Origin of the sequence: Amycolatopsis sp. (assembly GCF_025464955.1) — a bacterium.
Lineage (GTDB): Bacteria > Actinomycetota > Actinomycetes > Mycobacteriales > Pseudonocardiaceae > Amycolatopsis.
Window position 1 is genome coordinate 1 of record NZ_JAODNM010000031.1, and the last position, 56,241, is coordinate 56,241.

The 56,241-nt window shown below is 69.1% G+C and carries 58 protein-coding genes; 43 read left to right on the top strand and 15 right to left on the bottom strand.

What is annotated here, in order from left to right:
* Nucleotides 1–289: 289 nt before the first annotated feature.
* Together JWQ81_RS06020 and JWQ81_RS06025 are read right to left on the bottom strand one after the other, a co-directional pair.
* On the bottom strand, nt 290–982 hold the full coding sequence (locus tag JWQ81_RS06020) for an Imm52 family immunity protein (protein ID WP_297538411.1): 693 nt from the start codon (nt 980–982) through the stop codon (nt 290–292).
* A 17-nt stretch (nt 983–999) separates the two neighbouring features.
* The gene (locus JWQ81_RS06025) at nt 1,000–1,347 is read right to left on the bottom strand and encodes a Tox-REase-5 domain-containing protein (protein ID WP_297538525.1); all 348 of its coding nucleotides are present in this window, start codon (nt 1,345–1,347) and stop codon (nt 1,000–1,002) included.
* Between the two features lie 479 nt (nt 1,348–1,826).
* Between JWQ81_RS06025 and JWQ81_RS06030 the strand changes: the two genes are divergently transcribed.
* From JWQ81_RS06030 to atzF, 9 genes are all read left to right on the top strand, one after another.
* The gene (locus JWQ81_RS06030; protein WP_297538413.1) at nt 1,827–2,216 is read left to right on the top strand and encodes a hypothetical protein; all 390 of its coding nucleotides are present in this window, start codon (nt 1,827–1,829) and stop codon (nt 2,214–2,216) included.
* A gap of 69 nt (nt 2,217–2,285) precedes the next feature.
* Nucleotides 2,286–3,737 carry a 30S ribosomal protein S12 methylthiotransferase RimO gene (rimO, locus tag JWQ81_RS06035; protein ID WP_297538415.1) on the top strand — a complete coding sequence of 484 codons (1,452 nt, stop codon included), beginning with the start codon at nt 2,286–2,288 and terminating at the stop codon, nt 3,735–3,737.
* Nucleotides 3,734–4,387, top strand: a complete 654-nt coding sequence (gene pgsA, locus JWQ81_RS06040) for a CDP-diacylglycerol--glycerol-3-phosphate 3-phosphatidyltransferase (protein ID WP_297538417.1) — start codon at nt 3,734–3,736, stop codon at nt 4,385–4,387. Before rimO ends, pgsA begins: the two co-directional genes overlap by 4 nt.
* Entirely contained in the window at nt 4,388–4,849 is a 462-nt protein-coding gene (locus JWQ81_RS06045) for a CinA family protein (RefSeq protein WP_297538419.1), read from the top strand. It begins immediately after the preceding gene.
* 98 nt (nt 4,850–4,947) lie between these two features.
* A complete protein-coding gene (locus JWQ81_RS06050) occupies nt 4,948–5,454 on the top strand; it encodes a helix-turn-helix transcriptional regulator (protein ID WP_297538422.1) in 507 nt (168 codons plus the stop codon).
* 282 nt (nt 5,455–5,736) lie between these two features.
* A complete protein-coding gene (locus tag JWQ81_RS06055) occupies nt 5,737–6,591 on the top strand; it encodes a PspA/IM30 family protein (RefSeq protein WP_297538423.1) in 855 nt (284 codons plus the stop codon).
* A 36-nt stretch (nt 6,592–6,627) separates the two neighbouring features.
* Nucleotides 6,628–7,599, top strand: coding sequence for a hypothetical protein (locus JWQ81_RS06060; RefSeq protein ID WP_297538424.1), 972 nt, complete (start codon nt 6,628–6,630; stop codon nt 7,597–7,599).
* Between the two features lie 300 nt (nt 7,600–7,899).
* Nucleotides 7,900–8,613, top strand: a complete 714-nt coding sequence (locus JWQ81_RS06065; protein ID WP_297538425.1) for a GntR family transcriptional regulator — start codon at nt 7,900–7,902, stop codon at nt 8,611–8,613.
* A 45-nt stretch (nt 8,614–8,658) separates the two neighbouring features.
* Nucleotides 8,659–10,431, top strand: a complete 1,773-nt coding sequence (gene atzF, locus JWQ81_RS06070; protein WP_297538427.1) for an allophanate hydrolase — start codon at nt 8,659–8,661, stop codon at nt 10,429–10,431.
* Here atzF and JWQ81_RS06075 read toward each other — a convergent pair.
* From JWQ81_RS06075 to JWQ81_RS06095, 5 genes are all read right to left on the bottom strand, one after another.
* Nucleotides 10,428–11,474: a quinone-dependent dihydroorotate dehydrogenase gene (locus tag JWQ81_RS06075; protein WP_297538527.1), complete on the bottom strand. Its 1,047-nt coding sequence runs from the start codon at nt 11,472–11,474 to the stop codon at nt 10,428–10,430. The genes atzF and JWQ81_RS06075 overlap by 4 nt on opposite strands.
* A gap of 31 nt (nt 11,475–11,505) precedes the next feature.
* Nucleotides 11,506–12,066: a GNAT family protein gene (locus JWQ81_RS06080; RefSeq protein ID WP_297538429.1), complete on the bottom strand. Its 561-nt coding sequence runs from the start codon at nt 12,064–12,066 to the stop codon at nt 11,506–11,508.
* Nucleotides 12,067–12,497: 431 nt separating this feature from the next.
* A complete protein-coding gene (locus tag JWQ81_RS06085; RefSeq protein ID WP_297538431.1) occupies nt 12,498–13,301 on the bottom strand; it encodes a DNA-formamidopyrimidine glycosylase family protein in 804 nt (267 codons plus the stop codon).
* Between the two features lie 4 nt (nt 13,302–13,305).
* Nucleotides 13,306–14,256 carry a ParA family protein gene (locus tag JWQ81_RS06090; RefSeq protein ID WP_297538433.1) on the bottom strand — a complete coding sequence of 317 codons (951 nt, stop codon included), beginning with the start codon at nt 14,254–14,256 and terminating at the stop codon, nt 13,306–13,308.
* Nucleotides 14,257–14,266: 10 nt separating this feature from the next.
* Nucleotides 14,267–15,055, bottom strand: coding sequence for a ParA family protein (locus JWQ81_RS06095; protein ID WP_297538435.1), 789 nt, complete (start codon nt 15,053–15,055; stop codon nt 14,267–14,269).
* A gap of 120 nt (nt 15,056–15,175) precedes the next feature.
* Here JWQ81_RS06095 and JWQ81_RS06100 point away from each other — a divergent pair, with 120 nt between their 5' ends.
* The 3 genes from JWQ81_RS06100 to JWQ81_RS06110 all read left to right on the top strand — a co-directional run bounded on the left by JWQ81_RS06100 (nt 15,176) and on the right by JWQ81_RS06110 (nt 17,844).
* The gene (locus JWQ81_RS06100) at nt 15,176–15,913 is read left to right on the top strand and encodes a methyltransferase domain-containing protein (protein WP_297538437.1); all 738 of its coding nucleotides are present in this window, start codon (nt 15,176–15,178) and stop codon (nt 15,911–15,913) included.
* 48 nt (nt 15,914–15,961) lie between these two features.
* A complete protein-coding gene (gene dinB, locus JWQ81_RS06105) occupies nt 15,962–17,203 on the top strand; it encodes a DNA polymerase IV (protein WP_297538439.1) in 1,242 nt (413 codons plus the stop codon).
* A 230-nt stretch (nt 17,204–17,433) separates the two neighbouring features.
* Nucleotides 17,434–17,844 (top strand): DUF3040 domain-containing protein, encoded by a 411-nt coding sequence (locus JWQ81_RS06110; RefSeq protein WP_297538441.1) that lies wholly within the window; start codon nt 17,434–17,436, stop codon nt 17,842–17,844.
* A 395-nt stretch (nt 17,845–18,239) separates the two neighbouring features.
* Here JWQ81_RS06110 and JWQ81_RS06115 read toward each other — a convergent pair whose 3' ends face one another.
* Genes JWQ81_RS06115 through JWQ81_RS06125 form a run of 3 tightly spaced genes read right to left on the bottom strand, consistent with a single transcriptional unit; the run spans nt 18,240 to nt 23,246 of the window.
* Nucleotides 18,240–20,834 (bottom strand): DUF3488 and transglutaminase-like domain-containing protein, encoded by a 2,595-nt coding sequence (locus tag JWQ81_RS06115; protein ID WP_297538529.1) that lies wholly within the window; start codon nt 20,832–20,834, stop codon nt 18,240–18,242.
* Nucleotides 20,835–20,842: 8 nt separating this feature from the next.
* Entirely contained in the window at nt 20,843–22,117 is a 1,275-nt protein-coding gene (locus JWQ81_RS06120; RefSeq protein WP_297538442.1) for a DUF58 domain-containing protein, read from the bottom strand.
* A gap of 13 nt (nt 22,118–22,130) precedes the next feature.
* Nucleotides 22,131–23,246 carry a MoxR family ATPase gene (locus JWQ81_RS06125; protein ID WP_297538444.1) on the bottom strand — a complete coding sequence of 372 codons (1,116 nt, stop codon included), beginning with the start codon at nt 23,244–23,246 and terminating at the stop codon, nt 22,131–22,133.
* A 315-nt stretch (nt 23,247–23,561) separates the two neighbouring features.
* Between JWQ81_RS06125 and JWQ81_RS06130 the strand changes: the two genes are divergently transcribed.
* The 19 genes from JWQ81_RS06130 (at nt 23,562) to JWQ81_RS06220 (ending at nt 42,667) form a co-directional block, all read left to right on the top strand.
* Entirely contained in the window at nt 23,562–23,945 is a 384-nt protein-coding gene (locus JWQ81_RS06130) for a hypothetical protein (RefSeq protein ID WP_297538446.1), read from the top strand.
* A gap of 13 nt (nt 23,946–23,958) precedes the next feature.
* Complete coding sequence (locus JWQ81_RS06135) at nt 23,959–24,516, top strand: DUF3558 family protein (RefSeq protein ID WP_297538448.1); 558 nt, start codon at nt 23,959–23,961, stop codon at nt 24,514–24,516.
* Nucleotides 24,517–24,545: 29 nt separating this feature from the next.
* Entirely contained in the window at nt 24,546–25,109 is a 564-nt protein-coding gene (locus JWQ81_RS06140; RefSeq protein ID WP_297538450.1) for a PPE domain-containing protein, read from the top strand.
* Nucleotides 25,106–25,858 (top strand): ESX secretion-associated protein EspG, encoded by a 753-nt coding sequence (locus JWQ81_RS06145; protein WP_297538452.1) that lies wholly within the window; start codon nt 25,106–25,108, stop codon nt 25,856–25,858. The genes JWQ81_RS06140 and JWQ81_RS06145 overlap by 4 nt, the downstream gene beginning before the upstream one ends.
* A gap of 377 nt (nt 25,859–26,235) precedes the next feature.
* Nucleotides 26,236–26,667, top strand: coding sequence for a division/cell wall cluster transcriptional repressor MraZ (gene mraZ, locus JWQ81_RS06150; RefSeq protein ID WP_297538453.1), 432 nt, complete (start codon nt 26,236–26,238; stop codon nt 26,665–26,667).
* Between the two features lie 206 nt (nt 26,668–26,873).
* On the top strand, nt 26,874–27,833 hold the full coding sequence (rsmH, locus tag JWQ81_RS06155; RefSeq protein ID WP_297538454.1) for a 16S rRNA (cytosine(1402)-N(4))-methyltransferase RsmH: 960 nt from the start codon (nt 26,874–26,876) through the stop codon (nt 27,831–27,833).
* Nucleotides 27,833–28,525: a hypothetical protein gene (locus JWQ81_RS06160; RefSeq protein ID WP_297538455.1), complete on the top strand. Its 693-nt coding sequence runs from the start codon at nt 27,833–27,835 to the stop codon at nt 28,523–28,525. The genes rsmH and JWQ81_RS06160 overlap by 1 nt, the downstream gene beginning before the upstream one ends.
* The gene (locus JWQ81_RS06165; protein WP_297538456.1) at nt 28,525–30,504 is read left to right on the top strand and encodes a penicillin-binding protein 2; all 1,980 of its coding nucleotides are present in this window, start codon (nt 28,525–28,527) and stop codon (nt 30,502–30,504) included. The genes JWQ81_RS06160 and JWQ81_RS06165 overlap by 1 nt, the downstream gene beginning before the upstream one ends.
* A 417-nt stretch (nt 30,505–30,921) precedes the next feature.
* Nucleotides 30,922–32,421, top strand: a complete 1,500-nt coding sequence (locus JWQ81_RS06170; protein ID WP_297538531.1) for a UDP-N-acetylmuramoyl-L-alanyl-D-glutamate--2,6-diaminopimelate ligase — start codon at nt 30,922–30,924, stop codon at nt 32,419–32,421.
* Nucleotides 32,418–33,920 (top strand): UDP-N-acetylmuramoyl-tripeptide--D-alanyl-D-alanine ligase, encoded by a 1,503-nt coding sequence (murF, locus tag JWQ81_RS06175; RefSeq protein WP_297538457.1) that lies wholly within the window; start codon nt 32,418–32,420, stop codon nt 33,918–33,920. The genes JWQ81_RS06170 and murF overlap by 4 nt, the downstream gene beginning before the upstream one ends.
* On the top strand, nt 33,917–34,999 hold the full coding sequence (gene mraY, locus JWQ81_RS06180) for a phospho-N-acetylmuramoyl-pentapeptide-transferase (RefSeq protein WP_297538458.1): 1,083 nt from the start codon (nt 33,917–33,919) through the stop codon (nt 34,997–34,999). Before murF ends, mraY begins: the two co-directional genes overlap by 4 nt.
* A gap of 3 nt (nt 35,000–35,002) precedes the next feature.
* On the top strand, nt 35,003–36,412 hold the full coding sequence (gene murD / locus JWQ81_RS06185; RefSeq protein ID WP_297538459.1) for a UDP-N-acetylmuramoyl-L-alanine--D-glutamate ligase: 1,410 nt from the start codon (nt 35,003–35,005) through the stop codon (nt 36,410–36,412).
* Nucleotides 36,399–37,922, top strand: coding sequence for a putative lipid II flippase FtsW (ftsW, locus tag JWQ81_RS06190; protein ID WP_297538460.1), 1,524 nt, complete (start codon nt 36,399–36,401; stop codon nt 37,920–37,922). The genes murD and ftsW overlap by 14 nt, the downstream gene beginning before the upstream one ends.
* A complete protein-coding gene (gene murG, locus JWQ81_RS06195) occupies nt 37,919–39,043 on the top strand; it encodes an undecaprenyldiphospho-muramoylpentapeptide beta-N-acetylglucosaminyltransferase (RefSeq protein WP_297538462.1) in 1,125 nt (374 codons plus the stop codon). Before ftsW ends, murG begins: the two co-directional genes overlap by 4 nt.
* Nucleotides 39,036–40,457, top strand: a complete 1,422-nt coding sequence (gene murC, locus JWQ81_RS06200; RefSeq protein WP_297538464.1) for a UDP-N-acetylmuramate--L-alanine ligase — start codon at nt 39,036–39,038, stop codon at nt 40,455–40,457. The genes murG and murC overlap by 8 nt, the downstream gene beginning before the upstream one ends.
* A gap of 4 nt (nt 40,458–40,461) precedes the next feature.
* Nucleotides 40,462–41,295: an FtsQ-type POTRA domain-containing protein gene (locus tag JWQ81_RS06205; protein WP_297538466.1), complete on the top strand. Its 834-nt coding sequence runs from the start codon at nt 40,462–40,464 to the stop codon at nt 41,293–41,295.
* Between the two features lie 181 nt (nt 41,296–41,476).
* Nucleotides 41,477–41,872 (top strand): DUF6879 family protein, encoded by a 396-nt coding sequence (locus JWQ81_RS06210; RefSeq protein ID WP_297538468.1) that lies wholly within the window; start codon nt 41,477–41,479, stop codon nt 41,870–41,872.
* Nucleotides 41,873–42,132: 260 nt separating this feature from the next.
* The gene (locus tag JWQ81_RS06215) at nt 42,133–42,327 is read left to right on the top strand and encodes a hypothetical protein (protein WP_297538470.1); all 195 of its coding nucleotides are present in this window, start codon (nt 42,133–42,135) and stop codon (nt 42,325–42,327) included.
* A complete protein-coding gene (locus JWQ81_RS06220; protein WP_297538472.1) occupies nt 42,320–42,667 on the top strand; it encodes a hypothetical protein in 348 nt (115 codons plus the stop codon). Before JWQ81_RS06215 ends, JWQ81_RS06220 begins: the two co-directional genes overlap by 8 nt.
* A gap of 58 nt (nt 42,668–42,725) precedes the next feature.
* Here the strand turns inward: JWQ81_RS06220 and JWQ81_RS06225 are convergent, their stop codons facing one another.
* From JWQ81_RS06225 to JWQ81_RS06240, 4 genes are all read right to left on the bottom strand, one after another.
* Nucleotides 42,726–43,208 (bottom strand): dihydrofolate reductase, encoded by a 483-nt coding sequence (locus tag JWQ81_RS06225; protein WP_297538474.1) that lies wholly within the window; start codon nt 43,206–43,208, stop codon nt 42,726–42,728.
* Nucleotides 43,208–44,005: a thymidylate synthase gene (locus tag JWQ81_RS06230; protein WP_297538476.1), complete on the bottom strand. Its 798-nt coding sequence runs from the start codon at nt 44,003–44,005 to the stop codon at nt 43,208–43,210. The genes JWQ81_RS06225 and JWQ81_RS06230 overlap by 1 nt, the downstream gene beginning before the upstream one ends.
* Nucleotides 44,006–44,093: 88 nt before the next feature.
* A complete protein-coding gene (locus tag JWQ81_RS06235; RefSeq protein WP_297538478.1) occupies nt 44,094–44,528 on the bottom strand; it encodes an OsmC family peroxiredoxin in 435 nt (144 codons plus the stop codon).
* Nucleotides 44,515–44,991, bottom strand: a complete 477-nt coding sequence (locus JWQ81_RS06240) for a MarR family winged helix-turn-helix transcriptional regulator (RefSeq protein ID WP_297538480.1) — start codon at nt 44,989–44,991, stop codon at nt 44,515–44,517. Before JWQ81_RS06240 ends, JWQ81_RS06235 begins: the two co-directional genes overlap by 14 nt.
* Before the next feature lie 88 nt (nt 44,992–45,079).
* On the opposite strand from JWQ81_RS06240, the gene JWQ81_RS06245 reads away from it, so the two are divergent.
* Nucleotides 45,080–45,583 (top strand): DinB family protein, encoded by a 504-nt coding sequence (locus JWQ81_RS06245; protein WP_297538481.1) that lies wholly within the window; start codon nt 45,080–45,082, stop codon nt 45,581–45,583.
* On the opposite strand, the gene JWQ81_RS06250 is transcribed toward JWQ81_RS06245, so the two are convergent.
* Nucleotides 45,570–46,376, bottom strand: coding sequence for a DUF1295 domain-containing protein (locus JWQ81_RS06250; protein WP_297538482.1), 807 nt, complete (start codon nt 46,374–46,376; stop codon nt 45,570–45,572). The two genes, JWQ81_RS06245 and JWQ81_RS06250, sit on opposite strands and share 14 nt — an antisense overlap.
* A gap of 87 nt (nt 46,377–46,463) precedes the next feature.
* On the opposite strand from JWQ81_RS06250, the gene JWQ81_RS06255 reads away from it, so the two are divergent.
* The 11 genes from JWQ81_RS06255 (at nt 46,464) to JWQ81_RS06305 (ending at nt 55,874) form a co-directional block, all read left to right on the top strand.
* Nucleotides 46,464–47,729 (top strand): FAD-dependent oxidoreductase, encoded by a 1,266-nt coding sequence (locus JWQ81_RS06255; RefSeq protein WP_297538483.1) that lies wholly within the window; start codon nt 46,464–46,466, stop codon nt 47,727–47,729.
* Nucleotides 47,726–48,460, top strand: coding sequence for a DUF1365 domain-containing protein (locus JWQ81_RS06260; RefSeq protein WP_297538485.1), 735 nt, complete (start codon nt 47,726–47,728; stop codon nt 48,458–48,460). Before JWQ81_RS06255 ends, JWQ81_RS06260 begins: the two co-directional genes overlap by 4 nt.
* Nucleotides 48,453–49,067: an ECF RNA polymerase sigma factor SigK gene (gene sigK, locus JWQ81_RS06265; RefSeq protein WP_297538487.1), complete on the top strand. Its 615-nt coding sequence runs from the start codon at nt 48,453–48,455 to the stop codon at nt 49,065–49,067. Before JWQ81_RS06260 ends, sigK begins: the two co-directional genes overlap by 8 nt.
* A complete protein-coding gene (locus JWQ81_RS06270) occupies nt 49,064–49,840 on the top strand; it encodes an anti-sigma factor (protein WP_297538489.1) in 777 nt (258 codons plus the stop codon). Before sigK ends, JWQ81_RS06270 begins: the two co-directional genes overlap by 4 nt.
* Before the next feature lie 249 nt (nt 49,841–50,089).
* Nucleotides 50,090–51,394: a cell division protein FtsZ gene (gene ftsZ / locus JWQ81_RS06275; RefSeq protein WP_297538491.1), complete on the top strand. Its 1,305-nt coding sequence runs from the start codon at nt 50,090–50,092 to the stop codon at nt 51,392–51,394.
* A gap of 90 nt (nt 51,395–51,484) precedes the next feature.
* Complete coding sequence (gene pgeF / locus JWQ81_RS06280; protein WP_297538493.1) at nt 51,485–52,189, top strand: peptidoglycan editing factor PgeF; 705 nt, start codon at nt 51,485–51,487, stop codon at nt 52,187–52,189.
* A 14-nt stretch (nt 52,190–52,203) separates the two neighbouring features.
* Nucleotides 52,204–52,938 (top strand): YggS family pyridoxal phosphate-dependent enzyme, encoded by a 735-nt coding sequence (locus tag JWQ81_RS06285; protein WP_297538533.1) that lies wholly within the window; start codon nt 52,204–52,206, stop codon nt 52,936–52,938.
* Between the two features lie 132 nt (nt 52,939–53,070).
* Nucleotides 53,071–53,670: a cell division protein SepF gene (gene sepF / locus JWQ81_RS06290; RefSeq protein WP_297538495.1), complete on the top strand. Its 600-nt coding sequence runs from the start codon at nt 53,071–53,073 to the stop codon at nt 53,668–53,670.
* A gap of 97 nt (nt 53,671–53,767) precedes the next feature.
* Nucleotides 53,768–54,052 carry a YggT family protein gene (locus JWQ81_RS06295; RefSeq protein WP_297538497.1) on the top strand — a complete coding sequence of 95 codons (285 nt, stop codon included), beginning with the start codon at nt 53,768–53,770 and terminating at the stop codon, nt 54,050–54,052.
* Between the two features lie 50 nt (nt 54,053–54,102).
* Complete coding sequence (locus JWQ81_RS06300; protein WP_297538499.1) at nt 54,103–54,993, top strand: DivIVA domain-containing protein; 891 nt, start codon at nt 54,103–54,105, stop codon at nt 54,991–54,993.
* A 119-nt stretch (nt 54,994–55,112) separates the two neighbouring features.
* Nucleotides 55,113–55,874: a hypothetical protein gene (locus JWQ81_RS06305; RefSeq protein ID WP_297538501.1), complete on the top strand. Its 762-nt coding sequence runs from the start codon at nt 55,113–55,115 to the stop codon at nt 55,872–55,874.
* Nucleotides 55,875–56,241: the final 367 nt, after the last annotated feature.

Below are 56,241 nucleotides of genomic sequence, written 5' to 3' on the forward strand. Positions count from 1 at the left end.
CGCCAAACGGGTTACCGTCGACAGTAACCCGGCCCCTTCGGTTGGCGTCATACTGGCCGACGGCGGATCGGAGGTGGGTCTTGACCAACGTTCCGGCGTGGATCAGCCCGATGCTTGCGGTCTCCGATGGCTTGGGGCGAGCAGGTCTCGGATCTCCCGGCAATCGCAACGCTGGGGAACCGGTCGATGATGCTGACAAAGCTCAGCGAGAGCACGGCCCGCACCGGTCGCCTGGTTAGGCACGGCCAGTTCGTCGTCTGAGTCAGGGAGTCGAAGAATCCATGTCGCACTAATTGGTTGTCAGCATATTGATGACTTCCGCAAGTTGAACTTCGCTCATCTGGAGAGGATCCACCCCGGCTGTCACTATTGTGCCGTTCAAGAAAGACGTGCACTCTACCGATCGTTGCTTGCTTGAGTTTTCTACTTTATTTCCCGAAAGGTACGTCATCCAACCAGCTACCGGTCGAGTCGGCCCTTGCTCCTGAAGGCTTCTCATCGAACTGTTGGAAAACGTTGCCCATTCCGGATCCCAGCACTCTACTGTTGCACGAAAGATGTCTTGAACCAAATCTGGCGAGTAAAGCTCTGCGCCAGCCGACTCCGGCTCGGGCAAATTTAGAACAACGCAATTTTTGACATGAACAGTTCTCGGATCGGATCCACACAATGCACTGAAGCCAACTGGCGTCGAGTCTTCATTGTTCCAAAGCCCAACCCGGTAACCGAGATCCTCGACTATCTTGCCGGTAAACTGAGACCGCGTGGCCCCCGATTCAAGTGCGCGAACAATCGCTTCCCTGTTCACGCTGACCCGATTCCGGGAAGCCTCAGCCATACTTTGCCCTCGTTGAAACCAACTTGCATAAGCGTGATGGAGCCGCCCTATTCTAGCAAGGTACTCTGTCAGTCTATCGGCACACTCGTCCAGAGATTCGATTCTCGGCCCCCAATAAGCGCCGAGGTAGAACGCTTCAGGCATTCCCGGAACCTCCTTTGCTAGGGAACGTACACCACATTGATTCCAACAATTCCATTGTCAGCAAATAGGTTTTTGAAGGCTTGCACTGCTATCGGCTCGGCAACACGCCACTCGACAGGAAGCCCGCCGGATACTCTGAGCTGACGTTCTGCCTGCGCGACCGCACTGTCATTTATACCGAATCCAGGATAGAAGCGACCATTCTTCGTGAGGTCGGCATATCCAGGACCTTTGGCTTCAATAAGAATTCCGTCTTGGAAGCTGTCAAAATGAACTTCTCCGACACTGTCGATAGTCTTATAGCCCATTCCACTAGGAACCCCTCCAGTGACCCGGATCTGATATGCGAGCGCCCTGGCGGGCATCGACTCGGTCACGGTATCCCAATTGCCGGGGCTACCTGTGCCGACCCAGCATCCGGAATTGTGAACGAGGACCGGCGTCTTCCCGGCCAACACGTAGAACGTGTGGGCATTGTCGACAGGAAGCTCGCGAGCAGCAGATTCTTCAAGATCCGGTACCCCTGGCGGAGATCACCCGGCTGCGGGGAAATCGGAAGGCTGCGAACGATCTGGCCGACCGGCGGAACACAGAGCTGCGTGACGCCGTTCGAGACGCTGTTCACCGCGTCCCCAAGAGGCGATGGCTACGCCGATAACCAGCCCCCAGAGCGGGTTGGGCCCGCATTCCGTGGGTGCGTCAAAGAGGTTAAGAAGTATCGCACTGTCCCACATGTTAGGGAGTCAATTCCCGCTCGCTGGACGAGGCCTACAACCTCGTCCAGGGCACCTCGGACGCCGGCGTCAACTTCGGCGCCGAGGCCGTCGCCGAGCTGCTCGTGCAGATGGAGAACCACCGCGGTGACCTGGTCGTCATCGCCGCCGGGTACCCGGGTGAGATGGACCGGTTCCTCGATGCCGACGCGGGCCTGCGCTCGAGGTTCGCCCTGATGGTCGACTTCCCCGACTACACCGACACCGAGCTCGAGCAGATTCTCGTGTCGATGGCGGAGGCACAGGGATACAAGCTCTCGCCGGATCTGCTGGAGGCGTTGCCCGCGCGCATTGCCGCGATCGACCGAGGTAGCGGTTTCGCCAACGGCCGGTCCGTTCGAGGCCTCATCGAGGCCGCCATCGGCGCTCAGGCCGTCCGGCCCGCCGCTCCTGACGTCGACCTCGACGCGCTGAGCGACGACGAGCTGACTCTGCTGACCCAGGCGGACCTCGGCCAGTAAGGGAGCCGGCCGTCACGATCGTGGCGCCGCACGTGGGGGACCGCGACCAGGCCAGCTACCCTGAGGCACGTGCCTTCTCCCACCACCGAAACTTCCGGTAGCCGTCGTGTGTCCCTGTTGACCCTGGGCTGCGCCCGCAACGAGGTCGACTCCGAGGAGCTCGCGGGCAGGCTGGCCGCCGGTGGCTGGGAACTGGCCGCCGAGCCCGAAGACGCCGACGTGGTGGTGGTCAACACCTGCGGGTTCGTCGAATCCGCGAAGAAGGACTCGGTCGACACGCTGCTCGCGGCCTCGGACACCGGCGCCAAGGTCGTCGCGGTCGGCTGCATGGCCGAGCGGTACGGCAAGGAGCTGGCGAGCAGTCTGCCCGAGGCTGACGCCGTACTCGGCTTCGACCACTACGCGGAGCTGTCCGACCGCCTCGACGACGTCGTCGCCGGCAAGGCCATCGCCTCCCACACGCCCGGCGACCGCCGCAAGCTGCTGCCGATCAGCCCGGTCCAGCGCCCTTCGGCCGCCGAGGACGTCGAGGTCCCCGGGCACGCGCAGCACGGCTGGGGCCCGCGGGTGCTGCGCACCCGCCTGGACGACTCGCCCGTCGCCGCGCTGAAGATCGCCTCCGGCTGCGACCGGCGCTGTTCCTTCTGTGCGATCCCGTCGTTCCGCGGTTCGTTCGTGTCGCGGCAGCCGGACGAGATCGTCGCCGAGGCGATGTGGCTCGCCGAGCACGGCGTCAAGGAGATCTTCCTGGTCAGTGAGAACTCGACGTCGTATGGCAAGGACTTCGGCCGCGACGGCGCCCGGGCGCTCGAGCTGCTGATCCCCCGGCTCGCCGAGGTCGAGGGCATCGAGCGGGTGCGCGTGTCGTACCTGCAGCCCGCCGAGACCCGGCCCGGCCTGGTCAAGGCCATCGCGACCACCCCGGGCGTCGCGGACTACTTCGACCTCTCCTTCCAGCATTCCAGCGAGACCGTGCTGCGCCGCATGCGCCGGTTCGGGTCCACGGACTCGTTCCTCGCGCTGACCGAGCAGATCCGCGAGCACTCGCCGGCCGCCGGTATCCGCACCAACGTCATCGTCGGCTTCCCCGGTGAGACCGAGGACGACTTGGCCGAGCTGGAGCGCTTCCTGGTCGGCGCCCGCCTGGACGCCGTCGGGGTGTTCGGTTACTCCGACGAGGACGGCACCGAGGCCGAGAGCTTCGAAGGCAAGCTCGACCAGGACGTGATCACCCAGCGCGTCACCCGGATCTCGAACCTGGTCGAGGAACTGACCTCCCAGCGCGCCGAGGACCGGATCGGCACGTTCGTCGAGGTCCTGGTCGAGAGCACCGAGGACATCGATGGCTCCGGCGGCGAAGTGATCGGCCGGGCGGCCCACCAGGCGCCCGAGGTCGACGGCGAGTGCGTGGTCGTCGAGGCGGGCGACTGCGCGGTGGGCGACATCCTGCGGTGCGAGGTCCTCGAATCGGCCGGTGTGGACCTGGTCGTCCGGCCGGTAGCCGCGGACGCGGACCGGTGAGTGCCGCCACCAGCGATGCCGGGGCGGGTGAAGGCACCGGCCCGAAGCCGCCGCCACCGGCCGCGGTACCGGAGCCGACGCCGGTACCGACGCTGAACCTGGCCAATCTGCTGACCATGTCCAGGCTGGCCATGGTGCCGTTGTTCGTCGCGGCGCTGCTCGTCGCGGACGGCACCGACACCTGGTGGCGGGCGGTCGCGACCGCGATTTTCGCTGTCGCGTCGTTCACCGACCAGGTCGACGGCTGGGTGGCTCGCCGGTACGGCCTGGTCACCGACTTCGGCAAGATCGCCGACCCGATCGCGGACAAGGCCCTGATCGGCGCCGCGCTCATCGGGCTGAGCGCGCTGGGCGAGCTCGGCTGGTGGGTGACCATCGTCATCGCGATCCGGGAGATCGGCGTCACGCTGCTGCGCTTCTGGGTGATCCGGCACGGCGTCATCCCGGCGAGCCGGGGCGGTAAGGCGAAGACGTTGACGCAGGTCGCGGCGATCGTGGCGTACCTGCTGCCGCTGCCCGCGTCCGCCGACATCGTCCGCTGGGTCCTGATGGGGCTCGCGCTCGTGCTCACTGTCGTGACCGGCCTCGACTACGTTTTCCGGGCGGTCCGGTTGCGTGCCGCCGGCCTGCGGGCCGCTTCGGGGGCGTGAGTGGACGTCCGTGACGTCGTGCAGGCCCTGATAGCGCGAAGGCAGACTGTGGCAACCGCGGAGTCGCTCACCGCTGGGCTCGTCTGCGCCGCGCTCACCGACATCCCCGGTTCCAGTGCCGCCGTCCGCGGCGGGCTCGTCGTCTACGCGACGGATCTGAAGGCGAAACTGGCCGGCGTGGACCCGGCGCTGCTCGCCCGGACCGGGGCGGTGCACCCGGATGTCGCAACGCAGCTCGCCGAGGGCGCGCGGGCGCGCTGCGAGGCGGACTGGGGCCTCGGGCTGACCGGCGTCGCCGGACCTGATCCGCAGGACGGCGTCCCTCCCGGGACCGTTTTCATCGGACTCGCTGGTCCAGGCGTTGCCACCGTCCGTGAGCTGGCGCTGGACGGCGGCCGGGAGGCCGTCCGGGCGGCTTCGGTGGCGGCCGCGCTGGACCTCCTCGGGGAACATTTGGGGTGATCGGCGCGTTCGCCCTTGGCGTACGGCCGTGTCAATTCCTGCGGTTACCCGTCCCGACTGGGTAACGTGGTGGGTATCAGTCCGGGAAGGGAGGCGCGATGACCGTGCTCTTGCGTGAGGCGATCGGCGATCGGCTCCGGCATGCTCGTACCAATCAGCGTCGTACGCTGCGTGACATCTCTCGCGCCGCCAGGGTGAGTCTCGGATACCTCTCCGAGGTGGAGCGTGGTCAGAAGGAGGCGTCCAGCGAGCTGCTGGCGTCGATCTGCGACGCACTGGAACTCCCACTGGCTGAGTTGCTCCACAACGTGGCCGCCGATGTGTCCGCCTTGGACAATGTCGAGGTGGTCCCCGTCGGCCGACCGGCCGAGCGGGTGCCGCGAGGTGGCTCCGAAGGTGCTTCGGGCGCCAGGGTGGCGAAGGCCTCCACCGGCGGCGGGTATTCCGCCGGCACCCGGGTGGACGGTGTTCTCAGCACCGAGCTGGACGAGCTGGAGAGCTTGAACAGCCTTGCCGACCTGCGGATTTCCCCTTCCGCTCGGATGGGGACGACCCTGCGGACGACGATCAGCGCGCCGAAGATGGCGTCCATTATCGCCGCTTGACTCTCTTCAGTGAGCGGAACGACCCCGGGCTTCGGTCCGGGGTCGTTCTCGTACGCTGTGACGCAGGTGACGCTCACCGGTCAGGGTCGTCCCTGAATTCCCCCGGGGTCGCCTGGAACGATGGACGTCAACCTGACACGATGGAACTCAACACCGGGGTCGAGACGTTGCCCATCTGTACCGATGGCACGCCCCGCACAGGGGACGTGCCGAGGTGCGGGGGGAGCGACGCCCCACCAACGGGGATTCAGCCAGTGGGACGCAAGAAGGCAGGCGGAGGAGATGGCCAACCCTTTCGTGAAGTTCTGGAAGTACATGATGGCGGCGTTCTCGTCGAAGATCGACGAGCACGCTGACCCGAAGGTACAGATCCAGCAGGCCATCGAGGAGGCACAGCGCAATCACCAAGCGCTCTCCCAGCAGGCCGCTTCCGTGATCGGTAACCAGCGGCAGCTGGAGATGAAGCTCAACCGGCAGCTCGGTGAGGTCGAGAAGCTCCAGTCCTCGACGCGCCAGGCGCTGGTGCTTGCCGACGAGGCAAGGGGCAAGGGGGACGAAGAGAAGGCGACGCAGTTCGAGACTGCCGCCGAAAGCTTCGCCGCCCAGCTCGTCACCGCCGAGCAGAGCATCGAGGATCTGAAGACGCTGCACGACCAGTCGCTGCAGGCCGCTTCGCAGGCCAAGGTGGCTGTGGAGCGCAACGCGACGATGCTGCAGCAGAAGCTGGCCGAGCGCACGAAGCTGCTCTCTCAGCTCGAGCAGGCCAAGATGCAGGAGAAGGTCTCGGCTTCGCTCAACCAGATGTCGGAGCTGGCGGCGCCGGGTAACACCCCGTCGCTCGAAGAGGTCCGGGAAAAGATCGAGAAGCGCTACACGACCGCGCTGGGCTCTGCTGAGCTCGCGGGTAACTCGGTCCAGGGCCGCATGCTCGAGGTCCAGGCCTCGACCACGCAGATGGCCGGGCATTCGCGGCTCGAGCAGATCCGTTCGTCGATGAAGGGCGATTCGGTGGCTCAGGTCACCGACGGTTCCTCGGCGGCGGCGGCGGTGGCGAAGTCGGCCGCGGCGGCCAAGACGAGCGCGGACATCCAGAAGGAGATCCAGGCTCGCGTCCAGTCGGAGCAGCAGAAGAACTAGCTCACGAGGCTGGCTCAGAGCACGAGGGGGAGCGCGATGGGGTCGGGCAAGCGGGATTTCAGTGATTTCAACGCCAAGTTGGAAAAGCACATCGAACGCCTGCCCGACTACGCCCAGCGCGCGCAGGAAAAGCTGCAGAAGTACCTGCCGCCGACCGAGGGCGGGGGTGCGCGAACCGCGCCCCCGCGTCGGCCGGTGTCGCCCCGGCCCGCTTCCGCGCAGCAGCGGATGCAGGCCATGTCGAAAATGGCGATGGGCATGTCCACCACGGACATTCCCGTTGTCTCCGAAGTCCGCTCCAAATGGGCGAGATGGAACGAACCAGCCGCGAAGCTGGCTCGCCGCAAGCGGCGGACGTCGCGTGCGCTGACCCTGTGGATCGTGCTGGGGCTCCTGTCGGCGCTGTACTTCACCGCCGGGATCCTGGATTTGCTCGGTGCCGGCGGGTTGAGCCAGATGACCGCGGGTGTCGCGGGGACAGTCGTCTTCTCCGCGCTGAGCATCCGGTCGGGCGTCCGGCTCCGTCAGCTCAACCGCACCGTGCTCCCGGTGAGCACGGCTCCGCCGCCGTTGCCGCCCGTCGGCTCTGCCGCGCGTGGGCCGATGGACAGGCTCGCCGAGAACGAGGCCACGCTGGCCGAGCTCCTCCGCCAGCTCACCGTCCCGAGTTCTGTCGGCGTCACCGCTGTGCCAGAGGTGTCCGTCGCCGATGCCCGCGCCACAGCCTCCGAGGCCGCGCAAGCCCTTCGCGCCCTCGCCGAACGCCTCCAAGCCGTCGAGCGCGCCCGTGACGCCACTCCGGCCGCCAACCGGGGCACGCTGGACTCCGCCGTCGGCACGCTGCGAGAACAACTCGACGATGGCCTCGCGGGCTACGGCAGCCTGATCGCCGCCGCCGGCCACGCCGTCGCCGCGAGCGGTGGTGGCATACAGGCGTCCAAACAGGCCCTCACCGACGCCACCGACCACCTCGCCGGCCTCGCCATGGCTCTCCGCGAACTCTCCTGACCCACCCGCCCGCGCGAGTCCCTCGTTCGCCAGGCCGAGTCCCACGTCCACCAACGCGTGTCCGCCTTTTGCATTGCAAGGACCGGGGGCGAGTGCTGCACGCGCAGGGGTTCTGAGGGCCTGTCGCAGGTGTGACGCTGTGACCTGTCGTGAAGGCCACCTTCACGGCGTAAGGCGCTGCGGTAGACCGGAACCGGCCACCGAAGGCCGGACCACCACTCCGCGAAATCTTCTCGGTGAAACAGTGATGTAACCCAAAACCACGTTTCGGTGAAATCTGCGCGGCTTACCGTGATGGGGGTGGATGCAGGGCTGTATACAGCGTCGGATACGCCGGGCTCTCGCGCGGCCCGGGTCTACCTGCAACTCCGGGAGGAGGTCACGGGCGGGTTGGTCACCCCGCGGATCCGGCTGGCCGAGGAACGGCTGGCGCAGCGGTACGGCGTGTCGCGGACACCGGTGCGCGAGGCGCTCGCCCGGCTCGCCACCGACGGTCTGATCGAACGCCGGGAGAACGGTTTCTACGTCACCACCCCTACTCTGTCCGAACTCAGCGACCTCTACGAACTCCGTGTCACCCTCGAACTGCGAGGAATCGCCAGGGCGAGGGAGGACCCGCCGGCCGGCCGCCATGACGCGGCGATCCTGGCCGCCGAACTCGACCGTTGGCGGGCACTGCAGGCGAGCCCGCCCGCCCCGGACCCGGGGTTCGTGCTGCTCGAGGAACAGTTTCACGTCGCCTTGTCCCTCGCGTCGGGCAATCCGGCCCTGGCCGACGCGTTGGTCGTGGTGAACCAGAAGATCCGCCGCGTGCGGAGGTACGACTTCCTCACCGCGGACCGGGTCGCTTCGACCATCGCCGACCACCTGGAGATCCTCGAACTCCTCCGGGACGGCGAACTGGACCATGCCTATCACGCTTTGCACGACCACGTCGGCGGTTCGCAGGCGATGGTGCTGCGTCGGGCCGAACGCGGTCTCACCCAGTTGGCGCTCCACAGTGGACTTTCATGACCGGGCTCTGAACACCGGACCCGGTCGACCGGAAAGGATCCCATCGTGACTACTCTCCCGCCGGAACCCGAGTATCTACCGCCCGTTCCCGTCAGTTCCGTCCAGCGTGTGCTCTCGGCCTACGAAAGGATAGCCGAGGTCGACCGGCCGGAGATCTGGATAACCCTGAGGTCCAAGGAAGACGTCCTCGTCGAGGCGAAGGCGCTCGACGAGCGTGTGCGCGCGGGGGAGTCGCTGCCACTGGCGGGTTTGCTGCTCGCGGTGAAGGACAACGTGGACGTCGCGGGCCTGCCGACCACAGCGGGTTGCACGGCTTATGCGTACTTCCCGGAGGAAAGCGCTGTCGCGGTCGGCCGCCTGATCAGCGCGGGGGCGGTGGTGCTCGGCAAGACCAACCTCGACCAGTTCGCGACCGGGCTGGCCGGTACCCGCAGCCCGTATGGTCCCGTGCGGGGCGTGCCGGACCCGGAGAAGATCGCCGGTGGGTCGAGTGCGGGTTCCGCGGTCGCCGTCGCGCTCGAGCTTGTCGACATAGCGATCGGCACGGACACCGCGGGTTCGGGCCGTGTACCCGCCGCCTTCACCGGAATCGTCGGCCTGAAGCCGACGCTCGGGCTCGTCCCGAAGACCGGGGTGGTGCCGGCGTCGCGGACGTATGACTGCGTAACGGTTTTCGCCCGCACACTCGCCACCGCGCAGCTGGCGCTCGGCGAGATGACCGGCGTGGACGACACCGACCCCAGCAGTCGCGCTTGGCCTGCTTCGGTCCGGTTGGGCGCGGGCGAGCATCCCCGTGTCGCCATCCCGGACGACGCTGCCCTCGCACTGCTGTCCGAGGGCGCGAAGCGTGCGTTCACCACCGTCGTGAAGACGTTGCGAGCGGCCGGGGTCGCGATCCGGACCATCGACCTGACGCCGTTCCAGCAAGCGGGTTCGCTGCTCTACGACGGCGCGCTGGTCGCTGAAAGGTACGCGTCGGTGGGCGAATTCGTCGCCGGTCACCAGGCGGACACCGACCCCGCGGTGGCGGGGCTCATTCTCGCGGCCGGGGAGCTCAAGGCCCATGAACTCGTCGCCGACCAGAAGCGACTCGACGCGCTGAAGACCACCGTCGCGTCCCTCCTGACCGGTCTCGACGCGCTTCTGCTGCCGACCGTGCCGGAGCATCCGACCGTCGCGGAGGTGTTGGCCGATCCGGTGGGCGTGCCGCGGCGGCTGGGCGTCTACGCCAACTTCGTCAACCTGCTTGACATGGCGGCTGTCGCGGTCCCGGCGGGCAAGGCCGACGGCAGCCCGTTCGGGGTCTCCGTCGTCACCCGGGCTTTCGACGACCAGGTGGCGATCGACCTCGCCGGGGTGCTGACCGGGGAGCAGAGTTTTTCCCCTTACCCGACAACGGGAATCGACGTCGTTGTGTTCGGCGCGCACCTGCGCGGCCAGCCGCTCAACAACCGGTTGATCGCGCTCGGCGCGCGCTTCTCGGGTGAGGTCGTCACCGCCGGGGAGTATCGCATGGTCGCGCTACTCCCCGAGTCGGACGAGGCGCCGACACCGGGGATCGTGCACGTCGACGGTTTCGGTGCCGCACTCGAAGGCGAACGCTGGACGATTTCCCCAGGAGGGCTGGGACTTTTCCTGACCGAGCTGGCCGCCCCGCTGACGCTCGGCCCGATCACGCTGGCAGGCGGTGGCTCGGCGCTCGGCGTCCTGTGCGACCCGGTCGCGGCCTCGGACGCGCCCGACATCACGAAGTTCGGCGGCTGGCGAGCCTACCTGCGCCACCTCAGCATCTTCAGGTCGAGGAGCGAAGCGGCTTAACGAGCGAGGCCCCGGTTGATCCGCCGGACCAGGCCGGGGCCGTGCAGGGCGAAGCCGGTGTAGAGCTGGACCAGGCTCGCGCCGGCGTCCAGCATGCGCCGCGCGTCGTCGGCGCCGAGGAGACCGCCGACGCCGATGATCGGCAGTTTGCCGTCGGTATGGCGGTGGACGTACCGGACGACGTCGAGCGCACGCGCGGTGAGCGGCCGCCCGGATAAGCCGCCCGCCTGCGCGCCGACGGGTGCGTCGGTGGAAGCGATGCCGTCCCTGGACAGGGTGGTGTTGGTGGCGATGAGCCCCGCGACGCCGTGGGCGGTGCAGACGTCGAGTAGCTCGGTCAGCGCCTCGTCGGAGAGGTCCGGCGCGACCTTGACCAGCAACGGCGTCGGCGTCCTGCCCGCTTCCGCGGCCAATGCCGCCGAAGTGGCCCCCAGCTCGGCCAGCAGCTCTGCCAGCGCCGACTTGTCCTGCAGCTCGCGCAGGCCAGGGGTGTTGGGGGAGCTGACATTGATGGCGAAGTAGTCCGCGTACGGGTACAGCGAGCGCAGGGACGTCTGGTAGTCCGCGACAGCGTCTTCAAGCGCGGTGACCTTCGACTTGCCGATGCTGACGCCGAGCGGGACGTCCGGTTTTCCCCGGGCGGCGAGGCTCGCCGCGAGCGCTTCCGCGCCCGCGTTGTTGAAGCCCATCCGGTTGATCACCGCGTCGCTGGAAGCGAGGGTGAACAGCCGCGGTTTCGGGTTGCCCGGCTGCGCCAGCGCGGTCACCGTGCCGACCTCGACGAACCCGAAGCCCAGCGCCGGCCAGGCGTGCAGCGCGCGGCCGTTCTTGTCCATGCCCGCGGCGAGGCCGACCGGGTTGGGGAACCGCAGGCCCAGCACGTCGACCGGGTTGGCGGTGCCGTAGTGCGCGCGCAGGGCCCGAAGCGCGGGCGAGACCGTGCCGAGGCGGCTCAGTATCCGCAGCGTGCGCTCGTGCACCAGCTCGGGGTCATTACCGTTGACCCGGTACAGCGCCGGCCGGACGATCTTGTCGAAGAACACGGCCACCATGCTGCCTCACCGGCGGGCGCGGCTACTTGCGGGCCTTCCACTCGCCTTCGAGCATCGCGAAGACCAGCTCGTCGGTCCACTCGCCCTTGACGATCTCGTTCTCGCGGAGGTGGGCTTCCTTGCGCATGCCGAGACGTTCCATCAGGCTCGCGGACGCGGTGTTGCGGCCGTCGCAGCGGCCGATGATCCGGTGCAGGCCGAGGTCCTCGAAGCCCAGGCGCAGGAGCTCGGTGGCGGCTTCGGCCGCGTACCCCTGGCCGTGGAAGTCCGGGTGGAAGACGAACCCGATCTCACCGCAGCGGTGCTCGCTGCTGAGGTACTCAAGATTGAGGTCGCCGATCAACTGGCTGGTCGTGGCGAGTTCGACGGCGACGGCGAGGAGCTGCCCCTCGTCACGCAGCGTCGAGCTGTGCACCCGCTTGGCCAGTGCGGCGGCCGACTCGGCCCGGCTTCGCGGCCCCCAGTAGAGGTAGCGGGCGACGTCGGCGCGGGACTGGAAGGAGTTCAGCGAGTCGAGATCAGCCGAGGTGAACGGCCTGAGGATCAGGCGTTCGGTGGTAATCGGATAGTCCGGACGGAGCATGCCTCCCAGGCTAGTGGCCTAAGCCACACCGTGGGGTGAATATCGGTGAAAGGAGGCCCGGGCACGCCCGGTGGTTGTAAAGAGACCCCCGACGCGGCTCCTGTACGGCGTAACCGCACAGGCCAGGGACGGACCGGTTCCCTGAAGCATCGGGGGTCTGGCGACTGCCTGGTATTCACCGGCAGGCACGCACGCGACGCAGGCAATGAGCCGAAGGTGGCTCGTCTAGCGCTGCTCAAAGTCCAATCGCGTGTTGTCCGCTAGCGGACAGTCACCTCACGTGTCCTGTTGCTATACAACTTTGGACCACCTCCTCTCTCGTGTACCCCAACGCTAGGCGAAGAACTCCGACGGCTGCAACATCAATTTTCCCGCGCTCCTCGCCACCAGGACTCGTGAGCGTTCCGGCGCGCTGGAACCGGCCGCAACGCTCACGAGTTCGGGTGCGGTCCGGGCTGGCAGTTCGGGCAGAACCAGGTCGGCCGGCGCTGGACGTCGTGGCCCTGGGTTGCCACCAGAACCCGCCCGCCACAGCGGAAGCAGCCCTGCCGGGTGCGCTCGTAGACCCAGTTCATCCGGCCGCGGCGGAGGTCGCCGGTGGTGCACTGCTCGTGCCGCCAGGCGTTGACCAGCAGCAGCTTGCGGGCCAGCGCGACGGCCTTCATCGGGTCCACTTCGGACACCGGTGTCCACGGGGAAACCTTGAGCAGGAAGCAGATCTCGCATTTGTAGAGGCTGCCGACCCCGGCCATCACGCGCTGGTCCAACAGCGCGAGGCCGAGTTCGCGAGCGGGCACCGCGGCGAGGGCGACGGCGGCCGGCGCCGCGAGCTCGTCTGTCCACAGTGGATCAAGCAGGTCCGGTCCGAGGTGCTCGACGAGCCGGTACTCCTCGGCGGTCGGCAGGAGTTTCAGGTCGTGCAGCCGGAAACCGACCGCCTGGACGTCCTCGCCGGCCAGGATGACCCTGGCGTGATGGGCGGGATGACGCCAGCGCGCGTCGATCGGGTAGACCGCCCAGGCGCCGTCCATCTTCAGGTGGCTGTGCAGGCTCAGATCACCGGAGAACCGGGTGAAGATGTGCTTGCCGACGGTCGCCACGCCGAGCACTACCCGGCCGGACACGTCCCTGGTGGCGAGTGCGGGATGGCGGAACTCGCCGCGGGTCAGCGTCTTGCCGGCGAGCGCCCGGTCCAGGGTCTTCCCGGCCAGGAAGACCGTGTCGCCCTCCGGCATCGGCTCAGCCGCTCTGCGGGGCGTTCGTCGGTCGCAGCTCGTAGACCTCGCCGGCCGGGTCCTCCCGGTCCACTCCGTTGACCGGGGCTTCCGGGTTTGCTGTGTCTTCGGTGTTGTCCGAGTTGTCGGTGTCCAACGGGTCCTCGTCGGACTTGATGCGGTGCCTGCCCGCGCGGCTCGACCGCAGGATCTTCGCCAGCACCATGTTGAAGGTGAGCGCGATCTCCTGGGCTCCGGGGGAGTGCCACTCGTGGATCGGGCTGCACGCGCCCTGTGCCTGCTGGACGGCCAGCCGGTCGGTGATCGCGGTGGGCATGACCAGCGAGCCGAAGGAGTCGCGCAGCTCGGCGATCCGGAACTGGTGCTCGTACGACCGGACTCGCAGCTTGTTGACCAGCACGCCGATCGCGCGCAGGCCGGGATTGTTGTCCTCGCGGATCTTCTCGATCGCCTCCAGCGCCCGCTGCGCGCCCGCGACGGCGTACATCGTCGGCTCGGTGACGATCAGGGCGCTGTCGGCGGCCACCAGCGCGGACTTCGTCAGCCTGCCGAGCGACGGCGGGCAGTCCAGGATGACCAGCTCGTACGGGGTGTCCCGGAGCGGCTTCTGGTGGAGTTCGTCCAGTGCCCTGGACAGGTTCTCCAGGCGGCGCGCGTCGGCGCCAGGCTCGTTGAGCTGCTCGAGGTCCTCCGACCCGACGAGGACGTCGACGTTGTCGCTCCAGATGCTCGGCGCGATGGCCCGCTCCAGTACCGAGCGGCGCGGGTCTTCGAGGACGTGGACCAGGGTGGCGTCGGTGTAGGGCGGATCCAGTGACGACGTGGCGTTGCCCTGGGGGTCGAGGTCGACCACCAGCGTCCGGGTTCCCCTACGCAGAGCAGCCGATGCGATACCCAGGGCGACCGTCGTTTTACCGACGCCACCCTTCAGACTGAGTACGGCGACCGTGTGCACTTGAGTGAGCCTACGGGCTGACGGGCAGTACGTGGCCCAGCAAGGTGTCGAACGCCGCTCCCAGCTCGCGTCCACCGGCCGTCCGCACCTGATGGAGCGGGGCGCACGCGCCTTGCGCCTGCTGGACTGCCACCCGTTCGGGTAGTACCGGATCGAGGACCAGCCCCCCGAAGGTCTCCCGGAGTTCGGCCACCCGGAACTCGTGTTCGGTCAGGCGGGGCTTGACCCGGTTGACGACCACGCCGAGCGCTTTCAGCTTGGGGTTGTGCTCGGCCCGTTCGGCTTCGACGGCTTCCGCGGCGCGTTGCACGCCGGAAACGGCGAACAGCGAGGGCTCGGTCACCAGGAGCGCGCCGTCGGCGGCGACCAGTGCGGAGCGGGTCAGCCTGCCGAGTGACGGCGGGCAGTCCAGCAGGACCAGCCGGTAGGGCGTCTCGCCGTGGTCGACGAGCTTTCCCAGCTCCGCCAAGGCCCCGGCCAAGCGGTTCAGCCGTCGTGAACCGGGGTCGGGGTCGTTGAACGCCTCGGTCGCCTCCGACCCGGTGAGGACGTCGACACCGGCGCCCCAAGCGCTGGCGGTGATCGCACCGGCCACCACGGACCGGCGCGGATCCGCCAGGACGTCGGCCACCGTGGTGCGGGTGGCTGCCGGGTCGAGGGCGGCGGTGGCGTTGCACTGGGGGTCGAGGTCGACGACGAGCGTCCGCAGGCCCCGCTTCAGTGCGGCCGAGGCGAGCCCCAGCGTGACCGTGGTCTTGCCGACCCCACCTTTGAGACTGAGTATCGCGACGGTCTGCACAGGCGGAGCCTATGACAGGGACGGGTGCGAAGCGCTTCCGTTGAGGGTGGTGAGGGCTGCGGCACGCTGTGATGATCGGCGCTCCCCGCCTCTCTGGGGTCACCCGTTAGGCTCAGCCCCATGAAAACGGACACCCTGGCCGCACGTGGATCCCGAGCGGTGCGCCGAGTGCTCGAGGCCGAACTTTCCGCCGCCCGCGCGCGGGGTGCCGAGCACCCGAATGTCGTCGACGTCGGTGGCGGCAGCGGTGGCTGGGCGGTTCCGTTGGCGGCCGCTGGGTGCCTCGTCACGGTCGTCGAGCCGAACCCGAACGCACTGGCCACCTTGCGCCGCCGGGCGGCCGAAGAGGGCGTTTCCGACCGGATCACCGTCGTCGCGGACGACTCCGACGCGCTGGGCGCCCACGTCGCGCCCGGCTCCGCGGACCTGGTGCTGGCGCACGGACTCCTCGAAGTGGTCGACGACCCGGCCGCCGTCGTGGCGGCGCTCGCGAAGGCGGTCGCTCCCGGTGGAGCGGTCTCGGTGCTGGTGGCGAACCGGAGCGCGGCGATCCTCCAACGGGCGCTGGCCGGTCGCCTCGCGGAGGCGCGCCAACTGCTGAGCCATGCCGACGGTGTGCTGCCCGGCGAGCGGGACACCGTCCTCAGGCGCTTCGACGTCGACGGGGTGCAGGCGATGCTCGAGGCCGCGGGGCTCGTCGTGGCGCTCGTCCAGGGCGACGGCGTGGTGTCGGACGTCATGCCGGGCGCCGGTGCCCGTGAAGACGAACTGGCCGAGTTCGAACTGGCCGCCGCTACGGTGTCGCCGCTGCGCGACGTCGCGAGCCGCCTGCACGCACTGGCGCGCCGCGCCTCCTGAACGAGTGAGTCGGGAAACTGTCGGTGCCGGCGGCTAACGTCGGCGTCGATGGGACGCAACACTGATCTGCCCGCGGGACACACGCGGTTCCGGGTCGCCCCCTGGCACACGCCGGACGACACCGGCTGCGGGATGCTGCACGTCGACATGGACGCGTTCTTCGTCGCGTGCGAGCTGCGTACGCGGCCCGAGCTGGTGGACCGGCCCGTGGTCGTCGCGGGCGGCGGGCCCCGGTCGGTGGTGGCCGCGGCGAACTACCCCGCGCGCAAGTTCGGTGTGCACTCCGCGATGCCGTTCAGCACAGCGAAGCGGCTGTGCCCGCAGCTGATCAACATCACGCCGACGTTCGGCCTCTACGGTGAGGTCTCGCAGGGGGTGATGGCAATCTTCCGGGAGCTCACCCCGCTGGTCGAGCCGCTGAGCCTGGACGAGGCCTTCCTCGACGTGCGGGGCGCGCTGCGCCGGCTGAACCTGACGCCCGCGGGCATCGGCGCCGAGATCCGCGGCAGGGTCGCCGCCGAGCACGGCATCGTCTGCTCGGTCGGTGTGGCGAAGGTCAAGTTCATCGCGAAACTCGCTTCCGGGATGGCGAAACCGGACGGCATGGTCGTCGTCCCCGCCGAGCAGACGCTGGAGTTCCTGCACCCGCTGCCGGTGTCCGCGCTGTGGGGGGTCGGCAAGCGCACCGCGGAGCATCTGCACAAGCTCGGCCTGGACACGATCGCCGACGTCGCCCGCTCCCGGCTGCCGAGCCTGCGTCGCTCGGTCGGTGTGGCGGCGGGAGAGCACCTGTGGGCGCTGGCGAACGGTCATGACGACCGTGAGGTGGTGCCGGAGACCGCCGAGAAGTCGATCGGCGCGGAGCGCACCTTCGACGTCGACCACCACGATCGCGGGATCCTCGAGCTGGAGCTGCTGAGGCTGTCCGAGCGGGTCGCCGCGAGCCTGCGCGGCAAGGGGCTGCGGGGCCGGACCGTGTCGATCAAGGTCCGGTTCACCGATTTCAAGACGATCACCCGCGCCCGCACGATGGCCTCGGGGACCGACGTCGCCCGGGAGATCCACACGACGGCCGTCGAGCTGCTGACCGAGCACGTGCCGACCGGCGCGGTACGGCTGATCGGGGTCCGGGTCGACGGGCTCGGCGACGGCGCGGACGGCGAGCAGCTCAGTTTCGAGACCTCCGAGCCCCGCTGGCGGGATGCCGAAGTGGCCGCGGACGTCGCCAGGTCCAAGTTCGGCGCCGCCGCGGTGCGTCCGGCGTCGTTGATTTCCCGGCCAGAAGAGTGATCTTTCCGGGTGCGGAGGGTGATTTTCGTCCCTGGACCGGGCTCAGAAGGCCCCGGATCGGCTGTTCCGGGCTGTTTTGGCCAAATCAATGCGTGCTTGATGCGGGATCGGGTAGTCCTCCGCGCGCAGGGCTCGTATCCTGGACAGTGACGCCCCGCCCGGGGGCGTCATGTTGGGTCCACGACGTTGCGCGGCCCGGCGCCCGCGACAGCCGTGCCGGAGGAGGAAAGATGCCACTCTCCGAGCATGAGCAGCGGCTGCTCGATCAGATCGAGCGCGAGCTCTATGCCGAGGACCCCAAGTTCGCATCCACGGTGCGAGGCACCAGGCTGCGCCGCCCAGCGCGTCGACGCCGGCTGCAGGGTATTGCCCTGTTCGTCGTCGGCGTGGCACTTCTGGTGCTCGGCGTAGTGCTGCCCTTGCGCGTAGCCCAGATCCCCTTGGTGAGCGTGCTCGGGTTCCTGGTGATGTTCTTTGGGGTCATCCTCGCCTTCACCTCGATACGGCAGCATGCCGTCGAGGGTGACGGCAAAAGCGGTGGAGGGGAGTCGCGCGCCGGCGGTGGCAAGCAGTCGGCGCGGAAGAGTTCGTTCACCCAGCGGATGGAAGAGCGTTTCCGCCAACGTTTCGACGACCAGTAGCGGGCTCGCCCGCAACTACTCCGATGTCCGCGTTCCGATCACCGGGACGCGGACATCTGCGTCTCCAGGGACGCCGCGCGTGGGGCTTAGGCGCCCAACAGTGCAGGGCGGCTCTACGGCAGCAGGGCCACTGCGCAATTTTGCGCTTTTGTGCGGTCTCTTAGTTTCTAAGAGACCGCAAGTCGCCGTCGAGTTGCGGTGGCGGGACCGGGCGTGGGACTCAGCGCCGTCAACGTGGGACTCGCCGCCAGTGAGGGTGGGACTCGCCGACAGCCCCGGGCGCACACCGCGAGTCCCACACTCAGCGCGCTGAGTTCCACGCTCGCGACCCCACACCTACGACCAACGAGGGCACAAAAGTACAAAAGTGCCCTCCGTGGGCGGGCCGCGCCGGGTTACTTCCGTAGGCGCTGGAGGAGGGAGCGCGGGAAGAGGCGTCCCCGCCAGGACATCGGGGCGTTGCGGCGCAGGCTCTGCCGCAGTTCGTCGAAGGCGGGCGCCAGTGTCGGGTCCTCGTCGCCCGCGTTGCCGTACCAGGACTTCTCGACGACACCGATGACGGCGCGCAGGCCGTTGCGGCCTTCCTCGTCGAGATGGTGACGTTGGACGAGCTTCTGCCCGGCGACCCGGACGGTGTCGCTGGGCGGGATCGGGAGCCCCCGGTCCGCGCACTCGTCCATCAGCTCGTGCCACGCCGCGTCGGCCGCTCCCGGCGTGTGCGACGTGATCACCTGCAGGCGGCGCCGGCGGTTGAAGTCCCGGATCATCGCCGGGGCACCGATCCCGCCGACGAGGATCAGCAGGACGAAGGCGAACCACCAGGACAGCCAGGCCGCCAGGAAGACGATCGCCGCCGTCCACAGCCCCGCCGCCACCAGTGGCAACCAGTTCGTGACCTGGGGATTGATCAGCGGGCCGCCGACCGGTGCCGGCGGGACGCCACGCGGTGAGCCGTTGTCCGGGGCGGATGACGAGCCCTTGTGCATGACGGCGGCCTGGAACGCCCTGAGCCGCTTGTAGGCGAAGTATGCGATCACGGTGACGAGCAGAGCCAGCAGCGCGAGCAGGCCGCCCGCCCAGATCTGCCAGGTCGAGTCCGCCGAGGTGACCGCCGTGCCGCCCGCGAGGTTCGGCTGCGGCTTGAGCGGTGCTCCGGTCGGCGCTGCCGACGATGTGGGGTTGCTCGGCTTGTTGTCGCCCGACGTCGAGCCGTTCGCCGACGGGGAGCCGTCCTGGCGAAGATAAGACGGGATGAAGCCGCGGCCGTCCGAGAGCGGGGTCGGGTCGAAGCTGACCCAGCCGCTGTCACCGAAGTACACCTCGACCCAGGCGTGCGCGTCCTTCGACGAGATCGTCTGGTAGTCGCCCTGCGGGGTGCCGGGGGTGAACCCGATCGCCACCCGCGACGGGATCCCGACGGCACGCAGCATCACGGCCATCGCCGACGCGAACTGCTCGCAGAACCCGCGCTTACCGTTGAGGATGAAGTCCGCCAGCGCGTCGGAGTCCGTCGCCGGCGCCGTCTGGGTGTCGTAGGTGAACCCGTTCTGCGCGGTGAAGAACTGCCACAGCGCGGTGGCCTTGTCGAAGTTGTTGGTCTTGTTTTCGGTGATCTGCTGGGCTTTCGCCACGACGCGCTTGTCGACCTGCTCGGGCGCGGTGTACTGCTGCGTCGTCGCGTCGTCCTTGGGTACCGCGGCCCGGAGTTCGTCCTTGGTGGGCTCGTTCAGCGACGCCAGCTCGGTGTACGGCGGAGCGCTCTGCCTGCTCGTGGTGAACACCGCGCCGGTGCCCTTGTCGTAGAGCCAGTTGTCCGCGACGTTCTGCAGCTCGCGGGGATCGCCGTAGACCGGCAGCCAGTTGTCGACCCAGTTGGTCGGCTGGATCTGGATCGGCCGCGACGGGGCGGCGCCGGTGTCGCCGGGTGCCGGGGGCAGCGGGCGGTTGGCGGCGACCCCGGGCGGCATCCGGCCGTTGTTGCCGATCACCCAGCCCTTGTTCGGCAGGTAGGTGTCGAGGGTGAACGCGCGGAGCAGGTGCTTTTCGTCGCCGAGGCCGCGAACCTTGAACAGCTCGACCGCCGCTCCCTGGTCCAGGAGCCCGCGAAGCTGGGTGAAGGGTTCGACGCCGAACCCGCCGCCGCCGGAGCCGGTGCCGGGACCGCCACCGCCGGGCAGGCTCCCGACCGTGCCGACGCCAGTGGCCGCGACGCCGGTGATCAGCCCGAGCACGAGGGCGATCGAAACCACGGCGGCCGGGGTGGACGCGCTGCTCGGCGAGCCGCCGAGGCCGGGTGCGTCACGGTTGCGCCAGCGGCGGTGGCGGTGGTTGCCGTCCACCGCGAGCAGGGCGGCGAAGGAGGCGGCGCCCAGGACGAACGTCCACCACGGGAGCATGGTGTCGGACAGCGAAGCCGGCACGGCGTACACGCAGAGCAGCACCAGGCCGGTGGCCGCCGGCGCGGACGCGGCGACGGCGAGGGTGTCGACGAGCACCGCGACCAGCCCGATGGCGATGGTCACCAGGCACAGGATCGGCGGTGTGCCGTCCACCGGCGCCAGGCCGGTGCCGATCTGGTCGGCGGACGCGGCGAGCACGTCGCGCAGCTCGGAGAACGCGGCGGGGCCGGGGATGATCTTGAGGATGCCGGAGGTGGTGAAGGAGCCGGTGATCAGGAACGCCAGCACCACCAGCTGGGCGAGCCCGACGACGATGGTCGGGGCGCGCACCGACCGCAGCGCGAGACCGGTGCACGCGACCAGCACGATCGCCACGAAGAGGTAGCCGAGCCAAGACCAGCCCGAGACGACGCCGGTGAGTGACGTCGACGCGCAGAGGGTCGCCGCCCCGGCGGTGACCGGTGCCAGCAGCGAGCTGCTCCAGGGCGCCGCCGAGGCTGGCGGCCGCGGGGTCGGGGTGTGCAGGTGCGGCCGGTTACCGCCGGGACCGCCAGGGCCGCCGGGCGTTCCGGTGGCGGGCGGGCCGGTCATCGTGGAAGTCACAGGGACCCTCCGATCAAGGTCCCGCGGCGGGCCGCGGTCTGGCACAGCTCGGCCCAGACCTGCGGCATCGGGGTGTTCGGACCGGCGACGACGACGCCCCAGCCGGCCGCGCGCAGCAGCGTGACGGACTCTTCGGTCGCGGCGGCGCGGTGACCGGGGGCGTTGACCGAGCCGGCCCAGGTGGGGGTGTCGAGCAGGACGGCGAGGTTGCGGATGCCCCGCGGCCGGTAGCGGGCCAGTTCGAGGACGGCTTCGTTGCTGACCGTGCCGAGGACGGCGATGAGCTCCTGCCCGTCGGCCGGGTCGTTGCCGAGGGTGATGTCGCGCTGGTGGGCCGGCTGCAGTGCGGCGAGCGCGTCGAGCACGATGTTGTCGTAGTGCTCACCGCCTTCACCTGGCATGTCGGCGACGGTGTGGCCGTGCTCGGTGACCAGGCGGACGCGGTGGCCGCAGCGGCGCAGATGCAGGCAGACGGACGCGGCGAACGACACGGCCCACTCCAGGCTCGCCGCCGGTCCGGCCCCGTGGTGGGCGGCCGCGCGGTGGTCGAGCAGGACGGTGGTGCCGCCGCGCCAGGGACGTTCTTCGACGCGGACCATGACCTCGTCGCGCCGGGCTGTCGAGCGCCAGTGCACCTTGCGGAGGTCGTCGCCTTGCCGGTATTGGCGGACGATGACGTCGGGCTCGCCCTGCCCGGCGTGCAGCCGGATGCTGCCGTCGTCGCCGGCCCCGATCCCGGCCCCGCTGGGCAGCCCCCACAGGCCGACCACCTTCGGCACGACGACCAGCCGTGAGTGCCCGATCAGCTCGCGTTCGAACTCGCACAGCCCGAACGGGTCGGTGATGGTCGCGCGCAGCGGGCCGACCTGCTGGATCCCGCGCAGCACCGGGTTGATCGGGTAGCGCAGGCCGACGACCCGGTCGTGGGGGAGCCGCTCGACCACGAACCGAGGACGCGCGCCGAGCGCGTACGGGACGCCGTCTTCCAGCAGCACTTCGCCGCCGGGCAGCCGCCCTCGGCGCCACAGGTCGAGCTGGACCTCGCCGGACGAGCCGACGGAGACGCGGTCGGGCAGCATCTTGCGCGCGGCGCCGATGCTCAGCCGGGTCGCGGAGATGAACCCGACCATGAGCAGCGGCAGGGCGACGACGAACACCGCGACCCGCAGCAGGTCGCGTTCGTTGAGGATGACCGAACAGGCCGCGGCCGCGACGCCCGCGGCGAGCAGGCAGCGTCCCCGAGTGGTCAAGCCGGACAAGGCACGCAGCATGGGCTAACCGTTCTCAGCGGTGGTTCTGTCCGTTGGCTCCGGAGGAAGTGCCCTGGGGCACGGGCACACGGTGCAGCACGGCGTTGACTACGTCGGTCGCGGACCGGCGGGCCGCGTGGGCCTCGGTGGTCAGCACCAGCCGGTGGGCGAGCACGGGCACGGCGACCGAATGCAGGTCGTCGGGCACCATGAAGTCCCGGCCGGACAGCGCGGCCTGCGCGCGAGCCGCGCGAACCAGCTGCAGGGTGGCGCGTGGTGAGGCACCGAGCCGGATCTCCGGGACCTGGCGGGTTGCCGCGGCCAGCTCGACGGCGTAGCGGCGGACCTCCGGGGCGATGTGCACCGAGCGAACCGTCTCGATCAGCCGGCGCACGGTCGCGGCGTCGGACACCGATTCGAGGGACTTCAGCGGGTTGTGCCCGGCGTGCTCGTCGACCATGGCCAGCTCGGCCTGCAGGTCGGGGTAGCCGATGGACACCCGCGCGGTGAAGCGGTCGCGCTGCGCCTCGGGGAGCGCGTAGGTGCCTTCCATCTCGATCGGGTTCTGGGTGGCGATCACCATGAACGGCTCTTCGAGGTGGTACGTGCTCGTGTCGACGGTGACCTGGTGCTCTTCCATGCACTCCAGCAGCGCCGACTGCGTCTTCGGCGAGGCGCGGTTGATCTCGTCGCCGACGACGATGTTGGCGAACACCGGCCCTGGCCGGAATTCGAAGTCGTTCGTCTGCCGGTTGAAGATGGACACCCCGGTGACGTCGCTGGGCAGCAGGTCCGGGGTGAACTGGATCCGGCTCACCGTGCAGTCGATCGACCGGGCGAGTGCCTTGGCCAGCGAGGTCTTGCCGACTCCCGGCACGTCCTCGACCAGCAGGTGGCCCTCGGCCAGCAGCGTCACGATCGCGAGCCGGATGACGTCGGGCTTGCCGACCAGGACCCGTTCGACGTTGGCGGAGATCCGCCGCGCGGTGTCGTGCAGCTCGGCGAGCGCGTCGCCGGTGCTGCGGGAACCGGCCTGGCCGGTCGGCCAGCCGTCGGAGTCCGATTGCGGCACGGCCGGGTAAGGCGCGTGCTCGGTTGCCTGCATGCCCTGTTTGTGGGTGGGCGTCGCAGACGGGGTACTCGACGTCACTCGTCCTCCTGTACCGGTCGCCTTGGCGCCGGAGTGACTCGGGCGTGGCGAACACCCGTGGCCGGATTGAAAATATGGCTTGAAAGTATGGCTGGCTAACCAGGCCGATGCCGCTCATGCAGCACCGAGCTTCCCACGAAGTGTGTCAAACTCGGGCGAACTGGGTGAGAGAACCCCGTGATGACGCAGCGTAATCGTGATCCTTAGGCCATTCGGGGGTCACCTATCACCTGTTATGGGTGCTCACGACACGCCCAGTGTCTGTCGTAAACTTCCGTACGGGTTCGCTCGGCTACGGAGAGGCGTGACCGCACGATGAGTGATGTCGGCACGGAGTCCACCGCGAAATCGATCGGCGGGTTTCAGAGTCCGCAGGGTTTGCAAGGTGGCTTCGCGGTCACCCCGGATCTGGCCGCGGCCACCTTCACCCACCTGGGGCAGCTGCAGGACACGGTCGGTGAAATGGTCCGCCAGGCGAAGGTGCTCGGCCGGTCGGTGCCGCTGGGCGGGGGCTACGCCGCCGAGGTCGGGAACTTCATGGCCCAGTACGGCGTCGGCGGGTCCGGTTCGGCGGCCGAATCGCTCATCGCGTTCGGCAAGCAGCTCGAGCACCTCAAGACCCAGATCGACAAGGCCCTCACTCGCTACGGCGAGCAGGATGGTAACGCCGCCGACGGCGTGGATTGCTCCGGTGGCTGACACAGTGCCTTCGATGTCTTCCTTCCTCTCCCGGGCGCTGCCTGGTGCCTGCGTCCTGCTCGGCCTTGTGGCGCTGGCCGGTTGCGGAGCCGCCGCGTCCCAGTCGGCCGCGCCGCCCGCTGCCCCCTCGGCCGCCACACCGAGTTACTCCGCCGCCCAGAGCGCCAAACCGACACTCGCGACGCTCGAACCCTGCGACCTGCTGAGCAGCAGCGACCGCTCCAGTGCCGGTCTGAGCGCGCTGGGCAAGGACAAGACGATCGGCGCCGCCCGCGCGTGCGACTGGACCGAGCCGGGTTCGTTCGGGGTCACGGTCACCCTCGACGGTTCGTCGGGCCTGTCCGACCTCGCCGTTTCCCGGGGGACCTCGCGCAAGATCAAGGTCGGTGCCCACTCCGCGCTGCAGGTCGCGGACAAGAAGGCCGCCGACGGGACGTGCGCTGTCCTGCTGGGCATCGGGGCTTCGGCGAGCGCGCAGGTGGACGTGAGCAACACGAGCTTCACCGGTACCGATCTCGCCTGCCGCCGGGCGAATACCGTCGCCGGCCTGATCGAACCGAAACTGCCCTGACGATCCGCGCAGCAGGATGGAGGCCTTCGATGGACGACCGGCAGGTGCCGACTCCGACCGCCAGGTACGAGAGCTATACCCACGAGGCGATGGCCGCCGAGGTCGCCGCCGGGAACGATCCGGCGGCCGCGGGCGGAATCGGCGGTCAGTGGGGAAGCTTGGCGGATCAGCTGCAGCAGGCGAAGGACGGCCTGACCGGGCTTTCCGCCTCCAGCCAGGAACACTGGACGGGTGACGCCGGCGATGCCGTGCGCGACGCTCTGACGAGGGCGTCGACCTGGCTCGACCACGCCGCCGGGGTGTCCTCCTCGGTCGGTTCTTCGGTGACCGAGCAGGCCGCGGTCGCCGCGCGGGCGAGGGCCGACATGCCGCCGCCGGTGCCGTATGACCCCGGCGCGATGATCCGGGCCGCGGTCACCAGCGGTGACCTGGGGCAGCTCGTCGGGCTGCCCGGGGCGATGTCGGCCCGGCGCGACGCGTCCGAGGCGGCGCGGATCAAGGCGGTCGATGTGATGGTCGTACGCGATGTCTCGCTCGCGATGCTTGCCCTCAAACAGCCGTTCACCGCGCCGCCGGTACTGGCCTCGTCTTGATCAGGGTTTCGGCGTCCGCGTTCGACATCGTGTGGACGGACCTCGGGTTCGCCCGGCCGCCCGGGGTCCTGTCGCTGCGCAGCGTCGGCGCGACCGACGACGAACGCGGCGCGATCCGCGACGCTGTCTACGACAATCTCGCCGAACGTGGGCTGTTCGAGGGCGGCCGACTGGACGCGACGCTGCGGTCCCGTCTCGAGCTGCTGGCATCGGCGCGGGTGTACGTCGAGTGCGAGGCACTGGTGGAGATGGACGACGAGACGCCCCTTCGCGCGGTTTCGGCGTCGCTCGGCAAGCAGACCGTGCTCGCGGCGCAGCCCGGCCGGACGATCGGGCTGTCCGGCGTCCGAGACGGCGAGCTGTTCTCCTCGATCGTCGGCCTGCTGCCCGAGTTACGGCCTGGACCGGGGTACGGCGTGAGCCTTCCGGCGTCGGCGCTCGCGGGCGGCGTGGAGGACCCGGTGTTCTCCGGTTCCGCGGCGAAGCACTCCGTCGTTCACGAGCGTCAGCTCAGGGAGGTGCTCGCCATCCAGGCCCGGCCGGTGTCGGGCGCGGGCCAGTTCACCGTCCGGGTCCGCGGCGCCGGCGGGAAGCTGCGGCGCGCCGGCGGGGTGAGCTGGTTCACCACCGATGTCGGGTCGTACTCCGGCATGGTCACCCCCGGCCGCGGTGGGCAGGACTGGATGAGCGTCGCGCCCACCGACGCCCCCCGGCTGACCGAGCGTCTCGCGAGCCTCCTTCAGGACTGACCCCCCACCCAGGCGTCCGGAGTGGGCGGGCACGTGCATGGGCATAGGGCTGTTGCCCCACTTTCCCCACCGCCCCCCACCCCGTGGTCCCCACACGGCCGCCACCCAGCCGCCACCCGGCCGAAAACCGACGTTTGAGCCCTGGTTTCGGTTGCTTCACCCCCCGCTGCGGGGGATGTTCGCCACCGCCCCCCACCTGCCCCCCACCTTGCCCCATCCAGCTGACCTGCGGAAACGGGTTACACGACGGAGTGGTGAAGCCCTTTCGTACGTTGACTGTGGTGAAAAGTGGGGTACGGTGGTGCCCAGTGGGGCGGCAGGGAGCCCCGGGGTCGATTCCGGTGTAACCGCCGGCTTCGGCGGGGAGGTGGTAGCCGATGTTCCTCGGCACCCACACCCCGAAAATGGACGACAAGGGGCGGTTGACGCTGCCCGCGAAGTTCCGTGACGCACTCGCAGGCGGGTTGATGGTCACGAAGGGGCAGGACCACTGCCTCTACGTGTTCCCGCGTGCCGAGTTCGAGCAGATGGCCCGCAAGGTGGCCGATGCCCCGTTCACCAACGAGGCCGTTCGCGCCTACCAGCGTTATCTGTTCGCCGGAACCGACGAGCAACGCCCTGACGGGCAGGGACGGGTGGCCATCGCACCCGAACTCCGGCGCTACGCCGGGCTCAACAAGGAGTGCGTGGTGATCGGTGCGATCACCCGGTTGGAGATCTGGGACGCCCAGGCGTGGCAGGGCTACCTGGATGAACACGAGGACAGCTACGCGCAAGCACGAGAAGAAGTACTGCCGGGCGTCTTCTAGACGCGCGGTCGCGGCGCACCCCTGCCGTCGGGGGGCGGGAGTTCGCCGCGGCCTCGCCGACCGGACGCGCCCACGCGGATGTCGTCAGGCCTCTGTCCGCTCAGTGGCCCTGGTGCACCTTCCCCGGCACCAGGTTCCTAGCGGGCGGGCAGGGACCTGACGGCATCCGCGATCTTGTTTGGAGAGTGTTGAGAGGGGGTTCGGCCATGGCACCAGAGCACGTACCGGTTCTGCTGGACCGCATCCTCGAGCTGTTCGAACCCGTTTTCGGGAGCGCGGGCGAAGATGACCGGGTCCTCGTCGACGCGACCGTGGGTCTCGGCGGCCATTCCGACGCGCTGCTGAGCGCGTACCCGGGGATGCGGCTCATCGCGCTGGACCGTGACCCCTCCGCGTTGGAGAAGTCCGCGGAGCGGCTGGCCCGCCACGGCGACCGCGTCCGGTTCGTCCACGCGCGCTACGACGAGATGCCCGGGGTGCTGGCCGAGCTCGGCCTGTCCCGGGTGCACGGGATCCTGTTCGACCTCGGGGTGTCGTCGATGCAGCTGGACCGCGCCGAGCGCGGCTTCGCGTACTCGAAGGACGCGCCGCTCGACATGCGGATGGACCCGACCACCGGCATCACCGCGGCCGAGGTCCTCAACACGTACCCGCCCGGCGAGATCGTCCGCATCCTGCGTGAGTACGGCGAAGAGCGCTTCGCGACGCGGATCGTGAAGAAGGTCGTCGCCGAACGCGCTCGCGAGCCGTTCACCGACAGCGGGCGGCTCGTCGAGCTGCTCTACAACGCCGTGCCCGCGGCCAGCCGCCGCACCGGCGGACACCCGGCCAAGCGCACCTTCCAGGCGCTCCGGATCGAGGTCAACGGCGAGCTCGACAGCCTTCGCGACGCGATGCCCGGCGCGCTGGGCGTGCTCGGGATGGGCGGGCGCATCGTCATCGAGTCGTATCAGTCCCTGGAGGACAGGCTGGTCAAGCAGGCACTGGCCGGGCTGATCAAATCCCGTACCCCCGAGGGGCTCCCGGTGGAGCTGCCCGGGCACGGACCCCAGCTGAAGATGCTGACCAGAGGAGCCGAGAAGGCCGGCGAGACCGAAACCGAGCACAACCCGCGGGCCGCGTCGGTTCGGCTCCGCGCGGCCGAGCGAATCGGAAAGGCAGTCTGATGTCCGCCCCCACCAGGTCACGGACCCAGCGATCCGGCGCCGCCACCGCCCGCGCCCGGACGAAGACCGCGGAGGTGGCCCCCGAAGACGTTCCCGAGGAGTCACCGCAGCCCGCGGCGCCTTCGTACGCGCCACGCCGGGGCACCCGCGCCGGTCGGTCCACCGCGGCCGAGCGCGCCTACGCCCGCCGCGCCCAGCGTGTCGAGCTCATGAAGCGCGAGCAGGATCCCGAAGCCGCGGCCAAGCCCGCGGCGAAGGCGAAGAAGTCGAAGTGGCCCAGCTCGCGGGCTTCGTTCGTGCTGATGATGATGGGCCTGCTGGTCGCCGGTGTGGTGGCCACGCTGTGGCTGTCCACTCAGGCCATCGCCGATTCGTACCGCCTCGAGCAGCTCCGTGGGGACAACTCGAAGATGGCCGAGCAGGTCGACTCCCTGCAGCGCGACGTCACGAAGCAGGATTCGGCGTCCCAGCTGGCGCAGCGGGCACAGGCCCTCGGCATGGTGCCCGGCGGCGACCCCGCCCGCCTCGTGGTCGGCAAGGACGGCTCGATCACCGTCGTCGGCGATCCGCAGAAGGCCAAGGGCGATCCGCCGTCCACCCAGCCCGTTCCGCAGGCCCCGGCGGCACCCGGAACCCAGCAGGGGCCGGTCGAAGGCGACCAGCCGGCCGTACCCGCGAACGGAGGCAACTGATGCCCGCGAGGCCGACCGGACGCGCCGTGCCGCCCGCTCGTCGTGACCGGTCGACGGCCAGGCGAACCTATGCCGCCGGAACCCGCAAGGCCACCGCGAAACGCGGCAACGGCGGAACGCGCAGCCGGTTCTCGGTGGTACGCGTCGGCCTCGTCGCGATCATGGTCGTGGCCGGGCTGAAACTGGTGCAGGTACAAGGTTTCGACGCCGCCACGCTGTCCGCGGCGGCCGAGCAGCAGCGGGCGACGCTGATCGAGATCCCCGCGCAGCGCGGGTCCATCCTCGACCGCAACGGCAACAAGCTGGCGTTCAGCGTGGATACCCGCACGCTGTCGATCAACCTCCGCCTCGAGCACAAGACCTGGGACAACTACGCGGTCCAGAACCCGAAGCTGGTCAACAAGAACCGCGCCGACGGCGTCGACTTCGAGACGCGGGTGGCAGCGATGGCGAAGTACATCGCGCCCAAGATCGCGAACGCCGACAAACTGCAAGGCCGCGTCACCGAGCAGGAGCTGCTCGACGACTTCCACAAGACGCAGAGCTTCACCTACCTCGTGGACTTCGTCGACCCGTCGGTGGCCGCCGACATCGTCGCGAAGTTCCCCGAGATCGCCGTCGAAAAGCGCTCGGCGAGGGACTATCCGGGCGGCTCGCTCGCGTCGAACATCGTCGGCGTGGCGACCTGGCGGATGGACGACCCCGCGGTGTCCAAGCACAACCTGCACGGCCGGGTCGGGCTCGAGCTGTCCAGGGACAACGACCTGGCCGGGACCCCAGGCCAGCAGTGGGTCAACACCGCGCAGGACAACAACAACCTGGTCATCCCGAACACCCAGCGCGACGTCCAGCCCGCGACCGCCGGGTCCGACCTCAAGCTCACCATCGACTCGGACCTGCAGTACGACCTGCAGAGCAAGCTGACGGCCTACGTCGCGCTCTCGCACGCCAAGGGCGGCAGCGCGGTGATCATGGACTCGAAGACCGGCGAGGTCTACGCGCTGGCCAACGACCAGACCTTCGACCCGGACGACCTCGCCCACGCCACGCCCGAGATGATGAGTAACCCGGCGGTGACCAGCCCCTACGAACCGGGCTCGGTCAACAAGGTCATCACCGCCACCGGGTCCATCGACAGCGGTATCGCGACCCCCCAGTCCACCATCTCCGTCCCGGGGCAGCTGCAGGTCGGCGACAAGACCGTGCACGACGCCTGGACCCACCCGACCCAGACCTTCACCACCACCGGCGTCTTCGCGAAGTCGTCGAACATCGGCACCCTGGAACTCGCGCAGAAGCTCGGCCCGGACCGGTTCATGGACCTGGTGGGCAAGTTCGGCCTCGGCCAGCGCACCGGCGTCGGCCTGCCCGGTGAGAGCGCGGGTTCCGTACCCGCGCGGCAGCAGTGGTCGGGCACCACCTTCGGGAACCTGCCGATCGGCCAGGGCCTGTCGATGACCGTGCTGCAGATGGCCGGCATGTACCAGGCCATCGCCAACGACGGCCTGCGCGTTCCGCCCCGGATCATCTCCGGGGAGACCCGCCCCGACGGCACCTGGGTCCCCGAGCCGGCGCCCGCGCCGGTGCGCGTGGTGAGCCCGCAGACGGCCAAGACGGTCCGCGACATGATGCGCGCGGTCACCCAACACGGCAAGGGCCTCAACAACGGCACCGCCACCACCGCGGCGCTCGAGGGCTACCAGATCTCCGGCAAGACCGGCACCGCGCAGCAGGTCGACCCGCGGACCAAGGCCTACAGCGACCACCTGTACAACATCACCTTCGCCGGGATCCTGCCCGCGGACCACCCGCGGTTCGTCGTCGGCATCCGGCTCGACGCGCCGGACACGACGCTGCAGGTGGGCGATTCGGCCGCGCCGCTGTTCCACGACATCGCGTCGTACCTCACCCAGCGCTACCAGATCCCGCTGTCCGACGGCCCGACGCCCGTCGTCCCCCTGGTCGTCAGCACGCCTTAGTCCTGGCGGATTCCGGCGGTGCGCGGGCTTCGCGGACCCCTCGGGGCCACCCCTGTGGCGTTCAACGCCACAGGGGTGGCCCCGAGGGCACGCCGCGACGTCACGCCAGCCCCAGGAACGCCGACGCCGCAGGGCAACCGGCGAATTCCCTGCCCTTCACGGCGGACACACCTCGAGCGCTTTCGCTGCCGCGTCCGGTTTTTCGTTGGTGGACAGTCCTTTCAGGATTCCCCCAATACCACGGCGGAGATCACCCGGCGAACACGCAGTACCGCCTTCGGGTACCGGATCCCGTCGCCGGTAACCTCCCGTCCTGTGCCTGTCAACAACGACGGGCCTGGCACCTCGGGTGCGCAGGTCCCGGACAGCCCGGTGAAGGCCGTCGCCGCACCACCACGACCGGTCCGGATCGAGCCGATGCCGCTCGCGACCCTGGTCGCCCGTGCCGACGCGCGGCTCATCGCCGACCCCGGAAACCATGCCGACCTCGTGGTCACCGGGGCGACGCTGCGCGCCCAGCACGTGCTCCCCGGTGATCTGTTCGCCGCGCTCCCCGGGGCCAGGGCGCACGGAGCCGATTTCGCGGACCAGGCGATCGCCGCCGGGGCCGCCGCGGTGCTCACCGACGAGGCGGGGGCCGCCCGGCCCGCGCTGGCGTCGTCCGGGGTCCCGATCCTGGTGCACCCGGACCCCCGCGCCGTGCTCGGTTCGATGGCCGCCTGGATTTACGGCGAGCCGTCGCTGAAGCTGTCCGTGCTGGGCGTGACAGGCACCTCCGGCAAGACCACGACGGCGTACCTGATCGACGCCGCGCTGCGGGCCGCCGGCCGCACCACGGGCTTGATCGGCACCGTCGAGACCCGTATCGCCGGCGAGCGGCTCCCCAGCGGCTTCACCACGCCCGAGGCGCCGGACCTGCAGGCGCTGTTCGCGGTGATGGCCGAGCAGGGCGTCACGCACGTGACGATGGAGGTGTCCAGCCACGCGCTGGCGCTGGGCCGGGTCAACGGCACGCGCTTCGCCGCCGGCGGGTTCACCAACCTCTCGCAGGACCACCTGGACTTCCATCACGACATGGAGCAGTACTTCGCCGCCAAGGCGCTGCTGTTCGACGGCCGCTCGACCACCGAGGTCGTGGTCGTCGACAACGCGTGGGGCCAGGCGCTGGTCACCCCGCACACGGTCACGGTGTCCATCGAGCCCGGCACCGACGCGACGTGGCAGGCGACGGACCTGCTCAGCACCCCGACCGGGGAGCAGACGTTCGTCCTGCACGGCCCCGGCGGCCGGTCGGCGGCGGCGAAGATCCCGCTGCCCGGCACGTTCAACGTCGCCAACGCGACGCTCGCCGCGGCGATCCTCGACACAGCGGGCGTGTCGATCGAGGACACCGTCGCCGGGCTCGCCGACGTGCAGGTGCCCGGCCGGATGGAGCGCGTCTACCTCGGCCAGTCGTTCACCGCGGTCGTCGACTACGCCCACAAGCCCGCCGCGGTGGCGCAGGGGCTGGACGCGCTGCGGGCCCGCGCCGACGGCAAGGTCATCACCGTGCTCGGCTGTGGCGGCGACCGCGACACCGGCAAGCGGCCGATGATGGGCGAAGCCGCGGTCCGCCGCAGCGAGGTACTGATCGTCACCGACGACAACCCGCGCTCGGAGGACCCCGCGGCCATCCGCGCCGCGATGCTCGCCGGCGCCCGCTCGGTCGGTCCCGCCGCGGGCGGCGAGATCATCGAGATCGGCGACCGCCGCGCCGCGATCATCCGTGCCGTCGAGCTCGCCGAGCCCGGCGATGTCGTGCTCATCGCCGGCAAGGGACACGAGAGCGGCCAGGAGATCGCCGGGATCGTGCACCCCTTCTCCGACCGCGACGAACTGGCCGCGGCCATCCGGAACAGACTCGAGGTGACCGTGTGATCGTGTTGAGCCTGGCCGAGATCGCCGCCGTCGTCGGCGGCAGGCTGCACCGGACCGATGGGAGCCCGCTCGTCACGGCCACCGTCGAGTTCGACACCCGCGAGGTGACGCCGGGAGGCCTGTTCCTGGCGCTGCCTGGTGAGCGCGTCGACGGCCACGACTTCGCCGCCCGCGCGATCGAGGCGGGCGCGGTGGGCGTCCTCGCCGCGCGCGAGGTCGACGCTCCGTCGATCATCGTGCCGCCGCTCGCCGACGGGCAGGCGCACGAACGTTCGGTCGCGTTGACCGGGGACGCCGACGGCGCCGGGGCCGCTGTCCTCGCCGCGCTCGGGAAACTCGCCCGCCACGTCGTGACCACGTTGTCGGCCGACGGCCTGACGGTCATCGGGGTGACCGGGTCCTCCGGCAAGACCTCCACCAAGGACCTCATCGCCCAGCTGCTGGAGCCGCTCGGCCCCACGGTCGCGCCGCCCGGGTCGTTCAACAACGAGCTGGGCCACCCGTGGACGGCGTTGCGTGCCGACGCCGACACCCGCCACCTCGTGCTCGAGCTGTCCGCGCGCGGACCCGGCCACATCGCCGAGCTCGCCGCCATCGCCCCGCCGCGCATCGGCGTGGTGCTCAACGTCGGCAGCGCGCACGTGGGTGAGTTCGGCTCGCGCGAGGGCATCGCCAAGACGAAGGGCGAGCTGGTCGAGGCGCTCCCCGAAGATGGGGTTGCCGTGCTGAACCTCGACGACGCACTGGTCGCCGCCATGGCGAGCCGGACGCGGGCGAGGGTCGTCGGGGTGGGGGAGAACCCCGCCGCGCAGGTGCGCGCGGCCGACGTCACGCTCGACGAGCAGGCCAGGCCGTCGTTCCGGCTGATCACCCCCGCCGGGGAAGCCCCCGTCACGCTGCCGCTGCACGGTGAGCACCAGGTCGGCAACGCGCTGTCCGCGGCCGCTGTCGCCCTGGAGCTGGGTTCGACGGTCGAGGAGGTCGCGGCGCGGCTTTCGGCCGTCCAGCGCCGCTCCGAGCGCCGCATGGAGGTCACCACCCGCGCCGACGGGGTCACCGTCCTCAACGATTCCTACAACGCCAACCCGGAGTCGGTCCGCGCCGCGCTCAAGACGCTGGCGTCGATGACCACGCAGTCCACCGGCCGCCGTTCGTGGGCCGTGCTGGGGGTCATGGGCGAGCTCGGGGACGACAGCGTGGCCGCCCACGACGGCATCGGCAGGCTCGCCGTCCGTCTCAACATCAGCCGTCTCGTGGTCGTCGGCGGCGAAGGATCCGATGTCGAACCCATGCACCTGGGAGCCGCTCACGAGGGCTCCTGGGGCGAGGAGTCGATCCTGGTACCCGATACCGAGGCCGCCATCGCCCTGCTGAATGATCAGCTGCAACCCGAGGATGTCGTCTTGGTCAAAGCTTCCAAGGTCGCCCGACTGTGGCGGGTGGCCGACGCGCTCCTCGCCACTTCCGCCCACGAACCTTCGAACGGTGGTGACGCGTGATCAGCATCCTGATCGGGGCCGGGGCGGCCCTGCTGGTCTCCATCCTCCTCACGCCTTACCTGATCCGGGTGTTCTCCCGGCAGGGCTTCGGCCAGGAGATCCGTGAAGAGGGCCCGGCGGGCCACAAGTCCAAGCGCGGCACACCCACCATGGGCGGCGTCGCGATCATCACCGCGATGGTCATCGGCTACTTCGTGGCCCACCTGATCAACTGGATGGGCAACTCGCACAACAGCGGGCCGTCGGTGTCCGGGCTGCTGGTGCTCTTCCTCGCGGTCGCGCTGGGGCTCGTCGGCTTCCTCGACGACTTCATCAAGATCCGCAAGCAGCGCAACCTCGGCCTGAACAAGACCGCGAAGCTGGTCGGCCAGCTCGTCGTCACCATCGTGTTCGCGGTGCTGGCACTCAACTTCGCCGACTCGCGCGGGCTCACCCCGGCGTCGCAGAACCTGTCCTACGTCCGCGACCTGACGCTGATCGCGTTCCCGTCGATCGTCTTCGTGATCTTCTGCTACGTGGTGATTTCCGGCTGGTCGAACGCGGTCAACTTCACCGACGGCCTCGACGGGCTCGCCGGCGGCGCTTCGGCGATGGTCCTGGCCACCTACGTGGTGATCTCGTTCTGGCAGGCCAGGCTCAGCTGCTCGGACTCGCCGCAGCAGGCCTGCTACAACGTGCGCGATCCGCTGGACCTGGCCGTGGTCGCGGCCGCCGCCACCGGGGCCTGTGTCGGTTTCCTGTGGTGGAACGCCGCGCCGGCCAAGATCTTCATGGGTGACACCGGCTCGCTGGCACTCGGCGGCCTGGTCGCCGGGCTGTCGATGACCACCCGCACCGAACTGCTCGCCATCGTCATCGGCGGCCTGTTCATGGTCGAGATGATCTCGGTGCTCGCCCAGATCGCGGTCTTCCGGACGACCAGGCGAAGGCTGTTCCGGATGGCGCCGTTCCATCATCACTTCGAACTCGCCGGGTGGGCGGAAACCACTGTGATCATCAGATTCTGGCTACTGTCCGGAATCTGCTGCATGTTCGGGCTCGGCCTGTTCTACAGCGAGCAACTCGGCGTCGGGGGTTAGGTCGTGGAGCTCGCCGGAGGTCAGGTACTCGTCGCGGGAGCCGGGGTCACCGGCAGGCCGGTGGCCGTCGCGCTGGCCGGGATGGGCGCCAGGGTCACCCTGACCGACGGGAACGCCGAACGCCTCGCCGAGCTCTCCGACCTGCTGGTCCTCGGGGTCGCGCTGGTGCCGGGACTCGCCGAACCGCCCGCGGGTACCACCTTGGTCGTCACCAGCCCCGGTTGGCGACCGTCGTCGCCGCTGCTTGTCGCCGCGGCGGAGGCGGGCATCGAGGTGATCGGCGATGTCGAGTTCGCCTGGCGGGTCGGCCAGGAGCGGGAGAACCCGCCTGCCTGGCTGGCGATCACCGGGACCAACGGCAAGACCACCACTGTCGGCATGCTGGAGTCGATACTCCGCGCGGCCGGGGTCGACGCCGTGGCCTGCGGAAACATCGGGTACTCGGTGCTGGACGCGGTGCTCGCCGGGCACGAGGCGCTGGCCGTGGAGCTGTCCAGCTTCCAGCTGCACTGGTCGCGCACGCTCGCCCCGAAGGCGTCGGTGGTGCTCAACCTGGCCGAGGACCACATCGACTGGCACGGCTCGATGGCGGAGTACGCGGCGGCCAAGGGCAAGATCCACGCCCGGTCGGAGACCGTGGTGCACAACCTTGCCGACGAGTGGTCCACCCGGCTGGCCGACGAGAACGCGCCCGCCGAGGCACGGCACGTCGCGTTCGGGCTCGGCACTCCCCGCCCCGGCGAGCTGGGCCTGGTCGAAGAACTGCTGGTCGACAGGGCTTTTGTCGACGACCCGGCACGCAACGCCGATGAGCTGGCCGAGCTGGGCGACGTTCGCCCGCCCGGTCCGCACAACGTGTCCAACGCCCTCGCCGCGGCCGCGCTGGCCCGCGCGTACGGCGTCGACCCGGCGGCCGTGGCCAAGGGACTGCGCGACTACCAACCCGGCCCGCACCGCGCGGTCCTGGTGGGCGAGGCGGGCGGCGTCCGGTACATCAACGATTCGAAGGCCACCAACCCGCACGCTGCCGCCGGCTCGCTGCGCGCGCACGCCGACGTGGTGTGGATCGCCGGCGGCCAGCTCAAGGGCGCGTCGGTCGAGGAATTGGTCGCGTCGATCGCTGGCAGGCTGCGCGGGGTTGTGCTACTCGGGGTGGATTCACCCGTGATCGCCGCCGCTGTTGCGCGACACGCCCCGGATGTACCCGTCCGAGAGCTCCATCCGGGTGACGATGACCCCATGACTGCGGCGGTGAGTGCGGCCAGCGCGATGGCGCGTCCTGGCGATGTCGTGCTGCTCGCCCCCGCCGCGGCGTCGCTGGACATGTTCGACAACTACATGCGGCGCGGTGACGCGTTCGCGGAGGCTGTCGGTGTCCTCGTCGCGGGGGAGCAGCCCAGTGACGGCGGTTGACGAGGACCGGACGAGCCGTACCGGTGCCGAGCGGGAACGCCCGCAGCGGAGACGTCGCGAGCGCACCGAGCGCGGGTTCTCCGCGATCCGCACCGGGCTGACGGCGTGGCTGTCCCGCCCGCTCGCGTCGTTCCACCTGGTGCTGGCGCTGACCGGGCTGCTGACCGTACTCGGCATCGTCATGGTGCTTTCGGCCTCGTCGGTGTCCTCGTTGGATCCGAAAACCGGCTCCGGCGTCTACTCGCTGTTCAAGAAGCACGTCCTGTTCGTCGGGATCGGCTGTGTGGTGTTCTGGATCGGCTTGCGGGTCCCGCTCAAGCACTTCCGGCGGCTCTCCCCGACGGCGATGGTCGGCAGCCTCGGCCTGCTGCTGCTGGTGCTGACCCCGCTTGGCTCCAACATCAACGGCTCGCAGGGCTGGTTCAAGCTCGGGCTGTTCTCGTTCCAGCCGGTCGAGGTCGGCAAGGTCGCGCTGGCCCTGTGGGGCGCGCACATCCTGGTCACGAAGAACGCCGTGATCCACCAGTGGCGGCATCTGCTGGTCCCGGTCGTCCCGGCCGCGCTGCTGATGTTCGCGCTGGTCATGGCCGAGCCGGACCTCGGCGCGACGGTCACCCTCGCGGTCGTGCTGCTGGCGCTGCTGTGGTTCTCCGGCGCGCCCAAACGGCTGTTCGGCGTGGTACTGGCGGGTGGGCTGGCCGGGGTGCTGGTGCTGGCGCTGATCTCGCCGTACCGGCTCGCGCGGGTGCTGTCGTTCCTGTCCCCGGACACCGACATCAAGGGCGCGGCGTACCAGGCGACGCAGGCGAAGTACGCGCTCGCCGACGGCGGCCTGTTCGGCATGGGGCTCGGCCAGGGCCAGTCGAACTGGGGATACCTGCCCAACGTGCAGAACGACTTCATCTTCGCGCTGATCGGCGAGGAGCTCGGGTTCGTCGGCTGCCTGGTGGTGCTCGGGCTGTTCGCCGGGGTCGCCATCGTCGGCCTGCGTATCGCGACCCGCAACCTCGACCCGTGGATCCGGATCGTGGCGGGCACGCTGACGGTCTTCCTGGTCTCGCAGGCCGCCATCAACATCGGGTACGTCGTGGGGCTGCTGCCGGTCACCGGGGTGACGCTGCCGCTGATCTCCTACGGCGGCACCTCGCTGGTGATCACCATGCTCATCATGGGGATACTGGCCAACGCCGCCCGCCACGAACCGGAGGCGGTGGCCGCGTTGCGTTCACAGGGGCCGGGTAAGTTCGGACGCCTGCTCTGGCTGCCCGCGCCGGACCCGTACCGCCCACCGGCCAAACGCAAGAGCCCGACCGGCCGCGGCGGCGCGTCGAAGGCCGCGGCCCGGCCCGCGCCGCGGTCCGCGCGGCCCGCTCCCGCCCAGGAGCGTCGCCGGTCGGTCCGCGAGCCGAGCAGGAGATCCACCGCGGCCCGGGGCGCAGCCGTCCGGGGCACAGGTACTCGCGGGAGCACGCCCAAGCGCGCTCCCGCACCACGGAGAGGGAATTGGTGAGTAAGCCCGTCAAGGGGTCCGACGCCGCGCCGGCCGGTAAGTCGCCGACCATCGTCGTCGCCGGAGGTGGTACCGCCGGTCATATCGAACCGGCATTGGCGCTTGCGGACGCGGTGATGCGCCTGCGTCCCGATGCCACGGTGGTGGCGCTCGGCACCGCGCGCGGCCTGGAGACCAAGCTGGTCCCGGCGCGCGGGTACCCGCTCGAACTGATCCCGCCGGTACCGATGCCGCGCAAGGCGACGCCCGAACTGCTGCGCCTGCCGCTCAAGGTCCGTGACTCCGTGAAGCGCACCCGCGAGGTGCTTGAGCGGGTCGGCGCCGACGTCGTCGTCGGGTTCGGCGGCTACGTCGCCCTGCCCGCGTACCTCGCGGCGCGCGGCCGCGTGCCGATCGTCGTCCACGAAGCCAACAAGTCGCCGGGGCTGGCCAACAAGGTCGGCGCGCGGTTCGCGAAGCGCGTTGCGGTCGCCACCCCGGGCACTCCGCTGCCCGGGGCCGAGGTCGTCGGCATTCCGCTGCGGCGGTCGATCACCACACTGGACAGGGCGGCGTTGCGGGCAGAGGCACGCGAGTTCTTCGGGCTGGACCCGGACGCGCCGACGCTGCTGGTGTTCGGCGGTTCCCAAGGGGCGCAGTCGATCAACAGCGCGGTGTCCGGTGCGGCCAAGGAACTCGCGGAGGCCGGCATCGGCGTGCTGCACGCCCACGGGCCCAAGAACACGTTGGTGGTCCAGGAGTTCCCGGACCGGCCCGCGTACATTCCGGTGCCCTACCTCGAACGCATGGATCTGGCGTACGCGGCTGCCGACGTCGTCGTCTGCCGGTCCGGCGCGATGACGGCCGCGGAGGTGTCCGCGGTCGGGCTGCCCGCGTTCTTCGTCCCGCTGCCGCACGGCAACGGGGAACAGGCCGTCAACGCCCAACCTGCAGTCGATGCCGGTTCGGCCTACATCATCCCCGACGGCGAACTGACTCCGGCGAAGATCGCCGAGCTGGTCGTCCCGCTGGTCGTCGACGCCGATCGGGTCGCGAAGATGAGCGCGGCCGCGGTCGGGCTCGGCCACCGCGAGGCGGACGAAGTGCTCGCAAGGATCGTTCTGGAGGTCGCAGGTGTCTGAGACCGCTGAGCTACCGCCGGTGTTACGGCGGGCGCACCTGATCGGCATCGGGGGCGCGGGCATGAGCGGCATCGCGCGCATCCTGCTGGCCAGGGGCGCGCAGGTGTCCGGGTCCGACGCCAAGGATTCGCGCGCGTTTTCGACGCTGCGCGGACAGGGCGCCGTGATCGTGATCGGGCAGAGCGCGGACAACCTCGACGCGTTCGACGGCGGCCCGTCCGCGGTCGTGGTGTCGACCGCGATCAAGGAGACCAACCCGGAGCTGGTGGCGGCCCGCGAGCGCGGCATCACCGTGCTGCACCGCGCGCAGGCGCTGGCGGGGCTGATGGAGGGTCACCGCGTCGCGTGCATCGCCGGGACGCACGGCAAGACATCGACGACGTCGATGCTCACCGTGGCGCTGCAGCACTGCCGGCTCGATCCGTCGTTCGCCATCGGCGGGGACCTCAACGAGTCCGGCGCGAACGCGCACCACGGTTCGGGCGGGATCTTCGTCGCGGAAGCGGACGAGAGCGACGGGTCGTTCCTGACGTACACGCCGTCGGTCGCCGTCGTGACGAACGTCGAACCGGACCACCTGGACCACCACGGCACCCCCGAGGCGTACGTCGCGGTGTTCACCGAGTTCGCCAAGCGGATCGAGCCGGGCGGTGTGCTGATCGTCTGCGGCGATGACGCGCCCGCCGCCGCAATGGCCGATCGGGCGGAGGCCGACGGGCTGCGCGTGCGGCGTTACGGCCGCACGGTGACCGGCGCCGAGGACGCCAAGGTGCTCGGCTACACGCCGGGTCCCGAGGGCGGCGTCGTCCGGATTGTCTTGCAGGGCAACGAAATCGACGTCAAGGTCGCGGTGCCCGGTGAGCACATGGCGTTGAACGCTACGGCCGCGCTGCTGGCCGGGCTCGAGCTCGGCGCACCGCTCGAAGGGCTGGCCGAAGGGCTGGCCGCGTTCGGCGGAGTGCGGCGGCGGTTCGAGTTCAAGGGCCGCGCCGACGACGTCCGCGTTTACGACGACTACGCGCATCACCCGACCGAGGTGGCCGCGCAGCTCAAGGCCGTCCGGCACGCCGCGGGGTCCGGGCGGGTCGTCGTCGTCTTCCAGCCGCACCTGTACTCGCGGACGAAGACGTTCTCGACCGAGTTCGCCGAGGCGCTTTCGCTCGCCGACGAGGTCGTCGTGCTGGACGTCTTCGGGGCCCGCGAGGAGCCGGAGCCCGGGGTCACCGGCGCGCTGATCGCGGACCAGGTCAAGGGCACTTCGGTGCACTACGAGCCCGCGTTCGACCTGGCGGTGACGCTGGCCGTGGGGCTGGTGAAACCGGGTGACCTGCTGGTCACGATGGGCGCGGGCGACGTGACGTCGCTCGGTCCCGAGATCCTCGCCGAGCTGGACCGGCGCAGCGAGCAGGGCTAGGCGGATGACGACCACGGGACAGCGTCGGCGACCGGGGGACCGTCCGGTTCCCCGGGATCGGCCTGCCCGCAGTGACGGTCTGTCGGCTCTGGAGGCGTCGCGTGCACGCCGGGGTCGACGTACGGAGACAGAGCGGAAGCAGACGGGCAAGCGACCGGAGCGGCGCAAGGAGCTGCGGCGGCGCTGGGTGGCGCTGCTGTGTGTGCTGACCGTCGTCGGCGGGGTGTACGTCCTGTACTTTACCTCGACGCTCGGCGTGCATACGGTCGACGTCGTCGGCGCGAAAAACGTTACGGCGGACCAGATTCGTGCGGTCGCGGGCGTGCCGGCGCAGGAGCCGATGCTGCGGGTGGACACCGATCAGATCCGCGACCGCGTCGCGGCCATGCCCGGGATCGCGACCGTCGACGTCTCGCGCTCGCTGCCGTCGACGGTGCAGATTTCGGTCACCGAGCGGATCGCGATCGCGTTCTTCGACAGCGGCCCCGGCGGCGACGGCTACCACCTCGTCGACGGTGGTGGGGTCGTGTTCAAAACGATCAAGGACAAGCCGTCCGGCCTGCCGGAACTGAAGCTGCCCAAGGTATCCGTGGACGACCCGGTGACCAGGGCCGTCACCGCGGTGCTCGGCATCGTCCCGCCGCAGCTGCTCAAACAGGTCACCACCGCGACCGCGAAAACCCCCGGCAGCGTCGAATTCACGTTGACCAACGGCAAAACCGTGCGCTGGGGCAACGCCGAGCAAACCGACCGCAAAGCCAAAGTCCTCGCCGCCCTGCTCACCCAAGACGGCAAGGTCTACGACGTCTCCGCCCCAGAACTCCCCACCATCTCCTAAGTGCACACGAGTTGGCGATCTGTGTACGCGAGTCCCACGTTCACGTGATCGAGTCCCACGTTGAGCATCGGCGAGTCCTACACTCGCGCGGCCGTGTCCCACGTTGACGGGTTTATGCGCACACGCGACTAGACGCTCTGTGTCCTTGTGAACACGGAGCGTCGTCGCTAGCAGGCGCAACGTGAGCTCGGATGCTGAGAAGATCTCCGGCCTGTTCCAGAACTTCGAGAGGTCCGCGTTCCGCTTGGAAATGCAGCAGACGTACACCATTCCGAGCGAGCAGGATCGCTTGAAGGCCTTCTTGGCAGGCGGGTCCCAACCGCAGAGAGACCTGCGGTGGCACGGCAATGTTGCAGCCAAGATTGCCGAGGGTAAGACCATGCCGCGCTCGAAGGTAGTGCGACGTCCGTTGAGTGACTACACTCGCTTCCTCTTTGCATGGAGCGTACCGGAGAACATCAGGGCGGGTGAGGAATACAGAATAGTCGATCTCACTGATCGCCATCTCGAGTTGCCGTCCCGAGACTTCTGGCTCTTTGACGACAAGGTTCTGCTGTTGTTGAATTTTCAGGGCTGACGGAACATTGATAAAATCGAATTCTAGTCGAAGATGAAGCTGAACTCGACCAGTGCCGCGCGTGGCGTGATCTTGCTTGGGAAAATGGCATGAGCGTCGACGAGTGGAACGTTGGCTTCTGAGTTCATTCTGTCGCACGCACTCCGCGGTGAGGATGTCGTCGGATTTCTTCACGCCGCGGCCGAGGAATTCATGCGAGAACTCGACTAAACGCGCTGCACGCTTGTCAGGGATAGGCGACGACATTTACTTTCAACCCTATGCGGATCAAAGAGATTTTCGAAGGCCGGCACAGAAGTGGTCTGCCGACTGTGCACGTCTCGAATCGGGGGACGCTGGTGTGCCAGGGGCCGGAAGTCCGCAAGGCTGACGGGTTGGTACTCGAGCCCGGAGAGCGGGCAGTCGAGTTGTCGGCGGAATTCCTGCGCGAGGTGCTGCGGGCGTTTGATGACTGAGCGGGCTCGGCCGGTTTTTCTCGGGCCGGGGGTGCGTGCGGAGGTTTACAAGTATCGCAGCGGCAGGACCGAGAGCATCTTTACCGCGCCCTACCCGGTTGAAGGTCCTACCCGAATCGCTGACCGTAACGGTTGCGAGGCGTGGGTGTTCGGGTATGCGCACTTCGTGTTCTGCTGGGTCGATGGTTCGGTGCTGGTTCAGGTGAGCCACGGAACCCTCCGCGGTCCGAAGATGCCGCTGTGGGACGACATCAAGATCACGGGAAAGTGGTCAGGACCGGCGCTCGCCTGCTTTGGTGAGGCATGGGCCGTCGACCATCGGGGAAGGTTCGGCTGGTGAACGTGGGACTCGCGGCTCTGAACGTGGGACTCGCGCGTTTGAACGTGGGACTCGCGGGTCAGGGGGTGCGGCGGTAGGTGGTGATGCGGTAGTCGAGACCGGAGCGGGAGTGTTGCCACGGGGAGTCGGCGTCGGCGGTCCACTCGGGGCCGATGGCCGGGGCCACGGCGTCGCCGTCGACGGTGACATCGACTTCGGTGACGACGAGTTGGTCGGCGAAGGGCAGCGCGGCGGCGTACACCTGCTCGCCACCGATGACCCAGACGTCGGTTTCGGTCAGGCTCAGTGCTTTTTCGACGCTCTCGACGGACTCCGCACCGTGGGCCGAGAAGTCCGGACTCCGGGTGAGAACGACGTTCCGCCTGTCCGGCAGAGGCCGCACTTTCGGCGGCAGCGACTCCCACGTCAGCCGGCCCATCACGACGGTCGCCCCGAGGGTCAACGTCTTGAAGTTGGCCTGATCCTCGGGCAGACGCCAGGGGATGGTGCCGTCGACGCCGATGACGCCGTTCGAGGCCTGTGCCCAGATCAGCCCGATCATCAGACGGCCACCGGTGCCTTGATCGCCGGGTGGTGGCGATAGTCGATCAGCTTGACGTGCTCGAGTTCGTAGTCGAACAGCGACGGCGCCTTGTCCAGCTCCAGCCGCGGGAAGGCCAGCACCTCGCGCGAGAGTTGCTCGGTGACCTGGTCGACGTGGTTGTCGTAGATGTGGCAGTCCCCGCCGGTCCAGACGAAGTCCCCGACTTCGAGCCCGACCTGCTGCGCCACCATGTGTGTCAGCAGCGCGTAGCTCGCGATGTTGAACGGAACACCGAGAAACAGATCCGCGCTGCGCTGGTAGAGCTGGCACGACAGCGTGCCGTCGGCCACGTAGAACTGGAACATCGCGTGGCACGGCGGCAGGGCCATCTTCTCGATCTCGGCGACGTTCCAGGCCGACACGAGCATGCGCCGCGAGTCGGGATTGGTCCGCAGGGTGTCGAGCACCTGGGAGATCTGGTCGATATGGCGGCCGTCCGGAGTAGGCCACGAACGCCATTGGACGCCGTAGACCGGGCCGAGGTCGCCGTTCTCATCGGCCCATTCGTTCCAGATGGACACGCCCTGCTCCTGCAACCACCGGACGTTGCTGTCACCGCGCAGGAACCACAGCAGCTCGCCCACGACCGAGCGGAAGTGCACCCGTTTCGTGGTGATCAGCGGGAAGCCCCGGGCCAGGTCGAACCGCAGCTGGTGCCCGAACACACTGCGGGTGCCGGTTCCGGTGCGGTCCGTTTTGGGCGTCCCGGTCTGGAGGACGTGGGCCAGGAAATTCTCGTACTGGGAGTCCGCCACGGGAGGTCAGCGTACTGGACCTGCACTCAAGTGCGCGGCACCTGCCCACGCGTGTACACGAAGTGCACACGCGTGGGCGTGGGTGCGCTCAGACGAGGGCGGCGTCCAGCGTGATGGTGGTGCCGGAGAGGGCCTTCGACACCGGGCAGGTCTGCTCGGCGGTCTTGGCGAATTCGGCGAACTGGTCGTCGGTGACGCCGTCGAGCTTCGCGCGGAGCGTGATCGCGATGCCGCTGATCTCGAAACCGCCGCCGGCGGCCGGGCCGAGGGTGACTTCGGCGCTGACGTCGATGGAGTCCGCGACGAGCTTCTGCGACTCCAGCACGCCCGACAGGTTCATCGCGAGACAGGACGAATGTGCCGCGGCGATGAGCTCTTCGGGGCTGGTCTGTCCGTCCGGGTTGCCGGCGCGGGTCGGGAACGACACGGAGAACGTGCCGGCGTTCGAGGAGTCGAGGGTGACTTCCCCCGAGCCCTTCTGCAGTCCGCCGGTCCAGTGGGTGGTCGCGTCACGGCTGGGCATTCGGTGCCTCCTGGGTAGTGGATATGGCGAGCGCTGACGCCGTCAGCGCCTTCAACGTGCGGATGAGGTCTCGCCGCGGACCGTCGTCGAGCCCGATCGCGCACCCGATCACCGGCGGGATGCCGGTGACGCGTTCACGCAGGCCCTCGCCCGCCTCGGTCAGAGTGACCGACACGGTGCGCTCGTCGGACGCGAGCCGGTGACGGGTCACCAGCCCGGCCGTTTCGAGCCGTTTCAGCAGCGGCGAAATCGTGCCGTAGTCCAGGTGCAGGGCCTCGCCGATGTCCTTGATCGACCGGGAGTCGCGCTCCCAGAGGACCAGCAGCACGAGGTACTGCGGATACGTGAGGCCCAGCTCGTTCAGAAGCGGCCGGTAGACGTCTGTAACCGCTCTTGACGCCGCGTAGAGCGCGAAGCAGACCTGCTCGTCGAGCAGGAAATGCTCACCACTGGAGGACGACATGGAAATAACCTAGCCCACGATTACATCGTGCACAAGGTATCTGGGTAAACGGCTCGCGAACAGGGGCCGGCGGCGGCACACTGCCCCCATGACAGACACCCGCCCTGACCCGCCGATGACCGGCGACGAGCGCGCACAGCTCAACGGCTTCCTCGACTACCAGCGCGCGACGGTGGTGCTCAAGGCAGGCGGCCTGACCGACGAGCAGGCGCGGCAAACCTACGTCCCCAGCGAGCTCACCACCATCGCCGGGCTGGTCAGTCATCTCACCCTGGTCGAGGATTACTGGTTCGGCATCGTCGTCGACGGCGGACCCGACAAGTGGGAGGAGGCGCTCAAGGACGACCCCGACGCCGAGTTCCGCCTTGCCGCCACGACCCCGGTTGCCCGGCTGATCGCGGACTACGAGACCCAGTGCGAGCTCAGCCGCCAGATCGTCGCCAAGCTCGACTTCGACGCCGAGGTCCCGTTCCGCGACAAGGGAAACGTCAACCTCCGCTGGGTGGTCACGCATATGATCGAGGAGACCGCCCGCCATGCCGGCCACCTCGACCTGCTGCGGGAACTCACCGACGGCGCTACGGGGGAGTGACGCCCTTGCGCGGCGGCAGCGGGAAGAACCCGCTCGTCCGCTCGACGTAGTAGGCGTAGCCGGGCCGGGATTTCCGCATTCCCTTCTCCAACAACGGTTTCCCGGTTCCCTTCGTCAACGTGTACGTCATGGCCAGCGGTGAGAGGATCGTCGCCGCGCCGGGCCAGGTGGAGCAAGCCAGGAGGTAGAGCCCCCACCAGACGCAGGCGTCCCCGAAGTAGTTCGGGTGTCGGGTGTAGCGCCACAAACCGGTGTCGAGCACCTTGCCCGTGTTGTCGCGCCCGGCCTTGAACCGCCGCAGCTGCTCATCCCCGACGGTCTCGAAGCCGAACCCTGCCAGCCAGAGCGCGACGCCGAGCCACGCCGTGACGCCGAATCCGCTCGAATACTCCGCGAACTGGACCGGCAGCGAGACGAACCAGAGCACCACGCCCTGGAAGAGGTACACGGTCACGAAGATCCGCAGGCCGGGGTGGTCACCCGCGCGTTGGACGATGTCCACATACCGCGGATCCTCCGGCAGCTTGCGGTTGCGCAGCTGCAAGTGGACCGCCAGCCGCAAGCCCCAGACCACGGTCAGCACGGTGACGACGACCCGCAACGTCGTCGAGCCATCGGAGGACGCGAACGTCACCAGCGCGATGATCGCGAACCCGAGCCCCCAGAAGGTGTCGACCGTGTCGTACCGCTTGCGGAGCCGGGCCACCGCGAAGGTCGCCAAGACGCCCGCGAGCGTGACGACGGCCGTGATCGCCAGGTTCGCGCCGACACCGTTCATATCGACACTGTTCATACCGGGGATTCGCGCCTGCCCGCGGCCGGGATTGGAACCGATTCACTTTGCTCCAATCCGGCAGGCCCGCGGCCCCGAATACCCGGTGTGCAGACCAACGGACAACGCATCGGCGTGATCGGCAGCGGGGTGGCGGGCTTGACCGCCGCATACCTGCTGCAGCGACGTTTCGACGTACTGCTGTTCGAGGCCGACGGCAGGCTGGGCGGACACGCCCACACCCACGACGTACCCAGCGCGCACGGCGGCACCATCGGCGTCGACTCCGGGTTCATCGTCCACAACGAACGCACCTACCCGAACCTGCTGAGGCTGTTCCGCGAACTGGGCGTGGCCACCCAGGACACCGAGATGTCGATGAGCATCCACTGCGACGGCTGCGGGCTCGAGTATGCCGGTGCAAAGGGCCTGCGAGGCCTGTTCGCCCAGCCCCGCAGCTTCGCCCGCGCCAAGTACCTGCGCATGCTGGTCGAGATCAAGCGCTTCCACGGCCACGCTCGGCGGGTGCTCGACTCACCGGACGGCGACGTGACGATCGGCGCGTTCCTCGACGCCGGGCGGTACACCAAATACTTCGTCGACCACTTCATGCTCCCGGTGGTCTCCACGGTCTGGTCCGCCGACCGTGCCGACACCCTGCGCTATCCGGCGCGCTACCTGTTCGAGTTCCTGCGCAACCACGGCATGCTCTCGGTCGGCGGTTCGCCGAGCTGGCGCACGGTGGTCGGGGGCTCACGGGAGTACGTCGACCGGGCGGTCAAGCAGCTCACCGCGGTGCACCTGTCGACGCCGGTCCTCTCGGTCCATCGGCGCGCCGGCGGGATCGAGATCCGGGACGACGCCGACACGGCCCACCACGTCGACCGGGTCGTCATCGCCACGCACGCCGACCAGGCCCTCACCCTGCTCGCCGAGCCGACCCGGACCGAGCGCGACGTCCTTTCGCCGTTCCGCTACTCCGACAACGAAGCCTGGCTGCACACCGACGCGGCCGCGCTGCCGGTTTCGCCCGCGGCCCGGTCCGCCTGGAACTTCCGGTCCTCGACCTGCGGGTCGGACGAAGGCGCGGTGCAGGTCAGCTACGACATGAACCGGCTGATGCGGCTCACGGAGCCGACCGGGTACGTGGTCACCCTGAACCCACCCGCCCCGCCGCCCGCGCGGTCCGTCGTCGCCAGGATGGACTACAGCCACCCCGTTTTCACCCCTGAATCCGTTGCGGCGCAGCGCCTGCTGCCCGGGCTCAACGACGGGACGGTCGCTTTCGCCGGCGCCTACCACGGCTGGGGCTTCCACGAGGACGGCTGCGCATCCGGAGTACGCGCCGCGGAATCCTTCGGGGTGACCTGGTGATCGTTCCCGCCCTGTATGACTCGACGGTCGCCCACGTCCGCCGGATCCCGCCGCGGTTCTCCTTCGCCCACCGCATGTACTTCTGGCTCGTCGACCTCGACGCGCTGCCGAAGTTTCCCTGGTGGCTGAGGCCGTTCGCGCGGTTCGACGGCCGGGACCACTTCGCCGCCGGCGACGCGGCGCCCGTCCGGTCCAAAGTGGACGCCTGGTTGGCCGCGCGTGGAGTCGATCTCGCGGGCGGACGGGTGCTCATGTTGGCCAGCGCACGAGTGCTGGGCTACGTGTTCAATCCGATCACCGTCTACTGGTGCCACCGGGCCGACGGTGAACTCGCCTGCGTCATCGCCGAAGTCCACAACACCTACCGGGGGCGGCATGCGTATCTGCTGTACCCGGACGCCGACGGCCGGGCGGAAGCGGCGAAAGAGTTCTACGTCTCGCCGTTTCAGTCGATGGACGGCGAGTACCGGATGCACCTGCCGCGGCCGGGGGCGCTGCTCGCGGTCACCGTCGCGCTGCGCCAGGGCGGCGACACCGTGCTGACGGCCACCCTTCGGGGCGAGCGCAAACCCGCGGATCGGCGGTGGCTGGTGCGTATGGTGCTCGCACGACCACTTCTGCCGCAGCGGGTGTCGGCGCTGATCCGGAAGCACGGTGTCACCCTGTGGCTGCGCAAGGCGCCGATCACCCCACGCACGCCCGAAACCAGCGGAGGACACCTCAATGGATGAGGCTGCAGGATCGGCAGGATCGGCAGGGCGCCCGCGTGGCGTCTCTTCCACGGAACCCGGACCGACCGCCGAGGAACTTCTCGTGCGGGTCGCCAAGGGTGACGAGCCGGCGTTCGAGCTGTTGTACGAAAAGCTCGCCGGGCCCATTCTTGGCCTGGTGCGCCGAGTCGTCCGGGACGGCGCACAGTCCGAAGAGGTCGCCCAAGAGGTCCTCGTCGAGTTGTGGCGCACGGCCACCAGATACTCACCCGAGCGGGGGAGCGCGATGAACTGGGCGATGACGCTGGCCCACCGACGCGCCGTCGACCGGGTCCGGTCGGCCCGCGCGAGCACCGACCGCGAGCAGAAGGCGACCTTCGAAGCCGCCCGCGCGCGTCCCTTCGACGAAGTGGCCGAAGCGGTCACTTCGCGCTGGGAACGCCAACAGGTGCGCAAGTGCCTGAGCAACCTGACCGAACTGCAGCGCGAGTCGGTGATGCTGGCCTACTACCAGGGCTACACCTACCGCGAGGTCGCCGAAGTGCTGTCGGCCCCGCAGGGAACCATCAAGACGCGGCTGAGGGACGGCCTCATCCGGCTGCGCGACTGCCTAGGGGTGACCGCATGACTTCGCCTGAGATGCACACGCTCGCCGGTGCGTTCGCCGTCGACGCGGTCAGCGACCTGGAACGGGCGCGGTTCCAGCGCCACCTCGAGGAGTGCGAGTCCTGCTCCCTGGAAGTCCGCGAACTGCGGGCCACGGCCGCCCGGCTCGGTGCAGCGGTGGCGGTGGATCCGCCGCCGGAGCTCAAGGCGCGGGTGCTGGCCGAGATCCGGACGACGCGGCAGCAGCCGCCGAACGCCGGCCCGGAGCTCCTCGAACGGTCAAAGGGGAGCGCGCGGGTGCCGCGCTGGGCGCTGGGTCTCGTCGCGGCCGCGGCGGTCGTCGGGCTCGCGCTGGCCGGGGTGTTCGGCGGCGTCGCGCTGGATACACAGAGCCAGCTCAGCGACGCCCGGGCCCAAGCAGCCCAGGTCAAGGACGCCTACGCGCCGGTGGCGGAGCTGCTCGGCGCTCCCGACGCGCAGGCGGTGCACGGCCCGGCCACGGTCGGTGGCGGTGGCACCGTGGTGGTGTCCCGGTCCCTGAACAAGCTGATGTTCATGCCGAACCAGTTGCCGGCGCGGACGTCGGACACGGTCTACGAGGCGTGGCTGATCAGTGCGAGCGGCCCGCCGCGGCCGTTCGGCCTGCTTCCGGGCGGCGCGCAGGACAATTCCGTCGTCGTCGCCGACGGGATCGGCGGCGCCAACCGCGTCGCGCTCTCGGTCGAGCAGGCCGGTGGTTCGAAGACCGGGCTGCCCTCGGACGACAAGGTGCTCAACATCGCGATGCCCGCCTGACGGCCCGGTTTCCAGCCCCGCGAAACGCCCCTTCCGGCTCCGGGAGGGGCGTTTTCGGATGCCGTCGGGAAAATGTTGTGGCGAAACACCTTTGCAACACACGGCGTGGCTGCTGGATTAGAACGCGTGCGATGCCTACCGTCCTGTTTCAACGCCGGTGGTTGACATAACTCTGACCCTTAAGTTTAGGTTGAAGGTTTCTCGCATCCGGCGGGCGGCACAGGCAAAACGATCAGGAAGGCGGAGCCGATGACTCCCCCGCACAACTACCTTGCGGTGATCAAGGTCGTCGGCATCGGCGGCGGCGGCGTCAACGCTGTGAACCGGATGATCGAGGTCGGCCTCAAGGGCGTCGAGTTCATCGCGGTGAACACCGATGCGCAGGCCCTGCTGATGTCCGATGCCGACGTCAAGCTCGACATCGGCCGCGAACTGACCCGCGGTCTCGGCGCCGGCGCGGCCCCCGAAGTGGGCCAGCGCGCGGCCGAGGACCACCGTGACGAGATCGAAGAGGTCATCAAGGGCGCCGACATGGTGTTCGTGACCGCCGGTGAGGGTGGTGGCACCGGGACCGGTGGCGCCCCCGTCGTCGCGCAGATCGCCCGCAAACTGGGCGCGCTGACGATCGGCGTGGTCACCCGGCCGTTCACCTTCGAGGGCAAGCGCCGCGGCAAGCAGGCCGAGGACGGCATCCAGGCGCTGCGCAACGAGTGCGACACGCTCATCGTCATCCCCAACGACCGGCTGCTGCAGCTCGGCGACATCGGCGTCTCGCTGATGGACGCCTTCCGCTCGGCCGACGAGGTGCTCCTCTCCGGGGTCCAGGGCATCACCGATCTCATCACCACGCCCGGCCTGATCAACCTCGACTTCGCCGACGTCAAGAGTGTGATGTCCGGGGCAGGCAGTGCGTTGATGGGAATAGGGAGCGCACGCGGTGAAGGCAGGGCCATCCAGGCTGCCGAGAAGGCGATCAACTCGCCGCTTCTCGAAGCCTCCATGGATGGTGCGCATGGCGCGCTGCTTTCGATCGCAGGCGGTTCCGACCTGGGACTCTTCGAGATCAACGAGGCTGCTTCGCTCGTCCAGGAGTCGGCCCACCCCGACGCCAACATCATCTTCGGCACGATCATCGACGACTCGCTCGGCGACGAGGTCCGGGTGACCGTGATCGCCGCCGGGTTCGACGCCGGCGCGCCGACGCACAAGAAGCTCGACCCGTCCACGTTCGGTTCCGGCTCCCGCGGCTCGACCGCGTCGGCCTCGGCCGGGCAGGTCGGTGGGGGCGCCAACCCCGTCGAGACCAGGCAGAACACCGGTATCGCGGGCGACCAGACCCGCAACGGCTACCCGGTGGCTCCGCCGCGCGCACCGATCCCGGCCGCGGGCAACGGGTCGATGTCCGGCGGCCTCCCGCAGGGCAGCGCGGCCGGCCGCGGGTACCCGACGCGGGGCACGACGCCCACCCAGGGGTCGATGCAGTCCCACGCCAACACCGTCCAGCACGACCCGGCGGACGACGAAGTGGATGTTCCTCCCTTCATGCGTCGGTAAGCTTCGCCCTCAAGGCCACCTTTAGTGCGTAGAACGCACCTAAGGTGGCCTTGAGTGCGTTTGGTGGCAGTTGAGCGAAGGAGCAGGGGCTTGCGGGTTCGGCGTGTGGTGACCACCAGGGCGGGCGGGGCTTCGACGGCTCCGTACGACTCGTTCAATCTCGGCGACCACGTCGGCGACGAGCCGTCGTCGGTCGCCGTGAACCGCAAGCGGCTGGCCTCGGAGCTGGGGCTCGGTGAGGACAGGCTGGCCTGGATGGAACAGGTCCACGGCCGCATGGCCACGATCGTCGACGGCTCCGAGACCGCACCGGCCGAGGCGACCGATGCCCTGGTCACGGCGGAACCCGGCCTCGCGCTCGTGGTCCTCGTCGCCGACTGCGTTCCCATCCTGCTGTCCGAGCCCGAAGCGGGCGTCGTCGCCGCGGTGCACGCCGGCCGGGTCGGTGCCAGGGTCGGCGTGGTCCCGGCCGCGATCGAGGCGATGGTCTCGCTCGGCGCACGGCTCGACCGCGTCGAGGCGCTGCTCGGGCCCGCCATCTGCGGCGCCTGTTACGAGGTGCCCGCGGCGATGGCTCAGGACGTCGAGGCCCACCTGCCCGGCAGCGCCGGCAAGAGCCGCAAGGGCACGCCGTCGATCGACCTGCGGGCCGGGCTGTGGCGTCAGCTCGCCGACCTCGGGGTCGGCAAGATCGGCACGGACCCCCGCTGCACCGCGGAGGACAAGACGTTGTTCAGCTATCGCCGCGACGGCACCACCGGAAGGATCGCCGGCATCACCTGGGTCGAAGCGTGAGCGCGCCCCAGCCGATGACCGCCGAAGCCCGGCGGTCCGAGCTGGCCGCGTCGCTGGCCGAGGTCGAGGGCCGGATCGCCCAGGCGTGCACCGCGGCCGGTCGTGCCCGCGACGAGGTGCGCCTGCTGGCGGTCACGAAGACTTTCCCCGCGCTCGACGCCGCGTTGCTCACCGACCTCGGTGTCGTCGACCTCGCGGAGAACCGGGACCAGGAAGCCGGCGAGAAGGCCGTCGAGGTCGCTTCGCTGCGGCCGGAGGCGCACTCGCGCTGGCACATGGTCGGCAGCCTCCAGCGCAACAAGGCTCGGTCCGTGGCGCGGTGGGCGGCCGAAATCCAGTCCGTGGACTCGGAGCGGCTCGCCGGCGCGCTGGACAAGGCCGTCCGCGCCGCGCGCGACGCGGGAGAGCGGGAAAACGCGCTGGATGTGCTGATCCAAGTCAGCCTCGACGGCGATCCCGCGCGCGGCGGATGCCCGCTCGACGACTTAGCCCATTTGGCCGAATGCCTCACCCGCGCGGGTGATTTACGCTTGCTCGGCCTGATGGCCGTCGCGCCGTTGGGTACTGATCCGGACAAGGCATTCGAGCTGCTCGCCCGCGCGGGGGAGACTCTCCGCAAGGATCACCCGGATGCCGTAGAGCTCTCCGCGGGCATGAGCGGCGATCTCGAGCGGGCGATCGGGCACGGCTCCACGTGTGTGCGTGTCGGTACCGCGTTGCTCGGCGGACGCGGTTTAGCCTCGCCGTAGGGAGTGCGCCCGGCGGCGTGGCCCGTGGATCTTTATCGGCTGGCCCAGGACCTGTTTCTGGGGCAGATTGGTCCCAGGGAAACGCCGAACCGGGCATGCGAAATGCGGGAGCGGCTAGGGCTAGGGAGAGGCATGAGCGCGCTGCAGAAGCTGAAGGCCTACTTCGGGATGGTCCCCGCCGACGAGGACGGGTACGACGTCGAAGACGACTACCGACGTGGCTATGGCGACGAGGACGAGTACGACGCTTACGAAGAGTCACCATCTCGGGCGAGGCGCCGGTACCGACCGGCTGACGAATTCGACGACGTGCCCGCCGTGCGGACGCGCAGCCGGCCGGTGACGGCGGCTGAGCCCTCGGTGCACGGCGCGTTGGCGATCGACCGCCAGCCGGAGCCCGTCGCCCGGCTGCGGCCGGTTCCGGAGCAGGCGAGGCCCGCGACACGCGACCCGCTGAGCCGGATCACCACCCTGCACCCGAGCAGCTATCTCGAGGCGCGGGCGATCGGCGAGCACTACCGCGAGGGCATCCCGGTGATCATCAACCTCACCGAGATGGACAACGCGGACGCGAAGCGTCTCGTCGACTTCGCCGCGGGGCTCGCGTTCGCGCTCCGCGGGTCGATGGACAAGGTCACCAACAAGGTGTTCCTTCTCTCACCGCCCGACGTCGACGTGACCGCCGAGGACCGCCGCCGGATCGCCGAAGGCGGCCTCTTCCTGCGGAACTGAGGTCGGTCCGGGGGTCGGAGGTGATTAATCCGACTCGCGGAGCCGAACACGGCGATCCAACTGCGTGTTTCCGGCCGAGCCATGGCAGAGTGGAGACGTGGAAGCGGTCTGGCTTGTCGTCTGGTACGTCCTGTTTGCGTTCTGGCTTTTGCTGACAGCACGTATCGTTATCGAGCTCGTTCGTGCGTTCGCGCGCGAGTGGCATCCCGCCGGGGGGGTTGCGGTAACGCTGGAGACCATCTACACAGTGACGGACCCGCCGGTCCGATTGGTCCGGCGGATCATCCCGATGGTGCGAATTGGCGGCGTCGGACTGGACTTATCGATTATGGTTCTGCTGCTGGTTGTGTTCATCCTGATGCAACTGGCGACTCCCAGGTGATCGGGGACCAGGGAGTGACCTGTAGGCCATGGAGTGCGTGAGGTGATCTGATGTCGTTGACCCCCGCTGACGTGCATAACGTCGCGTTCAGCAAGCCTCCTATTGGCAAAAGGGGCTACAACGAGGACGAGGTAGATGCTTTCCTCGACTTGGTGGAGACCGAACTTGCCAGGTTGATCGAGGACAACAACGAGCTGCGGCAGCAGGTGGAGCAGCTCGATTCGGAGCTGGAGTCCACCCGCGGCGAGCTCGAAACGGCCAAGGTGAGCGCTGCCAGCGCTCCGCCGCCGCCGCAAGTGCGGGACGAGCCGTCCCGCAGGCTGGCGCCGGTGCCACCACCGCCGTCCGCACTTGAGCAGACCCAAGCGCACCCGATGGTCGACCGAGGCGATAACGGTGAGCCGAACGTCCAGGCCGCGAAGGTGCTGGGTCTCGCACAGGAGATGGCGGACCGGCTGACCGCCGAGGCGAAGACGGAATCCGACGGCATGCTCGCGGAGGCCCGGACCAAGTCCGAGCAGTTGCTCTCCGATGCCCGGTCGAAGTCCGACTCGATGGTCAACGAGGCCCGTACCAGGGCCGAGACCATGCTGAACGATGCCAGGACCAGGGCCGAAACCCTGGAACGGCAGGCGCGCGACAAGGCGACCACGATGGATCGCGAGTCGCAGCGTAAGTACACCGAGACGATGAACAACCTGAACGCCGAAAAGGGCGCGCTGGGCAAGAAGATCGAGGAGTTGCGCACGATCGAGCGGGAGTACCGCACGCGGTTGCGCGGGTTCCTCGAGTCCCAGCTGCGTGAACTCGACGACCGGGGGTCGGCCGCTCCGGCGTCGGCCTCGGCGTCCGGCTCCGCTCCTCAGGGCAACTCGGGCGGTAGCGGTGGTTCCGGCAGTGGCCAGGGCTACTCGTTCGGCCCGCGGGCCGAAGCAGGCTAGTTGTCGGGTGACTGATCCGGGGCGGCTTCGCGCCCGGTGATCACGAACAGAAAGGGCCTCGACACTCCCGGTGGGAGGGTCGAGGCCCTTTTCGTGGTCTGTCCGTGCTGTAATTCATCGTGCTCTACATGGTTCTCGTACTGGTGTTGGCGGCTCTGGGGCTGCTGGTCACGGCGTTGATCACGGCCAACTCGTTCTGGGCCTGGATCTCCATCGTGCTGTCCGTGGTGGCCGGGGTCCTCCTGATCGCCGATTGGCTGCGTCGCCGCCGCAAGCGTTCGGCGGCGGCCGCCGAAGCAGAGCCTGACGTCGATGCCGCCGCCGATACCGATGCCGCTGCCACCGCTGCCGACGCTGACCAGGTCGAAGGCGAACGCCCGGTTGAAGACTCCGCCGCCGAAGTCACCGAAGTCGTCGAGACCACGTCGGCGGCCGAGCAGACCGAGCTGCTGCCGGCCTCGGGTGAACTCGATCCCTCGTCGACGGCCGCGCCGGCCGTGGACGACCTCGCCGCGGTGACCACCGAGCCGGACAAGGCCGACGAACCTGTCGAAGAAGCAATCGAAGCCACTCCCGAACCCGCTGTCGAAGAAGAGCCTGCCGCGCCCGCGAGGGCGCAGAGCAAGTCCTCCGATCCCGGCGAAGAGCAGACGGACGCGGCCGACCTCCTGATCGTGTCGGAACTCGACGTCGAGGTGCTGGTGGTCGACGAGTACCCGCGCTACCACGTCCGCGAGTGCGTCTGGCTCGCCGACCGCGACACCATCCCGATCGGCGTGTCCGAAGCGCGTGAACTCGGCTTCACACCCTGTGACCGCTGCGGTCCCGACGCCAAGCTCGCGACCGCCCAGCGCGGAAAGCGAAAGTCCTCCGCGAAGTAAGACTTGTGAGCGTTCCGGCCTGCCCGGGTGCGGGTGTCCCGCAGAACGTTTGGAGCTGCGGCCGATGGTCGCCAGCAGCTCGTGCACCGGCGCTTCGGTGAGCCCGACGCCGGTATCGGTGATCCTCAGTGAGTTCGCTCCGGTTTCGAGGGTTATTTCACCCGTTGTGTCCGGATCGACCGCCCGGCGCGCGGTGATCGCGTCGACGGCGTTCTGCAGCAGCTCGCGGACGTAGACCCGCGGGCTGGAGTACAGGTGATGGCTGAGCAGGTCGACCACGCCGCGAAGTCGACTTGAAAGGTGCGGACCACAGTGTTTCTCCCCAGGTGATCCCTCAGATGGTGGTCGTCCTGTCGGGAGGCGGGTC

Bases quoted from the DNA above. Each gene is read 5' to 3' on its own strand.
- JWQ81_RS06020 (WP_297538411.1), bottom strand. From the start codon at position 982: ATGCCTGAAGCGTTCTACCTCGGCGCTTATTGGGGGCCGAGAATCGAA.
- JWQ81_RS06025 (WP_297538525.1), bottom strand. From the start codon at position 1,347: ATGCCCGCCAGGGCGCTCGCATATCAGATCCGGGTCACTGGAGGGGTT.
- JWQ81_RS06030 (WP_297538413.1), top strand. From the start codon at position 1,827: ATGGAGAACCACCGCGGTGACCTGGTCGTCATCGCCGCCGGGTACCCG.
- JWQ81_RS06050 (WP_297538422.1), top strand. From the start codon at position 4,948: ATGACCGTGCTCTTGCGTGAGGCGATCGGCGATCGGCTCCGGCATGCT.
- JWQ81_RS06055 (WP_297538423.1), top strand. From the start codon at position 5,737: ATGGCCAACCCTTTCGTGAAGTTCTGGAAGTACATGATGGCGGCGTTC.
- JWQ81_RS06060 (WP_297538424.1), top strand. From the start codon at position 6,628: ATGGGGTCGGGCAAGCGGGATTTCAGTGATTTCAACGCCAAGTTGGAA.
- JWQ81_RS06080 (WP_297538429.1), bottom strand. From the start codon at position 12,066: ATGCTCCGTCCGGACTATCCGATTACCACCGAACGCCTGATCCTCAGG.
- JWQ81_RS06085 (WP_297538431.1), bottom strand. From the start codon at position 13,301: ATGCCGGAGGGCGACACGGTCTTCCTGGCCGGGAAGACCCTGGACCGG.
- JWQ81_RS06100 (WP_297538437.1), top strand. From the start codon at position 15,176: ATGAAAACGGACACCCTGGCCGCACGTGGATCCCGAGCGGTGCGCCGA.
- dinB (WP_297538439.1), top strand. From the start codon at position 15,962: ATGGGACGCAACACTGATCTGCCCGCGGGACACACGCGGTTCCGGGTC.
- JWQ81_RS06110 (WP_297538441.1), top strand. From the start codon at position 17,434: ATGCCACTCTCCGAGCATGAGCAGCGGCTGCTCGATCAGATCGAGCGC.
- JWQ81_RS06115 (WP_297538529.1), bottom strand. From the start codon at position 20,834: ATGACCGGCCCGCCCGCCACCGGAACGCCCGGCGGCCCTGGCGGTCCC.
- JWQ81_RS06120 (WP_297538442.1), bottom strand. From the start codon at position 22,117: ATGCTGCGTGCCTTGTCCGGCTTGACCACTCGGGGACGCTGCCTGCTC.
- JWQ81_RS06130 (WP_297538446.1), top strand. From the start codon at position 23,562: ATGAGTGATGTCGGCACGGAGTCCACCGCGAAATCGATCGGCGGGTTT.
- JWQ81_RS06135 (WP_297538448.1), top strand. From the start codon at position 23,959: ATGTCTTCCTTCCTCTCCCGGGCGCTGCCTGGTGCCTGCGTCCTGCTC.
- JWQ81_RS06140 (WP_297538450.1), top strand. From the start codon at position 24,546: ATGGACGACCGGCAGGTGCCGACTCCGACCGCCAGGTACGAGAGCTAT.
- mraZ (WP_297538453.1), top strand. From the start codon at position 26,236: ATGTTCCTCGGCACCCACACCCCGAAAATGGACGACAAGGGGCGGTTG.
- rsmH (WP_297538454.1), top strand. From the start codon at position 26,874: ATGGCACCAGAGCACGTACCGGTTCTGCTGGACCGCATCCTCGAGCTG.
- JWQ81_RS06160 (WP_297538455.1), top strand. From the start codon at position 27,833: ATGTCCGCCCCCACCAGGTCACGGACCCAGCGATCCGGCGCCGCCACC.
- JWQ81_RS06165 (WP_297538456.1), top strand. From the start codon at position 28,525: ATGCCCGCGAGGCCGACCGGACGCGCCGTGCCGCCCGCTCGTCGTGAC.
- JWQ81_RS06170 (WP_297538531.1), top strand. From the start codon at position 30,922: ATGCCGCTCGCGACCCTGGTCGCCCGTGCCGACGCGCGGCTCATCGCC.
- JWQ81_RS06205 (WP_297538466.1), top strand. From the start codon at position 40,462: ATGACGACCACGGGACAGCGTCGGCGACCGGGGGACCGTCCGGTTCCC.
- JWQ81_RS06215 (WP_297538470.1), top strand. From the start codon at position 42,133: ATGCGGATCAAAGAGATTTTCGAAGGCCGGCACAGAAGTGGTCTGCCG.
- JWQ81_RS06220 (WP_297538472.1), top strand. From the start codon at position 42,320: ATGACTGAGCGGGCTCGGCCGGTTTTTCTCGGGCCGGGGGTGCGTGCG.
- JWQ81_RS06225 (WP_297538474.1), bottom strand. From the start codon at position 43,208: ATGATCGGGCTGATCTGGGCACAGGCCTCGAACGGCGTCATCGGCGTC.
- JWQ81_RS06235 (WP_297538478.1), bottom strand. From the start codon at position 44,528: ATGCCCAGCCGTGACGCGACCACCCACTGGACCGGCGGACTGCAGAAG.
- JWQ81_RS06240 (WP_297538480.1), bottom strand. From the start codon at position 44,991: ATGTCGTCCTCCAGTGGTGAGCATTTCCTGCTCGACGAGCAGGTCTGC.
- JWQ81_RS06245 (WP_297538481.1), top strand. From the start codon at position 45,080: ATGACAGACACCCGCCCTGACCCGCCGATGACCGGCGACGAGCGCGCA.
- JWQ81_RS06250 (WP_297538482.1), bottom strand. From the start codon at position 46,376: ATGAACAGTGTCGATATGAACGGTGTCGGCGCGAACCTGGCGATCACG.
- sigK (WP_297538487.1), top strand. From the start codon at position 48,453: ATGGATGAGGCTGCAGGATCGGCAGGATCGGCAGGGCGCCCGCGTGGC.
- JWQ81_RS06270 (WP_297538489.1), top strand. From the start codon at position 49,064: ATGACTTCGCCTGAGATGCACACGCTCGCCGGTGCGTTCGCCGTCGAC.
- ftsZ (WP_297538491.1), top strand. From the start codon at position 50,090: ATGACTCCCCCGCACAACTACCTTGCGGTGATCAAGGTCGTCGGCATC.
- JWQ81_RS06285 (WP_297538533.1), top strand. From the start codon at position 52,204: ATGACCGCCGAAGCCCGGCGGTCCGAGCTGGCCGCGTCGCTGGCCGAG.
- sepF (WP_297538495.1), top strand. From the start codon at position 53,071: ATGAGCGCGCTGCAGAAGCTGAAGGCCTACTTCGGGATGGTCCCCGCC.
- JWQ81_RS06300 (WP_297538499.1), top strand. From the start codon at position 54,103: ATGTCGTTGACCCCCGCTGACGTGCATAACGTCGCGTTCAGCAAGCCT.